We start from the raw sequence: 57,671 nt of genomic DNA, 5'->3' as shown, positions 1-57,671 counted from the left end.
AGGGGGCGACCTTCTCCGCAGCCGATGTCGGCCGTTACCTGCGCATCACCGGCGCGGGGAGCGCAAAGAAACAGGGCGCGTTCCCCATCGTCGCCGTGGGGTCGAGCACGACGGCGATCGTGGTCAACCAGGGCGCCGTGGAGGAAGCCTTCGCGGCCGAGTACACCGTGCTCGCCGGGGCGGGGCCCGTTCCCAACAACCCCGTCGACCCGATCGAGGGCGGCGACGAGGTCGTCGTGGGCATCTCGCCCGGCGGCGAGATGGCCTTCGACTTCGCCGACAGCGCGCCGATCGTGGCCGGCGAGGCGTTCACTCCCGACACGGCGTCGGCGGCTGCCCTCGTCGCGGTGCCGCTCGACGGCAACCCATTGACGCTCGGCTGCGGCGGCCCCGGCGGCAATTGCGGGCCGGCGCAGGCCACGCTCGTGCGCCTCACCAGCACGGATGGCGACGTCGAGGGCGCGTCGCCGTTCGCGATGCCCCCGCCCGCGCGCAGGCAGGTCGAGATTCAATGCGTCGCGCTGGGAGGTGATGGCACGCTGACCATCCCGGCAGAGGCGATGAAGCTGCTCCAGGAGGCCCATCAGGGCTCCCCTATCTCGCGCATCCGGACGGCGCTGATGCGCGAAGGATGGGCCGCCCCCACGAACGCCGCCGCGCTGCCTCCGAACATCACGACCATCCTTGTCGGCCACGGGCTCCTCGGCTTCACCAGCCCCTGACGCCCGCGGTGCCTGCGCCCTGATCGGCGCGTCAGAGCGCGCCCGCCCCCGCGCCCTCGCGCCGCGGTGAATACCGGCGAGCGACCGCCGGTGTGGATCCTGCATGATCACGGGCACATGCAACGCCCGCTGCCCACCGTGATGACGTCCGTGGCCAGGCTGGTCGTCGACCTCGGGCTCCGCGACGGCATACGGCTGGGCGCGATGGAGCGCGCCGCGCGCCTGCCGTCGCTCGCCGCCGATCCCGACCGGCGCATCGAGATCGACCGGCTGCTCGATCTCTGGACCTATCTGGGTCAGACGCTGGACGACCCGTCGCTGCCTATCCGCGTCGCGCAGCGGGCGAGGGTGGAGGACCTGCATGTGCTCGGCTTCGCCATCATGACGGCGCCCTCCATCCGCAATGCGCTCGAGACCGCGGCGCGGTACAGCGCGCTCCTGACCGACTCGGGACGATGGGAGACGGTCGAGAGCGCGAAGCGCGCCGCGGTGCGGTGGCATCGCCTGCGGCCGCTCACGCTGGGGCACCGCCTCTCCAATGAGACCGCGCTGGCGCAGAACCTCGGCTGTCTGCGGCAGATGGCGGGCGACGACCTCACGCCGCTGGAGGTGAGCTTCCGCCACGCGGCGCCGCCGCGCCGGGCGGCGCACGTGGAGTTCTTCCGTTGCTCCGTGCGGTTCGACGCGCCCTGGGACGGGATGGTGTTCCGCCGCGAGGTCCTCGACATGGTGCCTGCGGGCGCGAACCAGAGGTTATGGGAGTACCTGTGTCGCAGCGTGAGCGCCCTCTGCGAGCAGCTCGCGCCGCCGTCGAGCGCGGACGGCGTGCGGCACCAGCTCGCCCGCGCGCTCTCGAGCGCCGAGGGCGGGTTCCCGACGCTGGACGACGTGGCTCGCTCCCTCGGCACGACGGAGCGGACGCTGCGCCGGCGCCTGCAGGGCGAGCGGACGAGCTTCCGGAAGCTGGTCGAGGAGGTGCGCCGCGACCGCGCGGCCGACCTCCTGGCGAGGAGCAGCGTCACCGAGACGGCGCTACGGCTCGGCTTCTCGGACACGACCGCGTTCAGCCACGCGTTCCGGCGCTGGTTCGGCTGCCCTCCGCGCGAGCTCCGGGGCCCGAGGGGGGCTGCGGGCACTCAGGGGACGTGAGCGGGGGCGAGGCTGGGACGCGTCCGCGGCTGCGTCGCGAGCCACGATGCGACATGGGTGAACCGGTGCGCCGCCCGACCGACATTCAGCTCTTGCTAACGCACCCTTCGGCGCTGACAGCCATCGGGCTTGCGGCGCGGAGCCGCCGGTGAGATCCTCAATGCGCAAGGTCACCAGAGACGTTCGAATGCACAGACCTGGTCCGCCGGCTTCGGTTGACCAGTCGACGACTCGTCGGGCCGACAAGCAACCGTGGAGAGCAGTGGTAGATGAGCGAGCCGTCGGCGTACGAGGATGGATATTCAGCGCTGCCTGCTGAGGATCGGCGGCGGCTCGCCGGGCGAATGTTCGCGGAGAAGAACTACGTGCTGGCGGCGGCGCTGTTCGAATCGGTCGGTGAAGAGCTCTCGGCCTTGGAGGAAGGCAAGCTCCGCTACTCGCGCGCGCACATGGAGCAGGGGAACGTGAGACTCGTCAACACGGCGGCCGTCTTGCCGATCCTCTTTCATGGATATCGCGGAGAGACCGTGGCCGGCGTCCTCGGCGTGAAGTTCGGCGACTCCGCGTCTGCCACCGTCGGCCAGCTCGTCCAGGTTGTCTACCATCCCTCGTTCGACCCGGAAGCCGTTCTCTCCCTCGTCCTCGACGACGACCGGACCGTGCTCTCGATCACGGCGGCTAGCGTCAGCCTCTGGCGCTCCGCCTACCTCGCCTGGGACCCCGATTTTGCGAACAGCCTCCCTGCCGAGCGACTGCCAGAGGCTCTCGCAGTTCACCAGGAGCAGGTTGTCGTGCGCGCGGCGGATGCCGTGGAGCTTTGGCGCAAGATCGGGGCCATTTCGGTCGACGGTGCGGAGCGGCAAGCCCGGGCGCTCGATGGGTTGAGGGTCGCAGGGTGCTTCCGCGACGGCCGTAAGCACGACTTCAATGTTCATGTGGCGAGCGGTGGTCCTGGCGTCCAGCTCGCCAGGCTCCTCTTCGAAGCGGCGTGGGAACGCGCTCGCCTTCCCGGGAGTGTAGCAGCGCTGGAGAACCTGTTCGGCTACCTTCGTGGCTCGGGGCTCCCGGTCAAAGTGCAGCCGGGGCCGCCGCGTATTCTCCGGATTTTCGGGCGCCTCGGTTGGAGCCCCGATGCGGCCGACGCCCTTCGCGAGGTGCTCTCTGGTATCCCTGCGGATGAGCCCCTCATCGTCGACTTTTCGAACTTCCGATCGATGGGCACCTATTTTCATCCGTTCTTCGCCCCCCTCGTCCAGCGGAGCGGTCCCACCGCGTGGATTCGATCACCAGGTGCAGATGACCACCTTTGCGCCATGTCTGTCGATCCGGCCTGCATCTTCGACACGACGCCCGAGGCACTCGCGCACATCCGCGCGGTGCAGAGATGAGCTATCCGCATCACGCGTAAGCGTAAAAACGTCGAGCAGAGCGGCGCGGGGCTCCACGAAACCGACGGTTCACTCGTGTTCGCCCGCGGCCTGGATGCGCCCGCTCTTCACCGCGGCCGCCAGCGCCTGGTGGTCGCGCTCCGTCTGATCGGCGTAGGCGATCGCGAACGCGCCGATCGCCTTGTCGAAGGTGTCCGCCTTCCCGAGGTACGCCGCGATCGCGATCCGATCGCCCGAGCGCGCGTGTGCGCGCGCGAGGGTCCAGCCGCAGAGGCCGCCGTACGTCGTGAGCAGGACCCGATCCAGCGCGGCGATGTCCACCGAGAACTTCCAGTCGCGCAGCTGGCGCACGTAGAAGTCGCGCTCGATCCCGTCGGCGCCCTTCACGCGCTGCCAGCCGAGGAAGATGTCGCTCGCGGCCTGCATCAGCCGCTGGCCCGCCACCACGCGCTGGCCGCTGTTGGGGTACGCGCTCTTGCCGAGGAACCGCTCGAGGACCGACGCTTGCGCCTCTTTCGCCTGCAGGAAGAGCGGGTCCTGGTCGTCACGGCCGAACAGCAGGATGATCCAGGCGCGCAAGCCGACGCTCCCGACCCCGACGACCTTGTGGGCCATGTCCGCGAAGTTGTACCCCTCCAGCACGTGCCGCCGATCGGCCTGGAGGGTGCTGCGGTAGCCGCGCAGGATCTCGCGCACCTGCTGCTCGAGCCGCTCGCGGTCCACGCCGTGCACGAAATCCTCCATCGGGACGATCAGGGGAGGATCGCTGATGATTCGCCGCCGGCCGCCCACCTCGCGGGTCAGCTTCTCGTAGGCCTGAAGGCTGTCCTTCGCCCGGGCCTTCGCGAGGTTGCGCTCGGTGACGTTCAGACGATCGCGACCCACCTGCGAGCGGAACCGGTCGAGGATCTGCTGGATGTCGAGGCTCGCGTACCAGACGTCGAGGTTGCGGAGCGCCGCGAAGCTCCGCATCGCCTCGCGGTACGCGCGGACGGTCGTCAGGACGATGTCGGACCGCGCCGCCTTCGAGAAGCCGTTGTCGCGCCCGGCCAGCTCCAAGCTGGCGGCCAGCCGCTTCACGTCCCAGTCCCACGGTCCCGGGAGCGTCTCGTCGAAGTCGTTGATGTCGAATACCATGCGGCGCTCGGGAGATCCGAACACCCCGAAGTTCGAGAGGTGCGCGTCGCCGCAGAGCTGCACCCTCAGGCCCGAGCGCGTCGTCGCGGCCTGATCGGAGGCCATCACGCACGCTGCGCCCCGGTAGAACGTGAACGGGGAGACCAGCATCCGGCCGTAGCGGATCGGCACGAGCTCTGGCACGCGGGTCTTCGCTTGTTCCTCCAGAAGCGCGATCGGATCGGGCCGGTAGGGCAGCGCCTCCCAGTTCGCGTGCGCGGCACGTGGGATCTCCGCGCGCTCCGCCTTCCCGCGAGCCGCGTGCTCCTCGGCGGTGAGGTGCGGCATCGCCCACTCCCCCGCGACCGTCGATGATCCGTCTGATGCTCCGTCTACGGTGGCCATCTCCGTCTTCCGTCCCTCCCTCGGCGCTCATCGCCCCACGGCCGTGTGAGATATGCTGCTCGGATCCTCGCCGGTCCGCCTGACGCGCTCGGGAGGCTCACTCGCCCATCGTGCGCCGCAGCTCGATCATCGCCTCCTGGCTCACCTTCAGAGCCCCCTCCTGCGGGCGGTCGAGATCGGCGGTCAACATCATGACGACCGAGAGGCTCATGACCAGCGTCGCGACCGCGGGCGACCGGCGCGTCTTGACCAGACCGGCGTGATAACCGACGGCCATCAGGTTCAGGATCGCGACCGCGAAGAGCGCCGCCCACAGGACCCCTGGAATACCGCTCCGGACGGCCACCCTGACGCGCTTCGTGTGGAGTTCGATCGTCCGGTTCAGCGACTCGATGAAGAGCGCCACGACGGGCGAGCTGGGATGATCTCGTCCGGCGACCTCCGCCTCTTTCCAGAGCTCCCGGTGCACCTCCTCCGAGCGCCGCACGGCTTGCTCGAAGTTGTCGGGCCTCGCCCCCTCCAGACGCGACGCCACGTAGTCACGCAGCAGCTCGCGGACCTTGGCGCCGCGGTCGCCGGGGAGCAGGCCGGCGCGCAGGTAGGTCGTCTCGATGGCGTTGGCCTCGTCGACGACCATATGTTTCCTCGCCTCGAAGCGGGTCGCCGCAAAACCGAACGTGAATGCCAGGACGAGCGCCAGCAGGCCCATCGTGGTTGTGACCAGGGCGAGCACGTGGGTCCCGCCCTCCCCCTCGGAGCGGCGCAGCCGATACCCTCCCAGCCGGTAGCCGCCCTCGACGGCGAGCACCAGGACCACGATCGTGATCCCCAGGAGCAACCAGAGCGGAATTCGATCGAGCGGTCCAGCCACGGGCATCGACGCACCTCGCTTCAATCACGGCTCTTCGCTGTCGCGAAGACGGAGCATGTCGTCGCGGTGCCGGCCTGGGCGGTCGCCGTCAGTCCGACAGCCCGGCTGGCGCTGGCTTCAGGGTCGCGATTCCTGGGGGAAGGTCAACCAACCCGCCATCGTTCTGTCAAGCGCTTTCAATGCGAACACAGGCCTGCAAGATCCGGAGTTTCTCCGATCGCGGTAAGGGCGGCCTGATCCTGAGCGCGGCTCGCCGGACAGCGAACCTACACCGCCCGCCACCGGGTCTTCCGCATTTTCTCCTCGGGCGCTCGCGCAGGCGGCGGAGCTGCGGATAGCGTGGAAGGATGAAGAACCATCTGCAATTTCCCCTGATGATCGCGCTGTTCCTCGCCGCCTGCGACTCCACGCCGGGTTCGGGCGGCGACGGCGGCTCAGGGCCTGACGTGCCCTCGCCGCTCCCCGACGGCGGCGGAACGAACGACGGCGGCGGCGGCGGCGGGACGAGCCATGGCGGCGGGGGCGGCGGCGACACGTCGCCGTCCGGCACGCTGAGCGAGCGCTACCCGGACGACGTGGGGATCGCCGGTGACCCCGCCGTGCTCTTCCACGACGACTTCGAGCAAGGCTGGGGGCGCTGGGACGGGCCCACCGCCGACACGCGCTATCTGCACATCGAGGCCGACGCGGCGACCGCCCACGCCGGGCAGGGCTACCTCCGCTCGACCGTGACGACCGCCGATCTGGCGGAGGAGACGTACATCTCGTCGTCCACGTGGGTCACCCACGAGCGCGTCGACGAGATCTACTGGCGCTTCCACGTGCGCTTCCCCGAGCTCGCCCCGAACCCGCACCACTGGGTGCGCATGGCGGCGGGCAACGAGAGCTGGGACAGCAGCGGCCTCGCGAACACGGTGCCGCCCGGAGACGGGGGCTTCTGGTTCGACTTCGACACGAACACAGACGACGTCTTCAATTTCTACGTCTACTGGTACAAGATGCGCTCCGGTCGCTGCAACGACGGGACCGCGACGCCTGGCTGCGCGGGTGATCAAGGCACGACGTACCACTACGGAAACGGCTTCCAGCCGCCGGGGCAGGCGCCGTTCCCGCGGGACCGCTGGTTCTGCGTCGAGATGTACGCGCGCGCGAATACCGTAGGCCAGAGCGACGGCGCGCTCGCGTTCTGGATCGACGGCGTGCCGATCGGCGACTACCGCCCCGGGTACCCCGACGGCACCTGGCTCCGCGACCAGTTCCACACGGGAGGGTGCGACTTCAGCGCGTGCACGCCCCCCGAGCCGTTCGGTGGCTTCGACTTCCGATCGAGCGATGACGTGCGCTTCAAGAGCTTCATGCTCGACGCCTATTACGAGCGCGACTCCAACGCTCGCCGGCGGGCGGAGATGGAAGAGCTCGGCATGACCGTCTCCGACACGCACACCATCCTCTACGACGACGTCGTCGTGGCGACCGAGCGCATCGGCTGCCGCCGCTGAAGCGCGCGCCTCGCGCCCTCTCCGTGGTACTCTCCCGCGCATGGGTACCGCGAACGCCCCAGCCCCCCGACGGCGCTCGGCCCTGCGCTGCGCCGCGTGCGCGGCCCTCCTGCTGGCCGGGTGCGGCCCCGCGCCGACGCTGGCCGAGCCGCGCGCGCCGGAGCCGCCGCCCGCCGCCGAGACGATCTACATCGTCCTCCAGGATCCGCCCCCGGCGCCGGCGACAACGGCGGCCGACGGCTGGGTGCCGGACGAATTCCCCGGTGACAACCCGTTCGAGCGGACGCGGACCTGGATCGGCGATTACGACTGCCCGCAGGGCACGACCGAGATGACGTTCCGGATCCTGGAGGTCAAGGGCGACAGGATCAAGGCCGTGTTCGGCTTTCATCATGCCGAGTCCGGCGCCGCCGGCAAATACCTCATGAGCGGCCGCTACGACGCCGAGACGCGGACCGCATCGTTCTCGCCCGGCGCCTGGCTCGAGCGCCCGCCCAACTACGTCACCGTGGGCATGAAGGGCGACCTCGCGTTCGACGGCTCGCTCTTCGCCGGGCGCATCGAGCACCCCGACTGCGGCGCGTTCCGGCTCCGGCCGGCGGGGTAGCGTCGCCCCCGCGCTGCTCGTCGCCAGGCCGCGCCAAGGGACGAGCAGCGCCTCCATCATATGGGCAGTCGCGCGAGCGAGGGGCGCGGCGCGGCCCTCAGGGCGTGCTCGACGGGTCTGCCGGGTCGCTGCCCTCGTCTTCCTCGTCGCCGTCGCGGAATCCGTCGCCGTCGCGATCCAGCCCGATCCGCTCCCCCGAGCCAGGCGGCGCGCACGTGTACGTCAGCTCGCCCCGATTGCGAGAAGCCCGGTGCCGCAGCGCCGCGTCGCGGATCGGCGCGTCGCAGAGCCGGTCACCGATGAACAGGCCCGCGCCGACGTAGAGGAATCCCGCCGTCTCGTGGTCGTCCGATCCCTTGACCACGAGATCGCACTCCCCTGCATCGGCCCGCGCGCGGAGCAGATCGATCCTCGGGCCAACCACGGCCGCGTTGTTCCGGGTGAGCGTCACCTGCTGCCCGACGATCGGCGCCAGGTTGCTGTCGAACGCGAGCAGGAACTGCTCCACCTGGCGCCGCATCACGTCGCCCTCCGGCCCCGGCGGGAACCCGCCCGGGGTGAGCGGCGACTGGTTGAACCCCATGTCGGGGGTCGCCGAGCTCACGAAGCGGAAGAGCGTCGGGACGCCCCCTTCGTTGTTGAAGCCGAAGCCGCGGACCTGGTCGCCCAGGAACGCGTCGCTGCCCGGGAAGAGATCGTTGTTCGCCATCCCGAACATGCCGACCTTCTGGTACAGATTGCGGAAGTGCGGCGACTTGAAGGCCTCGGTCTCCAGGTCGAACGTGTACCGGCCATCCCCGCCGAAGAAGCCCGGCGCATCGACGCCGAACTCCTCGTTCGCGTGGCGGTCGAGCACATGGCACGAGACGCAGGTGCCCTCCTCGCTGAAATCGGAGACGTTGTTGAAGAAGAAGCTGCGCCCGGCCTGCTGCGCCGGCGTGAGCGAGTTGTCCAGCGCCCGGATCGGGTTGGGCGGATAGGTGACCTGCAGGATGAAATCGGCGAACGCCTGCATGTCGGCCTCGGGGATGAACTCGCTCCTCCCCACGAGATCCGTGAACCCCGCCTGGAACTCAAGGAACGCCGCCACCTCGTCGAACGTCCCGCTGTCAGGATGCGCGCTCGGCTCGTCGCGGCCCGCGGTGCGATCGCCGCGCCAGTGCATCGGCCCGTGGTTCGCCATGCCGCGGAGGCTCTGCGTCGTCATCGGCCCCTTCATCGGGTGGTGGGTGTCGGGTATCCCGAAGTCCAGCGGGTGGGACTCGAACGGCCCCGGGATGTCCAGGACCACCTCGTCCGGATTCCCGAGGTCCCACGCCAGGCTGTCGAAGTCGCCGTAAACATGGCAGCTCGCGCACGACGAGTCGCCGTGGCTCGACGCGAACGACGCGTCGTAGAGGAACCGGCGGCCGGCGATCACGCTCGGCGGCTCCGGGTTGTGCATCGGCACGTGCGCGATCTCGGCCCTGGTCGTCGTGCTGAGGATCGAGATCGCGTTGTCGAAGCGCGTGATCGTGTAGAGGCGCCGCCGCGCCTCGTCGAGCAGGAGCCCCGTCGGGCCGCCGCCGGGCACCGGGATCTGCTTGGCGGTGCTCGGCGTGAAGGTGTCGTTCTCCAGTGCGGCGGTGCTGAACACCCCGATCTTGGACGAGCCTATCGTCGCCACGTACAGCGTCTTGCCGTCGCCCGTGACGGCCATCTGCTGCGGGAGCGCGAGGCTCTTCTGGTTCTCGGCGTTCGGCACCGGGGCGCAGCAGGCGTCGTAATCGATGTGTTTGTTGAGGTGCCTCGGCGTGACGCTGCCCGCCGGGCCGAGGACGGTGATCCTGCTCTCGTGCAGGTGGCCTCGTATCGTGTGGCCGGCGAAGATCCCGGGCCCCTCGAAGCGCTTCTCGTTCCCCGCCTCGGTGTTCGACACGTACACCTTCCCGCTGACCGGGTTGACCGCCATGTTGTAGAGGATGGTGCCGACGCCGGTGTAGAACCCCGCGGCGCCGGGCAGCTGCCTCGGCGGGCTCGCGTTCGCGTCGATGACGAACACGTCCTTGTCGGGCAGCGAGAGCCGGACGGAGCTGTCCCAGACGCGGTTCAGCTCATCGACCCAGTGGACACCATTGAACTTGAGGATGAGCCCCGTCTCCGGGTGCGGGATCCCCTCCGCGTTGGTGGCCGGCCCGGGCACGCCCCCCGCCGCCTCTCCGCCGTTCGGGATCAAGCCCTCGTGGAGCGAGGTGGTGCGGTTCCCGGAGTGGAAGGCCGCCGCATACACCTTGCTGCCGTCCGGCGTCACCGCCAGCGCCCGCGGGGTATCGCTGAACAGCGTGACGATCGTGAGCGGCGCGCCGGCGAGCGTCGTGCCGAGGCGGTCGGCGTCGAAGACCCAGACGTCCGCCCGGCCCACGCCGGGGGTGGTGAGCTGGGGGTCGAACGGGATGTTCTGTCCGCGGTGCGCCGTCGTGATGAACGCGCGGCGCTTTCCTGGGCCTGCGAACACGATATCCCGCGGCTCGTCGCCCACGAGCAGCGTCCGCACGACCCGGCCCGAGCGCGCCCCCTGGGACAGCTCGACGACGCTCACGCTGTCCGACAGGTGGTTGACGACCCAGACCTCGGTATCGCTCCGCGCCGCCACCGCCACCGGCTCGAGGCCGACGGGGATGGAGGCGCGGTGCTCGAACCCCTGATCCTTGACCCGATACACCTCGAGGTGGTTGTCGGGTGTGTTCACGGCGAATAGCAGCTTTCCGTCGGGCGAGAGCGCGAGCGGACGCACATGGCCGCTCTCGAAGAGGGTGAAAGACGACGCCGCCTCGGCGGATCGGCCGGCCGCGAGGCCCACGAGCAGCGCCGACGCCGCGACGAGACGGGAGAGGACGTCGCGCACGACAAAGTACGAGGCCATGAGTCACCTCCGATGAGTGGGGTTCTCCTCACATGATTTCGAATGGCAAGCAGACGATAAGGCGCGAAGGTTATTGAAACGTAGTCGTGGCCGGCTCGCATTGCAATATCGCAATGGTTTTGCTTCAGCAATCGATCCCTTCGGCACACCTGCGCCGAGCAACCTACCGAGGGGCCGCGGCGGTGCGAGGCAGTCCTGTCGGGCAGACGGCGTCGGCGCTCCTCGAGACAGCCCCGGGATCGCCGTGATCCGATCGCCGGGCATCGCGGCGCCGCGGCGGTTCATGGTAGGCTGCGCAACATGCAGGGGGGCCTCGCAGTCGGGCCGTCGTTTCGGCGCCGGGATCACGGCGCGCGGCGGGAGCCCGTCGCGCGCCCGTTCGACACGCGCTCTGCACGCCCCGGGAAGGAGCCCCGACCATGAAGACATCGGCTGTGCGACGCGCCCTCGGCTGGCTCACGGTCACCGCGCTGTCCGTCCTCGCCTCGGCGTGCCAGCCGGATCCGTCGCCCGGCGATCGGGGCAAGGAGGCGCGGCCGCCGCTCCGCTTCAGCCACGGCTACTGGCTCGGGTACTTCCCGCTGTCGATCGCCGAGGAGAAGGGCTTCTTCGACCAGCAGGGCGTCGACGTGGAACTCGTCTTCAACCCGGATCTCTACGGCATGATCTCCGATTTCACGGCGGGCAAGGTCGACGGCTTGCCGTGGACCATGGAGGTCGTCGTGCGCATCCTCGCGAGGGAGCCCGATGCGCGGGTCGTCCTCTACTCCGGCCAGACGGCGGGCGCCGACGTCATCATGGCGCGGCCGGAGATCCAGACGATCTCCGATCTCAAGGGGAAGAAGATCGCGGCCAAGACCGGCGCCATGGGCGAGATGCTGGTCAGCGAGATGCTGGAGAGGAACGGGCTCGCCATCGACGACGTGACGCTTGTCAACGTGAGCGAGACGGACGTCGCTCCGTTCCTGGCGAACAATACAATCCAGGCTGGGCACACCTGGGAGCCCTATGTCACGCAGGCGGCGAAGTCCGGCGCCAAGGCGGTCTTCTCGAGCAAGGAGACGCCCGGGCTGTTCGCCGACTTCACGCTCTTCCGCAGCACGGTGCTGCGCGACCGGCCCGACGATGTCCGCGCCTTCATCCGGGCCTGGTTTCAGGCCGTCGAGTTCTGGAAGGCCCACCCGCAGGAGGGCAACGAGATCATCGCGAAGGCGCTCAAGATCCCGGCCTCGGACATCAGCACGGACGGATACGAGCTCTTCTCGCTGGAGGAGGTCCGACGGAGGTTCGCCCCGAACAACGACCCCACGTCGCTGGCCCCCCTCGTCAACAAGCACATCGATTTCCTTGTCCAGGACGGGCAGCTGGGGCGCCGCCCGGACCTCGACAACATCTTCGATTCGTCGTTCCTGCCGCCCGCCACGAACCGGGAGTGATCGCCGCGGCCCGCGGAGCACCTGGACAGCATCGCCACGGAGGTTCGACGAACGCCATGAGTCGCGCAATGCAGCAGCAGGCCCCGCTCATCACCCTCCGCATGAAGCTGATCGTGGCGCTCTTGACGGTCGCGCTCGCGCCGCTCTCGATCCTCACGCTCCTGAACAAGCGGACCAACGAGGCGGTGCTGACCGAGAGCGCCAACCAGGCGCTCGCCGCGGCCGCGTCGCAGGCCGCGACCAGCGTCGACGATTTCGTCGAGAGCAACCTGGACGCGGTCCGCGTCGAGGCCCGCCTGCCCGGCCTGACCAGCTACCTGAGCCTCGACGACGAGGACCGGCGGAGCGGGAGCGAGGCGCATGCGTTCGCGTCGAGGACGCTGCACGGGCTCATCCGGAAGGACACGATCAACATCCTCTCCTATGCGCTGCTCGACCAGCGGGGGCACAACGTCCTCGACACGGTGCAGACGCCCGCGGAGAGGGACGAATCCAGGAGGGACTACTTCGTCCGCGCGATGGAGACGGGCCTGCCCTACGCGTCGTCGGTCGTGTTCGCCGGCGAGGTGCCCCAGCTCGTCTTCAGCAGCCCAGTCCGCGACGCGCTGAACAAGAAGAAGACGATCGGCGTGCTCCGGTGCACCTACAACCTGTCCGCCGTCCAGCGGATCATCCTCTCCCAGACGCAGCTCCTGAAGGCGTCGGACGCGTTCGCGATCCTCCTCGACGAGCACCATGTCCGCCTGGCGCACGGCCGCGCTCCGGAGCTCGTGTTCAAGTCGCTTGTACCGCTCGGCCCGGACCTCGAAGGCCGGCTCAGGGCGGAGCGGCGGCTGCCGGACAAGCCGCCCGCGGAGCTGTCGACCGACGTGCAGGCCTTCGACGAGGGGCTGCGCCGGTTCGAGCTCGAGCAGGACCCGACCTCGGCGGCGAGCCGCTTCCTGCGGGCCCGCATGGCCGCGAGGGACGCCCCCATGAGCGCGGTGGCCCTCGCGCGCGTGAGCGCCTTCGACGGCATGAAGAAGCCGCCGTGGACCGTGGCGTTCGTGCGGCCGGAGGCGGCGTTCCTCGAGCCCATCGAGGAGAAGACGACGCGCGACGCGCTGCTGCTCGCCTCGCTGATCGCCGCGATCGTCACGGCGGTCGCCGTCCTGATGGCGCAGGTCCTGACGAGGCCGATCACCCGCCTCGCCCAGGCGGCGTCGCAGCTGGCGAGCGGGAGGCTCGACACCGCGGTCGAGGTGCGATCCCACGACGAGATGGGCACGCTGGCGGAGGCCTTCAACCAGATGGCGCGCCAGATCCAGGGGTCGTTCGAGGAGCTCGAGCACCGCGTCGAGCAGCGCACGGCCGAGCTGAAGGAGGCGAAGATCGCCGCGGACTCCGCCAACAAGGCGAAGAGCGACTTCCTCGCCAACATGAGCCACGAGCTCAGGACGCCGCTCAACGGCATCCTCGGCTACGCGCAGATCCTCCGGCGCTCGCGGGGGCTGGGCGAGCAGGACCTGCGCGGCATCGACATCATCCATCGCTCCGGCGCCCACCTGCTCACGCTGATCAACGACGTCCTCGATCTGGCGAAGATCGAGGCGCAGGCGATGGAGACCCACGCGAACGATTTCCACCTGCCCTCGTTCCTGCGGTCGACGGCCGAGATCTGCCGCATCCGCGCCGAGGAGAAGGGCATCTCGCTCGTGTATACGCCCGATCCCGAGCTCCCAACCGACGTGGTCGCCGACGAGCGGCGGCTGCGGCAGGTGCTGATCAACCTGCTCGGCAACGCCGTGAAGTTCACCGAGAAGGGCGGCGTCTCCTTCACGATCAAGCGGCTGGGCGACGGGCCGCGCCCGCCGCACGCCTCCGCGCCGGACTCCGCCGCGATCCAGAGCGCGCCGCGCAGGACGCACCGGGTGCGCTTCGAGATCGAGGACACCGGGACGGGCATCAGCCCGGATCAGCTCGACCAGATCTTCCTGCCGTTCAAGCAAGCCAGCGACGGCAAGCGCCGCGTCGACGGGACGGGGCTCGGGCTCGCGATCAGCCAGCGGATCATGAAGCTGCTCGGCAGCTCCATCGAGGTGAGGAGCGAGCCCGGCAAGGGGAGCGTGTTCTGGATGGACGTGATCCTCGCCGAGTCGCCCCGGCGAACCCAGCCCACGGCGCTCCGGCCCGCGTCGGCGATCGTCGATTACGAGGGCAGGCGGCGGCAGGTCCTCGTGGTCGACGACAAGCCCGAGAACCGCGCGGTGCTCGTGAAGATGCTGCAGTCCGTCGGGTTCGAGACGTCCGAGGCCACGGACGGCAAGGAGGGCCTCGCGGCGGCGTCCGAGCGCGAGTTCGACCTGGTGGTCACGGACCTCGCGATGCCGGAGCTCGACGGCTGGGAGATGATCCGGCTGCTCCGGAAGGCGCCGGATCGAGCAGGATTGAAGATCTTCGCGTCGTCCGCGAGCGTCTTCCTTTCCGATCAGGACAAGAGCCTGGCCGCGGGCGCCGACGATTTCCTCCCGAAGCCGCTGCAGCTGGAGGAGCTCTTCGACAAGATCCAGCGGCACCTCGGGGTCTCGTGGATCTACGAGCAGCAGGGCGATCCCGGCACAATGGGCGAGGCGCCCGCCGACGCCCACCGCGACCCGAGCGCACCCGAGCTCGCCGGCGGCGCAGATCCGCAGGTGACCGCCCCCGCCGCCGAGGATCTGCGGAGCCTCTTCGATCTCGCGCACAGAGGGCTCTTCAACCAGCTCCAGAAGCACCTCGACAGGCTCGATCGCGCCGATCCGAAGCTCGCGCCGTTTTGCAGGCACCTGCGCCGCCTGATGCAGGATTTCAAGATGGAAGCCGTTGAAGATTTCATCAAGATGCACCTACGCGATTGACGTTGCTTGGACGGCGCGCGCCTTGGTTGTGGCGATGGGAGCGCGCGCTTCCTGTTCCTGGAGGGTAGAACGATGGATGCCAGTGACGCCGGGACGATACTCATCGTGGACGACAACCCGAGGAACCTCGGTCTCTTGTCCGATACCCTGACGGGCTCAGGCTTCGAGGTCGCGGTGGCGGTGGACGGCGCGCGCGCCCTGCGGCTCGCGAGGGAGGGGATGCCGGATCTCATCCTGCTCGACGTGAAGATGGATGGGATGGATGGATTCGAGACGTGCCGCCAGCTGAAGGGCGACCCGGCCACGGCCGCGATCCCCGTCATCTTCATGACGGCGAGCACGGACCTGTCCGCGGACCGGGTGAAGGGCCTGAACCTCGGGGCCGTCGATTACCTCGCCAAGCCGTTCCTGGACGAGGAGCTGCTCGCGCGCGTCCGGGTGCACACGAAGCTCAGGAGGCTGACGATGCACCTGGCCGCGCAGGTGGACGAGCGGATCGCGGCGGAGGCGGCCCTCCAGCGGCTCACGCAGGAGCTGGAGAGGCGCGTGGGAGAGCGCACGGTCGCGCTGGAGAGCGCGCTCGCGGGGCTCACGCAGGCGCAGGCGCAGATGGCGACGGTCATCCGCGCGGCGCAGGCGGTCTCGGGCGAGATCGTCCTCGACGACGTGCTCGACCGGCTGATGCGGCTCACGCTGGAGCACGCCGGCGCGCGGAAGTGCGTCCTCGTCCTCTCGCGCGAGTCCGGGCTGGTGATCGAGGCGTCGATCACGAGCGATCCGGACACGGTGGTGCTCGGGCTCTCGACGCCGGTGGGCCCGGGGGTCGATCTCGCTGTGTCGCTCGTGGAGGAGGTCGCGAGGGCCCGGCAATCGATCTTCGTCTGGGACACGAGCCGCGACGCTCGCCCGGCGGACGCGCGGTACCTCGCGGAGAAGGGGCCGAGGTCGATCCTCTGTCTGGCCATGATGTGCCAGGGAGAGCTGATCGGCGTCCTCTACATCGAGGGCGACGCGGCGCCGGAGCCGCTGCTCGCGGCGCAGCTGGAGACGCTCGGGCTTTTGGCCTCCCAGGCGGCGGTGGCCGTGAAGAACGCCCTGCTTTATGGGCACCTGGCGGAGATGACGTCCGAGCTCCGCCGCTCGAACGAGCGCCTGGAGACCGAGGTCGCGCGCCAGACGGAGGAGCTCCGCCAGACGAACGAGCGCCTGCAGCTGGAGCTCGTCGAGCGCGCCCGGGCCGAGGGGGAGCGCGCCCGGGCCGAGGAGGAGCGCGCCGCGCTCCAGGCGGAGGTCATCGAGGCGCAGAGCGCCCGGCTCGCGGAGCTCTCGACGCCGCTCATCCCGATCACCGATCACATCATGGTGATGCCGCTCATCGGGACGATCGACTCCACGCGAGCGCAGCAGGCGCTCGAGGTGGCGCTGAACGGCGTCCAGGCGAACCGGGCGAAGGTCGTCATCATCGACGTCACCGGGGTGACGGTGCTCGACTCGGCGGTCGCGAGCACGCTGATGAGCACGGCGACGGCGCTGCGGCTGCTCGGGTCGAAGACGGTGATCACCGGCATCCGCGCGGAGCTGGCGCAGACGCTCATCGATCTGGGCGTCGATCTCGGCGCCGTGGTGACCAAGGGGACGCTCCAGAGCGGCATCGGCTATGCGCTCCAGCAAGCCGGCGACGGCGGGGCGGGCCTGCACGTCAACGGCAAGCACGCCCGCAACGGCCCCGCGCCCGGGCGCAGGAACGGCCATTGAAGGGCGGCGGGGCGGGCCCCGCTCTCAGGGACCGGCAGAGAGCTGCGATTCGCTCGCCGCGCCGGGGAGCGCCGCTCGGTACCCCAGGTAGCGCCCGAACGCGCGCATCGCCTGGTTCCAGTGCTTGGGCTCCTTCACCAGCATCTCCTTCACGCCGACGTCGGCCAGGGCGTCGCCGACCTCGATCCACCGCGGATCGCGCGTCAGCGCGTAGGCGGCGCCGAACACGGGCACGATCAGCAGGTTGAGGTCGGCCGTCCCGCTGTCGTCGTACGCGTCGGTCTCGCAGCCCCACAGGTACCGGAACGCGCGCCCGTCCGAGGTGATGGCGCGCTCGGCGAGCCAATCTGCCGCGCGCGCGACCACGTCGCGGACCCGCGGGTCGCCGGTGAGCGCGTGGTAGTCCATGAGCGCGTCGACGAGCAGCGCGGTCATGAACGGGGAGCCGCCGCGCGGGCCGCGCTCGCACTCCGACGGGTCGGCGCGGGTCAGGTCGTGCTCGAACGCGCCCGACGCGCCCTGCTGCTGCCACGCGACGGTGCGATCCGCGAGCCCGCGCAGCGCCGACAGGAGCTCCGGCCGCGGGTCGAGCGCGTAGTAGCTCGACAGGGTCATCATCACCCAGGCCATGTTGCGCTCGGTCACGCGCAGCACGTCTTCCCTTCCGCCCGTGAGCGCGGCCTGGTTCTGCCGGAGGGCCTCGCCCATGGCGAGGACGGCCTCCCTGGCCGCCGGATCGCCGGTGAGCAGGTAGTCGTCGACCATGCCCTGGCCGAGCATGCGCCGGAGGACTTGCCAGGAGAGGGGCGCCGCCGGGGTCCAGTCCTCCCGCTCGCAGACGTGGACCGCGAGGCGGCGATCGGGCGAGAACCTGAGCTCGTGCTGCCGGTACCAGACGGCCTCGGCGCGCGCGCGGCGGTAGCGGGCGGCGTCGCCGTTGCGGAGGAAGCGCTGGTAGAGCGCGTGCGGGCCGTCGTAGTACGTGCGGTACGGGGCCGAGCAGGTGACGCCGTACGCGTCGTACGCGGGCGTCATGCGGGCGAGCGCGCCCTCGATGCCGGCCTCGAACCCGGGGAAGCGGCGATCGTCCATCACCGGCAGCTGCGGCCCGGACACCAGGCTCGCCGCGTACCACGACGGCGGCAGCACGGCCGCGATGGGCCCGTCCGGGTTCGGCAAGAGCGCCTCGTCGAGCACGGCCGCCCGAGGGACCTGGAAGGGCTGCGGGACCTGGGTGAGCCGGGGGGCCGGGGGCGCCTGGGTGGGTGGGTGGTCGGCGCGCTGCGAGGGGGATGATGGCGAAGGGGCGCCGAAATCCAGCGTGTAGATCGCGCGTTCTCCGGGCGCGAGCGCGGCGCCGAAGACGAGGAGCGCGCTGCGGATCGAGCCGCCCCTGGGCCAGACCGCGAGCGGCTTCGCGCGGAGCGGGACCGCCGCGCCGCGCGCGTCGCGCAGCCGGATGAACCGGACGTCGCGCAGCGCGCCCGGCGCGAACGGCACGGCCGCCGACACGACGGCCTCCGGCGCCGGCGGCGCCGCTCCCGGCGGGCGCTTCGCGGGCGCGGGCGCGGGCGCGGCGTCGGCGACGAGCAGCAGCGGGACCGATTCCGCGGCCAGCGGCGCCTGGAGCGCAGGCGCGCCGTGCGCCTCCAGGACGGCCCGCACGCGCGGCTCCACCCGGCGGGCGGCGGGCGCCCGGCCGCAGCTCGCCAGGAGGAGCAGCGCTGCGAGGAGCAGCGCCGCGAGCGGGCGGCGGGCGGCGGGCCTCGCCTTTGCGCGCTGCGCATCCATGCCGCATCCGATGCTCTGCGCCCGCCGCGCATCGCGGCACAGCCACCGAGCGCGCAGCCGCAACGAGGCGGGCTGCTCGGCACGGCGCGCTCGCCCGGTCGCGCTCGCCGGCGCCGCGGGAGCGAGGGCAAACAGCGCGTCGAGCTCGCCCGGTAGGCCGCAAGCTCGAACGCCTCGGCCCCTCGCCGGCATCGAAGGGGAACCTGCTGCGATGCTGTGGGCTGTCCTGAGCGTGTTCGTCGGAGCGCTGCTGGCGCCGGCCCTCTATCGCGGGCTCGGGCGCCCGGCCGGCTGGCTCTTCGCGGCGCTCCCGCTCCAGGTGCTCGTGTTCGCGACTGCGTTCGTCGCCGAGGCCCATCCCACGTCGCTGCCGTGGATCCCGTCGCTCGGCGTGGAGCTCGCGGTGAGGCTGGATGGGCTCTCGCTCGTGTTCCTCGGGCTCATCTGCGGCATCGGGGCGCTGATCTTCGTGTACGCGAGCGGATACCTGCGCTCGCACCCGCGGCTCGGGCGGTTTTACGCCTACCTGCTCCTGTTCACGGGGTCCATGGCGGGCCTCGTGCTCGCCGACGACGTCATTCTCCTCTTCGTGTGCTGGGAGCTCACGAGCGTGAGCTCGTATCTCCTCATCGGGTGGGACCACGAGCGGCCGGAGGCGCGCAAAGCCGCCTTGACGGCGCTCCTCGTGACGGGCGGCGGCGGGCTCGCCATGCTCGCGGGCCTCGTCCTCCTCGTCGTGGTCACGGGAGAGACGCAGATCTCGCGGTTCTCGGGGGACGTCGTCCGCGGAGGCCCCCTCTACCTGCCGATCCTGCTCCTCGTGCTCGCGGGAGCGTTCACGAAATCAGCGCAGGTGCCCTTTCATTTCTGGCTCCCTCGAGCGATGGAGGCGCCCACGCCGGTCAGCGCCTACCTGCATTCTGCCACGATGGTGAAGGCCGGCGTCTATCTGCTCGCGCGCCTGCATCCCACGCTGGGCGCGACGCGCGAATGGTACCTCGTCGTGACGGGCTTCGGCGCCGCCACGATGGTGGTTGGCGCGGCGCTCTCGGTCACGCAGGAGGATCTCAAGCGGATCCTCGCCTATTCGACCGTGAGCGTGCTCGGCGTCCTCACGATGCTCCTCGGCATCGGGACCCGGGCGGCCGTCTCCGCGGCGGTTGTCTATCTGGTCGCGCATTCGCTGTACAAGGGCGCGCTCTTCATGACCGCGGGGACCCTGGACCACGAGACCGGGACCCGCGACGTCACCCGTCTGCGGGGCCTCGCGCGGCGGATGCCGATCACCGCGACGGCGGCCGTGCTGGCGGCGATCTCGAGCGCGGGGGCGCCGCCCCTCCTCGGTTTCCTGTCGAAAGAGCTCTTCTACGAGGCCGTCCTCTCGCCGCCCTCGCTGACGGCGGTCCTCGCCGGGGCCGCGGTCCTGGCGAGCGCCCTCCTGGTCGTGGTGAGCCTGGTCGTCGCTTATCGCCCCTTCTTCGGCGGCTCCCCGGCGGCGCCCACGCTCCCCCACGAAGCGCCGCCGTCCTTGTGGCTCGGGCCTGCCACGCTCGCGGCGGCGAGCCTCGTCTTCGGGGTGGCGCCGCGGCTCCTCGGCGACCTCCCGAGCGCGGCGGCGACCGCGATCCTCGGCCGGCCCGCGCCGCTCGAATTGCACCTGTGGCACGGCCTGACCCCCGTGCTCGGGCTCAGCGCCGCGACCCTCGTCGCCGGCCTCGAGCTCTTCCGCGTCCTCTCCGGCCGCGAAGGGCGCCTCTTCCACGCCGCCGAGCGCCTCGGAGCCTGGGGCCCCGGGCGCGTGTACGACGCAGCCTTCGCGGGGCTCCTCCGGTTCGCGGAGTGGCTGACCGGGCGGCTCCAGACGGGGCATCTGCGCCGTTATCTGCTCGTCACGGTCCTGACGACGGTCGTGCTCGTCGGGACGCCCCTGCTCCGGAGCCTCCCTTTCACGATCCCGTCGCTCACGGTGGCGCTCCCGGAGCTCGTGCTCGCGGGCGTGATCCTCGCGTCCGCGGCCATGGCGACGCGCACGCAATCGCGCCTCGCCGTCGTCGCCGCGCTCGGCGCGATCGGCCTCTGCGTCATGCTCGTCTACGTGATCTTCAGCGCGCTCGATCTCGCGCTCACGCAGATCATGGTCGAGGTGCTGACGGTCGTCATCTTCGTCCTCGTCCTGCACCACCTGCCGCGCTTCGTGCCCCGATCTTCCGCGCGCGTGTGGATCCCGGACGCGATCGTCTCCGCGATCTTCGGGGTCACGGTGACCCTGTTGATCCTCATGTCGTCGACGCTCTCCCCCGAGCCGATCCTGCGCGAGTTCTTCGTGGCGAAGGGATACCCGGAGGCCCACGGGCGGGACATCGTCAACGTGATCCTCGTGGATTTCCGGGCGATGGACACGCTGGGCGAGTCCACGGTCCTCTGCGTGGCCGGGATCGGGGTCTATGCGCTGCTCGCGACCCGCACGCGGAAGGGGGCCTGAGCCATGCCCTCCGTCATCCTGCGCGCCGCCACGCCGGTCTTGATGGTGCTCCTGATCATCGTCTCGATCTACGCGCTCCTCCGCGGCCACGACGAGCCCGGGGGCGGGTTCCTCGGCGGGCTCATCATTGCATCGGCGTTCTCGCTCCACATCCTCGCGTACGACGTCCCCTCGACGCGGCAGCTGCTCCGCGTCGCGCCCCAGACGCTCATGGGGCTCGGACTCTCGACGATCCTGCTCTCGGGCGTCGTCGGGCTCGTCGCCGGCGGCTCCTTCCTGCAAGGCGTGTGGGCGACCGTCCCCGTGCCGGGGCTCGGCGACGTCGCGGTGGGGACGCCGGTCCTGTTCGACGTCGGCGTGTATGCCGCCGTGATGGGCATGGTGCTCATGATCCTCCTCATGGCCGCGGAGATGAGCTCATGACGGTCCTCCTCGCGATCGTCGTCGGCGGGCTCTATGCGTCGGGGCTGTTCCTCATGCTCCGGCGCAGCATCGTGAAGCTCGCCTTCGGCCTCGTGCTGCTCGGGCACGGTACGAACCTCCTCATCCTCACGGCAGCCGGCGTCGTCCGCGGCCGTCCCCCGCTGATCCCCAAGGGGGAAGGGGCCTTCCACGCGCCGCCGGCCGATCCCGTGGCCCAGGCGCTGATCCTGACGGCGATCGTCATCAGCTTCGCTGTCGTCGCGTTCGCCGTCGTCCTCCTTCATCGCGTTCATCGGACGATGGGCAGCGACGATATCGACTCTCTCGAATCGACCCGCCCATGAAGGTGCTCCTCGTCCTGCCCGTCCTCGTCCCCCTGACCACGGCGGCCCTCTCGCTCCTCTCCTTCCGGCGCGCGGCGAGGCAGCGCGCGCTCGGGCTCATCGGGAGCGTCCTTCAGCTCGCCGTCGGTGTCGCCTTGCTCCGCGCCGTGCACCGGGGAGGCATTCAATCGACCCAGCTCGGAGGCTGGCCCGCGCCGTACGGCATCACCTTCGTGGTCGACCTCTTCTCGGCGCTGATGGTCCTGCTCTCGGGCGTCATCGCCGTCGTCACGTCGCTCTACTCCCTGTCGGACATCGACCGCGAACGACGGGAGCACGGGTTCTACCCGCTCATGCACGCGCTCCTCATGGGGACGAACGGGGTCTTCGTCACCGGCGACCTCTTCAATCTGTACGTCTGGTTCGAGGTGACGCTGATCGCGTCCTTCGTGCTCCTCGTGCTCGGCAACGAGCGGCCGCAGATGCAGGGCGCGATCAAGTACGTCGCGATGAACCTGATCTCGAGCGCCCTCTTCCTCACCGGCCTCGGCGTCCTCTACGGATCCGTGCACGCCCTCAACATGGCCGATCTCTCGCTCAAGCTGCCGAGCCTCGCGCCGCCGATCCGGTTCACCCTCGCGATGATCTTCCTCGTCGCGTTCGGCATCAAGGCGGCTGTCTTCCCCCTCTTCTTCTGGCTGCCGGACTCGTATCACACGCCTCCCGTGACGGTCACCGCGCTGTTCGCGGGGCTCTTGACGAAGGTGGGTGTCTACGCCCTGGTGCGTAGCTTCACCCTCCTTTTCGTGAGCGACGGGGAAACCACCCACGCGCTCCTCCTCGGGATCGCGGCCTTCACCATGGCCGTCGGCGTGCTCGGCGCGGTGTCCCACCGGGAGGTCCGGCGGATCCTTGCGTTCCACAGCGTGAGCCAGGTCGGCTACATGGTCATGGGCCTCGGCCTGTTCACGCTGTCGTCCCTCTCGGGGGCGATCTTCTTCATCCTGCACCACGCCATCATCAAGTCGAACCTCTTCCTCATCAGCGGGATCATGCGATCCGGGGGGAAAGACGCCCGCCTCGACCTCCAGGGCGGGCTCCTCGCGCGGAGCCCCGGGCTCTCCGCCTGCTTCCTCGTCACGGCCCTCTCCCTCGCCGGCATGCCGCCGTTGTCGGGGTTCTGGGCCAAGCTCATCCTGGTGCGATCGGGGCTCGAGGTCGGCTCGCGAGGGGCCGCGGCCGTCGTCGCCACGAGCCTCGCCGTCGGCCTCGTCACCCTCATTTCGATGACGAAGATATGGAACGAGGCCTTCTGGAAGCCTGCGCCCGCCGGGGCCGACCTCGCCCCGCGCGAGAGCGGGGCGCGGCGTAGCGCGCTCCTGTACCTGCCGGTCGTCCTGTTGACCGCGCTGGGCGTCACGCTCGGGATGGCGCCCGAGCCGCTCCTCGCCGTCGTCCGGCGGGCCGCCGCGCAGCTCGCCGATCCGACCGACTACGTGCACGCCGTGCTGGGGGAGGGTCGCCCATGAGAGCCCTCGTTCTCAATCTGTTCCTGGCGATCGTCTGGGTGGGCCTGACCGGCCGCACCACCGCGGGGGGCCTCGTCTTCGGCTTCCTCCTCGGGTACCTCTTGCTCCTCTGGCTCCGGCGCCTGATCGGCCCCACGACCTATTTCGAGAAGCTGCCAGGGGTGCTGTCGTTCATGCTCTTTTATGCGAGAGAGATGGTGCGGGCGAACCTCAGGGTCGCCCGCGACGTCATTTCGTTCAGGCGAAAGAGCCGCCCCGGCATCGTCGCGGTCCCCCTGGATCTGACGACCGATCTCGAGATCACCGTGCTGACGATCCTCCTCGCCCTGACGCCCGGCACCTTTGGCCTCGACGTCTCGGGCGACCGCACGGTCCTCTTCGTCCATGCGATGTTCGTGGACAGCGCCGACGCGCTGCGCGCGACCATCAAGAGCGACCTCGAGCGCCGCGTGAAGAAGCTCTTCCGGTGACCCCGCTCTTGCTCGTCGCGATCGCCGTCGTCACGGTGGCGTTCGTCGTCGCGTTCATCCGCCTCCTGCTCGGGCCGAGCCTCCCCGACCGCGTTGTCGCCATGGACCTCATGGCGACGGTCGGCAGCGGGGGCATCGCCCTCTACGCGATGGTGACCGACCGCGGCGTCCTCCTCGATGCGGTGATGGTGCTGTCGCTCATCTTTTTCCTCGGCACCATCGCGTTCGCGTACTACCTCGAGCGACAGGGGGAGACGTCGTGATCCTCGAGTTCGTCGAGGGCGCGCTCCTCGTCATCGGATGCGTCTTCATGCTGCTCGCGGCCGTGGGCATCCTGCGCATGCCGGACCTGTTCACGCGCCTCCAGGTGACATCGAAGGCCTCGGTGTTGGGGATGACGTGCATCATCTCGGCCTCCGCCCTTCACTTCTACGACCCGGCGGTCACCACCCGGGCCATCGTCATCATCGCGTTCGTGGCGCTGACGATGCCCGTGGCGACGCACTTGCTCGCTCGCGCCGGTTACACGACGAGCACGCCCCTCTCGCCGGAGACCGTGGTGAACGAGCTCGCGGCGCATTACGATCCGACGACCCACACCCTCGCCGGCACAGAGCCGAGGACCCGCACGTTCGAGCTCGTGCCCGGGGCCGCCGTCGTCGGCAAGCGTATCGCCGAGCTCGGCCTGCCTGCCGGCGTGCTCATTCGCGCCGTTCACCGGGAGGGCGGGACGGTCGTGCCCCGGGGCCAGACGATCCTCGAGGCCGGGGACAGGCTCGAAGTGCTCGTGGAGCCGGCAGAGCTCGGCCGCGTGCGCGAGATCTTCGAGGCTTAGAATACCGATCACGTTGCTCAAGCGAGCAATTAACCGCCAAGGCGCCATAAGACGCCATGAGAACAATAAAATACCTTGGTGTCTTTTGGCGCCTTGGCGGTCAAAATTTCGCGCTTTTCAGGCAGCTTCAACCCGTTTGTCGCTCCTGGAGAGGCGTCGCCGATCGACTACCCCGGCGCTCGGCGGGCAGGCGTGTTTGCCAGGCTCGTCATCCTATCCTATCCTATGCGGTTCGTCCGCTTGCGCCGCTTCCATGCGGCGAGCCGGGACGAAGGGGGGTTGTAATGAACAGAATGATGCTGGTCGCTGGGTCGCTCCTCGCGCTCACGGGGTGTGCCGGGAACGTGGACGCTCCCGGCGCAGGCGGAGCCGACGACCCAGACGAGCTCGAGACAGCGCCCGGTCCGCTCCGGGCGGGTGACGTCATCGCGTACGCGGCCGAGACGTCCCACCCGTACGCGGGTGGCTGGAAACAGGCGATCACCTCGCCGGGCGCCACGTTCGTGCGCGTGCACTTCAACGACTTCTCGCTCGCGAAGGGTGATTACGTCACCGTCTCGAGCCCCGACGGCACGCAGTCGTTCCGGTATGAAGACCGCGGCCCGAACGGGGACGGCGACGTCTGGGCGTTCGCCGTCGACGGCGAGACGGCGATCGTCGAGCTGCACAGCACCAGCGGCGGTGGCCACGGGTTCTCGATCGCGGACATCGGCCACGGGACGATCGCGCTCGCTCCGGCTTCTTTGAGATCGGGCGACGCGACGCCGGGCAGCGCATCCCTCGCGAGGAGGCCCGGCGGAGGCACGCCGGACATCGTGTGTGCCACGGAGGGTCGCGAGAACATCGCGTGTCACCCGGAGCTCGACCTCCAGCAGAGGCCTGTGGCGCGGCTGCTCTTCGCCCGCGGCACCGGCATGTACCTGTGCACGGGGTGGCTGGTCGCAACCGGGGACGACCGCAACACCACGCTCATCACCAACAACCATTGCATCAGCACCCAGGACGAGGCAACCACGCTCGAGACCCGCTTTGGTTACCAGAACACGGCCTGCGGAGGCCCGACGGTGGCGGCAGGCGAGAGCGTCATGGGCGGCTCCCTCGTCAAGACGAACAGCCGGACCCGCACCCGTTCCAGAGGCGGCCTCGACTACACGCTGATAAGGCTGCCGGGCAACCCTCAGACGACCTGGGGCGTGCTCACACCGACAACGAAGGCACCCAGCGTCGGCAACCCCATCAACTTCATTCAGCACCCGGGTGGGCGCCCGAAAGAGATCGGCTTCTGGAGGGATGACGCACATACCCTCCGCTGCCAGATCGACGCGATCGATCAGACCTACTCCGGCACGGTCTCTGGATCGCAGATCGGCTACTCGTGCGACAGCGAAGGGGGCTCGAGCGGGTCGCCGATCATCGACGCCGGCACGGGCAGGGCGTTCGGCCTCCACCACCTCGCCGACGTCGCTTGGCTCTCCTGCAGGAACGGGGGAACAGAGATGTCCGCGATCTGCGCGGATGCCGGCGGCCTCATCCGCTGTGCCACCGATTGAGTCGGACGACGTCGTGTCGCGTCCCTGTCGCTCCAGGCCAAGGGCGCCGGCGTCGAGCGCCTTGAGGCCGCCCGCCCCTCGCGCCGCCCTCGAGCGACGGCGGCGATCGTGCGCGCCAGGCGCCGTGTTAAGCGTCGCCGCACCATGCAGGCGCCCGACACCGATCCCCCCGCGCCCTCGGAGCCGCTCGAGGACAGCGCCCCCCCGATCCCCGAATCCCCCACGCTCGCCAGCCGCGGCGCTGCCTCCCCGCGCCCGCCCACGCGCCGCTGGGCCGTCGGGCTGCTCAGCGCCCTGCATGCCCCCGTCTTCGCCTGGGCCGCGCTCTCCCTCCCCTTCCGGCCGTGGACGCTCTTCGCCGTGGTCACCGCCGCGCTCGCCCTGCTCCACGCCGCGACCGCCGTCCTCTCGCTCCTCGCCCACCCGCTCGCGCCGCGCGCCTTCCGGGCGGCGTCCTTCTGCTCGCTCGGCTACCTCGCCTTCCTGAGCTTCGAGCTCCTGTCCTCCGCCGTCTACGTCGCCTCGCTGAACCGCGGCCTCGGCACCGGCATCGCGGCGGCGCTGCTCGCGGTCTGGGCGGTCGTCGCGCTCCTCACGCTGCCGTTCGCGTGCTGGGGCGTCGCCTCGACCGGCGGCCTCCGCCTGCTGCGCCCGAAGCGCCGGCCCTCGCCCGCGCTCGCCGCGCTCGCCGCGCTGATGGTCCTGGCCGCGCTCTCGCTGCTCGTCCGTCACCGGGTCGCCAAGGCCGACGTCGTGCCCGTGCCGGGCGGCGCGCCGTCGCGCACCGGGGCGGCGCTGCGCGAGGCGCTCGCTTCTTTCGACGCGCTCCCTCCGCCGCCGCCGCCGCCGGCCAAGGCGCCCTCGCTCATGACCACGGCGCCGGCCGCGTGCGCCGCGCCCCCGGAGCCCGGCCGCCCCACACTCGTCGTCACCCACCTCGCCCCCGGCCGTGACCCCGAGCGCGCCGCCGTCGCGACCCGCTGCCTCCAGCCCGCCCCCGGCGAGGACGCCGCGGCGGCGCTGCGCGGCGCGCTCGCCGAGGCCCTGCGCGGCCCGCTCAAGATCGACGTGGTCTCGGCCGCGCAGCCGCTCGCCTCCCCCGGGCCGGGCCTCGACGGGCTGTCGCTGCGCCCCGGGCTGGACGGCCTCTGCCTCGCGGAGCGGTGCCTCATGCCGTGGCAGCTCATCGCGCTCGACGCGTTCAACACGAACGCGCCGCTGGCCGGCGTCCCCGACTTCCGCTTCGGCGTGGATCTCGCGGTCCTGCGCCGCGCCCTCGGCGAGCCCGAGCCGCGCGGCGGCCACAGCGCCGGCGGCGCCGCGCTGCAGGACGGCCTCGCGCGGATCGAGACGCTCAGCTATGCCGTCGACGGCGAGGGCGCGCTCCACCTCCTGTCGCGGCTCGGAGAGCCGTCGGTCCCGCTCACCGAGGCGACCGCGCAGCAGGCGGCGGCCGCTGCCCAGCGCTACATCCTCGGGGCGCAGCGGAAGGACGGCATGTTCCGCTACATCGTCGACCCGTTCACCGGGCGCGCCTCGTTCGACGGGTTCTCGATCGCGCGGCAGGCCGGCACGACGCTCGCCCTGTGCGAGCTCGGGGTCGGCGCCGAGGACCCGACAGCAACGCCGGAGCTCGGGAAGGTGGTGCAGCGCTCGCTCGGGCTGCTCGCGAAGCTCGAGCGCAGGGCCGGCGAAGGCAACTCCGTCGGCGCGCTCTTTTACCCCGCGGACAGCCCCGGGACGATCGCGAGCCTCAACCCCACGGCGCTGACCCTCGTCACGTTCCTCACGTGCCGCGACGGCATCCACGACGCGCGCGCCCACGACGCGCTCATCGGGCGGCTCGCCCGCATGGTGCTCGCGACGCAGCGGGACGACGGCGGGTTCGCGCCGCAGCTCGACCTCGCGCGCGTCGCGCCCGTCCTCGGCCCGACGCAGCTCTACGAGGGCGGCCAGTCGGTGCTCGCGCTGACGCTGCTCGAGGCGCTCGCCGCCCGCGAGCCGAGCCCCGAGCTCCCGCCCGCGGCCGCCGTGCGCGCGGCCGTCGATCGCGCCATGGACTACTACGCGAACCGCTACTGGGATCATTTCGCCAGTGATTTCGTGTACATGGAGGAGAACTGGCACTGCCTCGCGGCGCGCGCGGCGCTCGGGCACCACCGCCGCGACGACTACGAGCGGTTCTGCCTCGATTACGTGGCGTTCAAGTCGCGGCTCGTGCTCGACGAGGACAGCGGGGTGACGCCCGATCTCGTGGGCGGGTACGGGTTCGGCAACGTGCTGCCGCCGCACAACACGGCGACGGCGGGGTTCGGCGAGGCGCTGGCCGCGGCGATGGCGGTCAAGGAGGCGCGCGGCGAGGACCTCTCGCGGGACCGGGCGTCGATGCGACGGGTGCTCGAGTTCCTCGTGCGGCAGCAGTGGTCGCCTGCGACCTGCTTCGCGTGCAGCCGCGACGTGATCATCGAGGGGGGCTTCAGCGAGAGCATGGCGTCTCCCCGGATCCGCATCGACTACGTGCAGCACGCCTGGGCCGCGCTCGGCCACGGGGGCCGGGTGCTCGGGCTCGTGCCTGGGCGAAGCGCGCCGGCGGCGGGGCCTCTGTGAGCGCGGGCGGCGAGGGAGCGGCCGTCGTGAGCGCCGGCGCCGGCGGCGGATCGAGCCCGCACGACGGCGCCGTGAGCGCCGGCGCCGGCGGTGGATCGAGCCCGCGCGGGGCCGCTCGCTTCAGCGAGCGCCGGGCGTACGCATACGGCGTGACCGCCGCGCTCCTGCTCCTCATGCTCGCCCCGCTGTTCCGCCGCCCTCCGGTGGACAGCTTTCCGCTGTCGACCTACCCGATGTTCTCGTGGGGCCGCCACGACGCACAGACCGCCGTGGAGCGCGCCGTGGGCGTGGATTCCCGGGGCGGGCGGCGGCCGATCCCGCCGCGCCTCGTGGGCAGCGAGGAGGTGCTGCAGGCCAAGGCCACGCTGGCGCAGAGCATCCGGCAGGGCGCCCGCGCGGCCCGCGCGCTCTGCCGCGGCATCGCGTCGCGCGTCGCGGCGCAGGACGGCTACGCGGATCTCGTCGCGGTCGAGATCCGGACCGACACCTTCGATGCCGTCGCGTTCTTCGAGGGGCAGGAGGCCCCTGTCGACTCCAAGCTCCACGCGACGTGCAAGGTGGGCGCGCGATGAGGCGGCTCTTTGCGCGGTTCGACCGCGCCTTCTTCGCGGAGGCGCCCGCCGAGCGGCTCGCGCTCTTGCGGCTCCTGGTCGGCGGCTTCGCCCTCGTGTACCTCTGCGTCCGCGCGGTGCACTTCCAGCGGGTGGGCCACCTGCCTGCGGAGAGCTTCAGGCCCGTCGGCGTGATCTCGATGCTCTCCGCGCCGCTCCCCCTCTGGGCGGTGCGCGGCCTCCTCGGCGCGGCGATCGCCGCCGGCGCGGCGTTCGTGGCGGGCTACCGGTTCCGCGTCGCAGGGCCGCTCTTCGGCGCGCTCCTGCTCTGGGTGCTGAGCTACCGGAACTCCTGGGGCATGGTGTTCCACACCGAGAACCTCCTCGCGCTCCACGTCATCGCGCTCGGCCTCGGGGCCGCGGCGGACGCGCACTCGCTCGACGCGCGCGCGGCGCGCCGCGCCGGCACCCCCGCGCCGGCGCCGGACGGCCGCTATGGCTGGCCGATCCGGCTGCTCTGCGCGATCACGGTGATGTCGTATTTCATCGCCGGGATCACGAAGCTCCGGAACAGCGGCCTCGAGTGGGCGACGAGCGACATCCTCCGCAACTACATCGCTTACGACAACGTCCGGAAGATCGCGCTCGGCGACACGCACTCCCCGCTCGGCGGCGCGCTCGTCCGCTACCGGTTCCTGTTCCCGCCCCTCGCGCTCGCCAGCCTGGCGATGGAGCTCGGCGCGCCGCTCGCCCTGTTCAGCCGGCGCGTCGCGCTCGTCTTCTGCAGCGCCGCCTGGCTCTTCCACCTCGGCGTGCTGCTCACGATGGCGATCCTGTTCCCGTACCCGCTGCTCGGCGTGGCGTTCGCGGGGTTCTTCGAGCTGGAGAAGCTGCGCGATCTGAGGCGCCCGCGCGCGAGTCCAGCAGCAGGGCACCGCTGAGCCGGTAGGTAGAGTAAGTGGCGCGTGTCCAGCGCTCGCTCTGCTGCGGGGTCATCTCCGCGCGACCTCGGGTCGTATCCCGGTGTCCTCGGCCAGGTGGTCGAGGAGACGCTTCGCCTCAGCGACGAGATGCTCGTTACCCTCGGCTTGCGCGACGTCGACGGCCTCGAGGAGCACTTTTCGCGATTTCTCCGGCTGATCCGCGAGGAACAACACACTGCCGAGGCAATGGAGCGCGTCGCTCAAGCCTGCTCGATCGCCAGCCTCACGAAAACAGGAGACGGCCTGCTCGTACCAGACGGCGGTACTGGGCCAGTCGCGAGAGCCGCTCTTGATATGGCCGATCGCCATCAGCGCGCGCCCCGAGGCAGAACAATCCCCCACTTGCTCGTAGAGGCGCGCGGCATCTTCGTAGTCTCGCAACGCGCCTTCGTCATCGCCGCCCTGACGGTGCACCCTCGCACATTTGAAGATCAGGGCCGCTTCCTGCGAAGGATTTCCCAGTTCACGCGCAAGCTCCAGCGCCGCCTGGTAAGCGTCTCCCGCAAGCGCCACATCATTCATCAATGCGCACGCATCGCCGAGTCCCTCGATTGCCCTCGCCTCCCCGGCTAGGTCGGCGAGGGAGTGATAGATCGGCGCGGCCTCTTCGTAAGCTTCCCTAGCCCGAAGCGGCTCGTTCCGGCGCAGCGAAAGCTCTCCGAGCTCTTCATGGGCAGCGGCCTCGAAACGCCGGCTCTCGTGCTCTCTGGCGAGCGACAGGGCTTCCTCGAGATCCTGGCGAGCATTTTTAACATTCTGTTCGAGCCGCCACAATCGCCCACGAGAGAGGAGCGTTGCAGCGCGCCCGATCGAGTCCCCGGCGTCATCGGCAGCAGCGAGCGCCCGCTCGTAGGCGGTCCGTGCTCGATCGAGCCGATGCAGCTCGACCCAGGCATCTCCGAGCGTCTTCAACGCGACACCTTCCTCGCGCCGCCAGCCGACGCGCTGGAAGAGTCGCACGGACTCTTCCGCGTCCTCGATCGCTTCCTGCACGCGCCCCGTCCAGATTTTCACGTGGGACAAGCGGCTCATACAGAGGGCGAGGCCGCCCCAATCACCGGCAGCCGCCGCCAGCTCGCGCCCACGCTCGAGCAGCACCGCGGCACCATCCCACCGAAGCATCATCACGCGGCCGATTCCTGCCTTGGCGAGAGCCGTTACGGCGATCTCGGGCGCGGCGCCAGAGCGCTCCAGCCAATCGCCCGCCGCCTCATAGAGCGTCGAGATCCGCTCGATGGTGGCGGCATCCTTGTTCTCCCCGCGCCGCTCATCCTCGTCCGTCGCCAGCTCGTACAGGATCCGCCCCGCGACCAGCAGATCCTCGCTCGACCAGGCGCTGTCGTCGCGTAGCTGGCGAGATCGGAGCAGGAGCCGAGCGCCCGACTCGGCGTCACCGTCCTCGACGAGCTCCAGCGCCATGCGGACAGCCATGCTCCGGGGCTCGGGCAGGCTGGGCGAGCGCGCGTCGATGGGGCTCGGCACCTGGGTAGACACGATGTCCCTGCCAGCCTGTGTCGGCACCGCCCGCCCCTCCGCCTCGGGAAACAGCCCGGGGGCCAGCTCCGCGATCGACCCCTCGAGCCGCCGCAGCGCGGCGACTTGCAGCAGCGCCCGCCGGAGGACCTCCTCGTCGCACAACAGGTCGAGGATCGGCAGCACCCCTCCCGTGTCCGCGAACCCCGCCTTGCGCAGCGCCTCGCGTCCCTCAGCGCCGAGCGTCTCGCCCCTGCCGACCGCAACGAGGGCGCGCAGGGCGGTGTCCGCTGGCCCGCCCGCGAATCGCCCGGCGACGACGCGTCCAATCGCCTCCGCCTTCGCCGCGTCGAGCCCCTCGCCCTGCGCCTCGACCTCGACCATGGCCTCGGCCGCATCGACGAGGTCGATCGGGCTGATCAGCTTTGCCGAAAGCTCCCGGATCGCATCCGCGATCTCCTCGTACGCCCCCACCGGCCGCTCGTCGAGCAGCCGATCCAGGATGCGATGCAGCACCCCGATCTTCAGCGGCCCGAGCCACGCCTCCGCTGGAAGGCTGACCTCCTGATCGAAATCGTAGAGCGCGAGCCCCGGCGTCATCTTGCTCCCGTCGAGGACAACCGCTTGCGGGTCCACCACCGGAACCGCGTCGACGCGCCACCAGACGAGCACCGGGTTCGGGAGGTTGATCCGGCCCGAGAGCAGGGCGTGCCGCTCCGCCCAGCGGAGCTGGACCAGCTTCAGATCCGGCTCGAGCGCGCGGAGCGCCTGCGCGAGCAGCAGCGCGAGGCGATCGCGGTGCGCGCGCGGAAGCCCGAGCGGCATCACCCACGGTCGCTGCAGATCGCCGCTCTGGACGGCAAGGCGCGGGAAGTGATCGCCGGCGAACAGGCGCACGCGGTCTCCTCAGGGAAGCTGACCGGCGGCGTGCTCGCAGAGAAAGTGGAGCCCGGGCGAGAGCATGTAACGATCAGGGCTGAGCAGCCAGTCGGGAACCAGGGCGCCATAGCGGAGCGCGCGCTCGCGGAGCTCCTGCGTCACACCATGCGTGTCGAGCTCGACGCCTGTGAGGAACTGGTGCGGGGCGTGCTTGAACGCCGCCGCGACCCGGCGGATTTCCTCGCCGCGCAGCCCAGCGAAGCGATTCTCCGCGATCCGGAGCAAGGCCTCGCGCAGGCGATCCCCGTCGTCGGGCGGGAAGTCGATGCGCTCGTAGTCGAGATCGGCGAGCCACGAGAGGTACCCCCAGGCGTTGGTCGTCCACGAGGCGAGCTTCGCTGCCAGCTTCTCGAAGCCGGCTTCCTTGAGGGCCAGGCGCTTGTCCGGGCCTGCCGTGCCCATCCGTGTCTTCGCGATCCGGAGGAGTTCCTCGGGCTCCAGACCTTTCACGACGACCTCGTTCGAGTACAGCTTGCGCAGATCCGCAGATACGAACTCGGTCCGGAGGTTCGCGACGACCACGCAGTCCCGGAAGCCGAGGATCGCCTTCGCCAGGTCGGTGACCCGACGCACGTCCTCCTCGATCTCGGCGTAGCCGACCTGATCGAGGTTGTCGACGAAGAGGACCACGTGCTCCCCGGCGGCGCGGCAATCGCTGAGGAAGTCCTGCACCTTCTCCCTGAGGAAATCCGCGTCGATCGCGCGCTCGTACGACTCCTCGACGGACCGGACCCGGCTGGCGGCGCCGCTGATGCCAAACTCGACCTGCACGCTCTCGACGAGCTTGGACTTCACCGCAACGCCGAGCTGAAGGTTGCGCGACCACTGCCGAACCTCCTTGACGCTGACCTTCGTGAGCGCGGCGAAGCGCTGGAGCAGCTCCGCGCCCTTCTGCAGCGCCGGATCGTTCGCGTTTTCCGTGGCCTCGCGGCCGAGGTCGGCTGCGATGCGCTTGAGAACGGCGTCAGGACCGTGTCCTGTCTGGGCGCCGTCCACGATGACCCGGAACGCTCCGGGCGACGAGATGACTGTGTCGAGCGCCTTGCGGGTCAGGATCGATTTTCCGACCCCGCGATGCCCACGAACCAGGATCCTCGCCTGCCCCGGCCCCCCAGGCTCCAGGACACTCTTCAGCCTCTCCACCAAGTCGCTGAGGAGCTCCTCCCGGTTCGTGAACAGCGCCAGATCGACGTAGTTGTCCGGTTGGAAACAGGCCGAGCGGGTGGGCTTGGGGCGAGGGGTCATCGAGACGCTCTCCGGACGCCGTCGTGGCTCTCCAGGCTTTCGCACGTCCCCGGCCGGCGTTCAAGGCGCGCCGCGCCCCGTCCGCCCGCCTCCCAGCGCTCGCGCCGCTATGCTCCGTCGACGGGCGCGTCGTCGAACGGCTCGCAGACGAGATAGACCTTCTTCCCGCTCGGATGGATCGCGAGCGTCGCGTAGCGCGGGCAGGCGAAGCACTCCCGCGCGTCCACCGTCGCCGCCCGCCGCGGGCAGCGCACCGTCCGTGGCTCGGTGCCACCCCCCTCGACCTCGATCCACACCAGCTTGTCCGATTCCTCCAGATGACAGGCCATGGCGACCTCCTCCCGCGGCCATCTGCCGATGAAAGGCGGTTTGCAATCATCGAGCCGGAAGACGTCGACCCGCGGCGCCGCCATGGCGAGCCGCCAGGACCGCACCCGGATCGCGCCTGTTGCCGTCGACTCCCATGCTTCTTCACGGCTCCGCACGTCATCTCTCAGCGGCGGAGCGGGCTGCTGCGCCTCGCCCCGGACTCCGGGGCGCACGCCCTGCGCCGAGAGGCGCGCCGAATGCATCTGCGATGAAACGAGGGACGGACCCTGCCGCGCCGGCTGGGCCACGCCTCGGCGCAGCACATGGCGCACCCCTTGCTGCGTCGTCTGTGCTGCGGTGGGCGCCGCAGCGCTCTTCACAGGGGGTCGCGATGGCAGACTGGCTCGTCGTGCTGCTGGCGGCTGCGGGCGGCGTCGTGGCGTCGATCGTCGGGACGAGACGCCTCCTCGCCCGGCGGCATTACCACACCTCGGAGGCCACCCTGGTCTGTCCACGGACCGGGGCTCCCGTGCGGTGTCGGCTTGTCGTCGACGGCCGCTCCGAGGAGCCCGTCGAGGTCGCACACTGCTCGCTTCTCCCCGGCGGGCGGCCCACGTGCGAGCAGGACTGTGTGAAGCTCCTGAACCTGGGCATCCGGCTCGCGCCCGTCGAGCCAGCGCGCCCGCCGCGAACCCACGAGCACCCTGACGCAGGCGAGCCCGGCGCCGGCGAGGAGCCCGGCCCGCCCTCACCCTGACGCGACCGACGGATCGTGGCGCGCAAGGCGTGCGCCGCCCCGCACTCCCTGCATCGCGCAGCGCGCCGGCCGGCCCGTCGCCGCCCGGGAGCCGTGATGGCACATCGCGTGCTGCCAGCACCGGAACCATGGCTTTCCAGATACCGAAGATGACGACCCGCTCCTCGGCCAACCTGCCGATCGCGCTGGTCCTTTTGGGGACTGGCTCCCTGCTGTGGATCCGCGCCGCGCTGCGCGCGCCGGGCGCGCTGGACATGACCCCCAGCGTCGACGGCGGCCTGACCGTGGGGATCGTCGGCGTGCTGCTCGCGCTGCTGCACGGCGTCGCCTACCCGACAGCGCTCCTGGCGGTGGCGGCGCCGCTCGCCCTCGTCCAGCTCCTCGCCGCGGGGCCCTCGGGACCCACTTTCCTGCCCGTGCTCGGGATCGAGCTCACCGTGCTTGGCCTCTTCGGCCTGCCGCTCTCCCGGCTGCCTCGCCGCCGCCCTGCTGTGGCGGCACCGCCGCGCTCTCTGAGCGCGGCGCACCCGTCGCCCTCGTGAGCAGCCAGCCCGTGGGTTGATCGACGCGCCACGGTGTCGCGGCGGCGAGTTTCGACAGGCGTCGCTCCGGCCCCGCCCGCGCGAGCGGGGCCTTCGCTTTCGCCGCGGATCAGAACTCGAACTTGTCGAACGAGTTCAGGTCCTTGCACGCATCGACGAGGCGCGCCGCCACGCCCTTCTCGCCGAGGTGGAGCCAGCCGCGCGGGTCGATGTACTTCTTGTTGGGCTTGTCCTCGCCCTCGGGGTTGCCGAGCTGCGACTTCAGGTAGGCGCCCTTGTCGTCCATGTACTTCTTGATGGGCTGCGTGAAGGCCCACTGCGTGTCCGTGTCGATGTTCATCTTGATGACGCCGTAGGACACCGCCTCGCGGATCTCCTCGCGCGACGAGCCGGAGCCGCCGTGGAACACGAAGTCGACCGGCTTCGCGCCCGTCTTGCGCTCCTTCTGGATCGCGTCCTGGGAGTTCTTCAGGATGGGCGGCCGGAGCTGCACGTTGCCCGGCTTGTAGACGCCGTGCGTGTTGCCGAACGACGCGGCGACCGTGAAATTGCCGATCGGCTTCAGCGCGTCGTACGCGGCGAGCACCTCCGCGGGCTGGGTGTACAGCTTCGAGTTGTCGATGCCGCTGTTGTCGACGCCGTCCTCCTCGCCGCCCGTGACGCCGAGCTCGATCTCGAGCGTCATGTTGAGCGCCGCCATCTGCCGCAGGTACTTCTGGCAGATCTCCAGGTTCTCGTGGAGCGGCTCCTCGGACAGATCGAGCATGTGAGAGGAGAACAGGGGCTCTCCGTTCTTCTCGAAGAACTTCTTGCCGTGCTCCAGCAGGCCGTCGATCCACGGCAGGAGCTTCTTCGCGGCGTGATCGGTGTGCAGGATGACCGGCACGCCGTAGGCCTCGGCCAGGTTCCGCACGTAGTGCGCGCCCGCGACGGCGCCCGCGATGGCGGCCTTCTCACCCTTGTTGTCCAGGAACTTGCCGCCGAAGAAGTGGGCGCCGCCGTTCGAGAACTGGATGATGATGGGGCACTTGGCCTCTCGAGCCGCCTGGAGCGCGGCGGTCGTGCTGTGCGAGCCGATCACGTTCACGGCCGGCAGCGCACACTCGACGCTCTTCATGTACTCGAACAGCTCCTGAAGAGCGGAGCCAGTGATCACGCCGGGCTTGAGCTTCATCTTGGACATGGCACCTTGAATCCTTGTTCCTTGCTCGGGTCTCGCCCGAGCATGCAACGCGGCGAAGGAAAGCGGAAGGGTGGATCGGATCCGCAGGGCGGGCGCGGTCCCGGTACCATCGCCAAAGCCCAGGGAGCAAGCGGATTCTCCGCTGGCTTCTCGGTGGAATGATCACCCCACGGCGAGCCCGCGCTCGCCGAGCAGCCGCCCGGAGATCCACATGCAGGCCTCATCCATCTCGCCCGAAGAGCTCCTCGCATCCCTCGCGGAGGCCGCGCAGGGCCTGCTGTTCCCCAGCGAGTCCGATCACGAGCTGCGCCCGTTCCGGGCGCGCGGCGACGCGTCCTCGCCGGCCGCGCTGCTCGCGGCCGAGGGCCTCGGCGCGGCGACGCCGGTCGAGGTCACGACGGCGGGCGACCTCTTCGCGCCGGTGATCGACGTGCCGGGGGACGCCGGCGACGCGGCGCTGGCCGAGGCGGGGCGATACCGGCGGCTCATGGACCTGCTCGAGCGCCACCTCACCGACGTCCGGGTCTACCGCGTCGGGCGCGTCGCGATCGACGTCTACGTCGTCGGCCGCCATCCGTCGGGCGCGTGGCTCGGCCTCGTGACGAAGGTCGTCGAGACCTGAGCGCGCGCCGCTCAGCGGGCGCCGGCGGGCCCGTCGTCGACGCGCGCCTCCAGCGTCCGCTGCACGGCCTCGGGGAGGGCGGTCATGAGGTCGTAGCCCGCGCGCCCCTCGATCTCGTCCACCGTCGTCCGGTACTGCCCCCAGCCCTGATCGAGGATGCCCGCCTCGTTCGGCATCACCACCGCGATGACCCGCGTCGCCGGGCCGATGTCGTCGGGCCCCTGCCCCGGATCGAGGACCACGGCGACCTTGAAGAACGCGTCGGGCACGGCGACGTCCTTGCCGATGGTGGCGGCCGGGCGCTCGCGCTCGTCGAAGAGGCCGCCGGCGATCAAGAACAGCACCCGCCGCTCCTTCTGCGCGAGCTCCTGGCACGCCTCCTCGAGCCTCAGCCACGGACCGGCGTTGAGCTCGTGCCGCTGCGGCAGGATGTTCGTGAGGAGGAACGTCGCCTTGTTGTCGTCGGGGGTCCGCGTCCGCTCCTCGGAGCGGACCATGTGGCCTCGATCGAAGCCGGAGCCTGTGTAGTCGTCGTGCTGCACGCGGTACCAGCCGTCCGGCAGCGCGGTGTCGGCCAGGAACTTGCCCCGATGGCGGGGGGCGTCCCCGAACGAGGCGGCGTCGAGCCTCCAGCTGACCCAGTTCGCCACGTTCCTGGAGCGGTTGTAGGAGAGGGCGTACTGGGGCTTGATCATCAGGTGATCGTCGGACGCGTCGGCCCGCGCGGCGCGCGCTCCCGTGCGGGCCGGGACGCCGAGCTCGAGGTGGGGGCTCGGCGCGGGCGGGCGCGAGGACGGCGCGTCCTTCGGCGGGGAGCCCTTCGGCGGAGCGGCCTTCGGCGGCGAGGCGCTGCCGGATCGGCCGGGCGTCGGCGACGGCCTGGAGGTGCGGCCGCCGCCGAGGTCGAGGCCGAGCCCGTCGAGCCCGCGCTCGAGGCCACACTTGACCCCCACCGCGCTGAGCCCGGTCACGAGGAGCGCGACGAGCACGCGCAACCCCGAGGACTTCTGTTGTCGCTTCCTGTTCGAGCCCACGTCAGCGCTGCCAGCTATCTACGGCAGGGACGGCGCGGGCGTCCAGCGCGACCTCGGCGAGGCGCGCGCCGCTCGGCCCGCCAGGCGCGCCGGTAGGTTTTGCTTGACGAGCGCTCACTCCTGCGCGGATGCGAGCCGGAGACGCTCGGACGCATCATCATACCGTACCGAGCATCGGCGCCGAAGCGACCTTCTGAGCGGCATTGACGTCACAGCCCCGCGGGCAGCGCTCACCAGGAGCACCGCGGCTGCGCGCCCGCGCCGCGCCGAGGGCCGAGGATCGCCGGGAATCGTCCGCGGGGGATCCATCACCCGTGGACCCGTGAGCACGATGCAGCGGAGCCACAAAAATCGCACACCATTTCATCAAACGATGTCCAGGCCGCGATGGCGTCTTCTGGCCATGACGTCCGGCAGGAGCCGTAAAGCCTGGGGAGATTTGTTCGCCAGCACAGAAGCCGTCATGATGAGGCCTTCCCTGGCACATGCGCCGGCACCGGCAGCCGGCGTCACCCACCCACCCGTGCAAATCATTGCGGTATCGCGCAAAGACCCGTGCAGCGTCCATTCCTCACGACGGACCGCGAGGGTCCGGCGAGCCCGCGGGCGTCGCGCCGGAGACCAACAACGCTCCGAAATGCTGCCGAGCGGCGGCGCGGGCGGAGATCGTGCGCTATCCTGTTGACAGAGATGCTTTCTGGTCCAATGTTTGCGAACACGGCGTGGCGGCGCTGGAGCTGAGAGACCACGGGATATCGCACCGCGATAGACGTTGCCTCACCTCCAATCACCTGCCGCAACCATGAGGGTCAATTCATGAACTTGTACTATCGCGCACTCAGCACGGCACTCTTCTCGGCGGCGCTCGCGGTCGCCGGGCTCTCTTCGGGCAATGCCGAGGCGTCGTCGTCGAGGCAGCCCATCAAGGTGGAGCGCCTCGTGTTCCCGGTGACCCTCTCCGACGGCAACACCTACGACGTCGTCGGCTACCTCTACTATCAGGGTCATGCCAAGTACCGCCCCCTCCAGGTGCTCGTCCACGGCCTGACCTACACGCACGAGTACTGGGATCTCCCGTCGTTCGGCGGACACGATTACTCCTATGCCCAGCACATGGCGAAGGAGGGATACGCCGTCCTGGCGCTCGACATGCTCGGGGCCGGAGAGAGCAGCCGGCCCGACGGCGACTTCGTCGACCTGGCCGAGACCGCCGACAGCGTCCATCAGATCATCACCGAAATGCGCACGCCGGGCGGCGTCTACAAAACGCCTTTCACGCGCGTCGCGCTCGTCGGTCACTCGAACGGCGCCATCATCAACACGTTCGTTCAGAGCACCTACAATGACGCGGACGTCCTCGTGAACACCGGCCTGGCCTTCACGCCGCACCCGATCCCGGTCCCGTCGGAGGCGATCTCCGCGCTGCTGCAGACGCCCTATATCGCGATCCCACCGGAGATGCGCACCGCCATCTTCTACGACACCACGAACGCGAACCCGGCGCTCATCGATTTCGACAACACCACCATCGCCGACACGTTCACGCGCGGGCAGTTCCTGAGCCTCCTCGCCGTCTCCGAGGACCCGACGCTCGCCGGCATCGACGAGGTGACGAGCCCGGTGCTGATCCAGTTCGGGGAGACGGACGCGCTGCAGCCGGCGTCGTACGTGGACTCCGACGCGGCGCTCTATGCCAGCGCCGAGTTCGTCACGACCGCGATCGTCCCTGACACCGGCCATATCCTGAACGGCCATCGCAAGGCGCGGGTCGGCTGGGAGCAGATCGACTGCTGGGTTCACCATAACATGGGCTGGTAGGGCTCGATCGGAGCCTCCGGCCGCGCCGCCTGCCCGGAGCGCCACGGCCGGCAGCCGCCGCCCGCCGTCGCCCGGGCAGCGGATCGCCGGCTTGGCGGCCGCTGCCCGGGATCTATGCTGCCCCCATGCGCGAACAGCTCGCCAAGACGCTCGGGGAGGTCTTCTGGACCGATCTCCGCGCCCACACAGTGCGCGATGCGGTCATCGTCGTCGCCGCCGATCTCGATCTCCTGGACGTCGGCGAGGCCATGGCCGCGAACGACACGGCCGCGGTGGAGGCCTGGATCGCGGCCGGCAAGCTGACCAAGCCGACGGCCGCCGATCTCGTGCGCTGGCCGCAGCAGCACGATCTGCGCTTCCTGTCGCTCGTTGTCGCGCCGTTCGTGCTGGTCCGCCAGCCGGCCTCGCCGCTGCCGTCGTGAGGCGCGCCGCCAGCGCGGCGTGATATCGTCGCCCGCATGCGCCGGTTCGAGTTCGTGCAGGGGACGAGCGCCAAGTTCTGGATGGCCGACGTGGACGACACGACGTTCATCGTCGTCTACGGGCGGCTGGGGACCGCCGGGCAACGCAAGGAGAAGGCGTTCCCCACGGCGGAGGCCGCGCAGCGCGAGTGCGACAAGAAGGTCGCGGAGAAGCTCAGGGAGGGCTACCAGGAAGTGGCCGCCGCCGGGGGCGGCGCGCCCGCCGGCGGCGCCCCCGCTGCCACCGCCGGAGCGGCCGCGCCCCCGCCGCCGCCGAAGCTCGATCTGCCGCCGCGCGTCCAGCCCGGCGAGGCTACCGAGGCGCGGCGCAAGGCCGCCATCCACGCGCTCGCCGCGGTCTCGGCCGCGCGCGGCCGGCGGAGCTGGGTGCTCGGGCGCGCCGTCCGACGCGCCCGCCGCGCGCTCGAGTCGCTCGGCGGGCTCGATCCCGCGACCGACAGGGCGCTGTCCGCCGCGCTGGACGCGCTCCTGGCCCGCGTCGTCGCGCCGAGCGCGCGCGATCGCCTGCCGCTCGTGCGCGCGATCGAGCTGCTCTCGGAGCTCGACGCAGCGGCGTTCGCGCGCGCGGTGCGCGACACCTGGAAGGCCCCGCCAGCGACCTCTCCGGCCGCCGGAGCGCTCGCCCTCCTGAAGCGGCAGCTCGAGGAGCTCGACGATCCCGAGCTCGGCCTCCGGCTCGGCGCCCTGCTCGTCGATCGGCCGCACCACGGCGCGATGAGCGCCGAGGCGGGGTGGGCGCGGCGCTGGAAGGCGCTCTCGCCGCACCTCGAGGCGCACCTCGCCCACCGCGGGCGCTCGCTGAAGGAGCTCCTCGCCGGCATCGACGCGGGCGGCGACCCGCACGTCGAGGAGCGGGTCGCGCGGATGCGCGCGGCGTGAGTCGCCCGGACGCGCGCGGCGTGAGCTCCGCGGCCTGAGCTGCGCGCCTGGCGCGCCTCGAGGCGATGCGCCGGGCGGCTCCGGGCCCCCGCGGGGCACCCCGGCATCCGCGAACACGCCCCACCCACAGGCGCACACCACGCGGAGGCGATGACGCTTCCGTCAACGTCAGATCGACTCTGGCTTGACCTGCACCACGGGGCTCGCGATTCTCCCAGGCCATCCCGCAAGGGGAGGGCGCCTTGACGAGCTCACCGAACCCGATCGACATCGCGAACGTCAAGCAGCTCGCCACGAGCGGCTCGCCCACCCTGGCCGAGGTCGTCGAGGCGTACCTCGGCCAGCCGGATCCCAAACCGGACGTGCCGCCGCGCGAGGGGGCGCTCACCTTCACGGCGTTCCTGCAGGCGCTCTCGCGCGCGCAGGGCATGCGCTCCCCCGAGCAGCGGCGAGAGCAGTCGACCGACGCATGGAAGCGCTTCCTCGCCCAGGTCGACGCCGCGCCGCCGCCGCGGCTCGAGCTCGCGGACCTGCTCGTGCGCATCTACGAGGAGGGCACGGACGCAGGGCGCGGCGCGCTGCGCGACATCGCCACGAGCGCGCCGCTGGTCTTCGGCGCGTGGGGCGGGCTCAAGCGCATCTACAAGCTGGCCGAGGCGCGGCTCGACGCGGAGCTCTTCGGCGCGCTCGCCTTCCGCTTCGACGTCGAGCTCTCCCGCGCCCGGCGGCGCGAGGTCTCCAAGGGGACGTTGATCTACATGCGCCGCCGCGCGTGGCGCTTCCTGCGCGAGCTCGGCCGGAGCACGCCGGAGCTCTACCCGCAGTTCGCGGTCGAGGTCCTCCGCCACTACGCGCCGGGCACGAGCTTCGGCGACCTCTGGGTCGCGAACCACGTCTGGGCGCACGGCACGGGCAAGTACGACGGGCGCTCGTTCCACGGCAACGTCCCGCCGAACGACATGGTGAAGCACCGCGCCTTCGACGAGGCGTGGAAGCGATCGCCCGATCCGCTGATGCTCCTGCTCTCGACCTGCCAGGCCGATCCGCCGGCCAAGTTCGCGATCCAGGGGCTCAAGAAGGACTTCGCCGACACCCTGCGGAGCGTCACGCCCGCGTGGCTGGCCCGCCTCGCGTACCGGCCGCTGGCGAGCGCGCACGAGTTCCTGATCGAGACGCTGCTCGGCTCGCCGGAGCTCCACCAGAGCAAGCTGCGGGGCCTCGGGCTGCACGACGCGGCGCTCGCGCTGCTCGGCTCGCCGAGCGCGAAGGCGCGCACGTTCGCGATCGAGTACGCCCGCGCGCACGCGACGGACCTCGACCCGGAGCGCCTCGCCACGCTGCTCGGCTCCGAGCACAAGGACACGCGCGCCTTCGCGGCGTCGGCGCTGCAGGGCAAGAGCCCGCGCGCGCTCGGCCACGCGTTCCTGGGGCGGCTGCTCACGCACAGCGAGACCGAGGCGTGGGCCGGCAAGGCGCTGAGCGAGAGCTTCGACCGCGCCGAGCTGCCCGAGGGCTTCCTCATCGACATGCTCTACGGCGAGTCCGAGCAGAAGAAGTGGGCCGCCGCGTACTTCAAGGCCAAGTACCGGCCCGGCGAGCCCGGGGCGGGCTTCTGGGTGCGCGTGCTCGACGACCCGCGCCACGAGGACGACCACCAGGCGACGAGGTCCGCGCTCGACGCGCTCGGCAAGTACCCGATCGCGGCGATCGGGACGCCGTGGCTGCTCGGCGCGCTCACGCGCAAGCGCATCGGGTCCACGGTCGCGACCTGGCTCCAGAAGGCCGACGCGCTGCCCGATCTGACCGCCGAGGGCGTCGAGCGCCTGAAGGGGCTCGTCTTCAGCGCCGAGACGCGCGCGGTCGCGCTGGAGGTGCTCGGCAACCCGAAGATCGTGTCGCCGCGGCAGCTCACGCTGCCCTGGCTGCTCGCGCTCGCGCGGCGCGCCGATCCGACGCTGAACGGCTTCGCGCGCCGCTACCTCCTGTCGCACATGAAGCCGCAGGACTTCGACGCGGGGCAGGACGCGAGCGGCCGCGGCGACCGCGAGGCGGGCACCGCGAGGCTGTTCGCGCTCGCGCTCGGCGAGAAGGAGCCCGAGCCGATGCGCGCGTTCGCGCAGACGTACCTGCGCTGCCACCACCCCGTCCTCGGGCCCGAGCAGAGCGAGGCCAAGGAGCTCGAGCTGAAGCCGGCGCTCAAGCGAGGCGCGTTCACCGCCGAGCGGATCTGGCCCGCGCTCTCCGACAAGCGGGACGACGTCCGGCGCTTCGCGGCGCTCATCACGCGCGCCGAGCTCCGGGCGTGGGGCTACCAGACCCGCGTCTACGAGCTCGCGCACAGCGACGCGAAGGAGGTGCGCAACATCGCCTTCGACGCGCTCCGCAAGGTCGGCGATCCGTCGGCCGATCCGGCGATCGCGCTCACGCCGGAGGAGCTCGATCCGGCGCAGGTCTTCGCGCTCACGGAGAGCCTGAAGAAGAGCGCGCGCGAGCTCGGCCTCTCGCTCATCCTGAAGCACTACGCGCGGCTCGGCGGCCCCGAGCGCCTCGGCTGGCTGATGCAGAGCGCCGACCGCGAGGTGCGCCTCTTCGCCGTGCGGATGCTCTGGGAGAAGCACCGGCCGCGCGATCTGCCGCCGGGCTGGCGGCCGCGCGGGGCGCGGGGAGACGACGCCCGCCCCGCGGCGGAGCTGCCCGAGGACGCGGGGCGGTTCGCGGACGTCGAGGCGCTCCGGCGCTTCCTGCGGTACGTGCTGTCCGGGATCCCCGCAGGGAGGTCGCCGGAGCCGGGCGACGACGCGGGCTCGCGCAGGCGCCTCTCGGCGAGCGAGGCCAAGCGGCACGTGATCGAGGTCGTGCGCGATCTCGCGGTCGAGGACGCGGCGTTCGCGGCGCTCGTCGCCCCCGTCATCGCGGAGTTCACCGGGTCGATCGCGAAGGGCGAGTGGCAGGCCTGCCTGGCGGCGCTCCTGCGGCTCAAGCACGCGCACCCGGGGCTCGAGATCGAAGGCCTCGAAGCGGCCGGCGATAGCCGGGCGCTCCCGAGCGTCGGACAAGCGGCCGGCGATGGCCGGGCGCTCCCCAGCGTCGGACAGGAGAGCGCATGAGCCACGCGATCGGCCATTACGAGAAGGTCCGCGCGCTCGCGATCGGCCCACGGCTCCTCGCGGTCGGCGGCGTGCGCGCGCCGGCGCCGAGCGATGCGGGCGGGACGCGCGAGACGCGCGAGACGCGCGAGACGCAGACCACGCGATCCCCCGCCGGCGCGAGCCAGGTGACGCTGTTCGATCACGTGGCGAACAAGCCGGTTCGCTCGATCGACGTGCCCGCGCACGTGCTGGGCCTCGCGTTCGCGGGCGACCTGCTCGCGGCGGCGTGCTCCGACGGTGCGCTGCGCCTCCTCACGGGCGGCGGGGCCGACGGGCGGGCGATCGACGCGCACCCGGGCGGCGCCACGGCGATCGCCGCGGCGCCCGGCGGCGCGCGCCTCGCGACCGTGGGGGTCGACGGCGCGCTGCGGGTGTTCCGTGTCGGCGAGGGCGCCGGATCCCCTGCCCCGCAGCCCGGCGCCGCGGTCGAGATCTCGTCGTTCGCGCTCTCGGCGGCGCCGCTCCGCGCCGTCGCCTTCGATCCTGCCGGGGAGCTCTGCGCCGCGGCAGGCGACGACGGCGTCGTCCGCGTGGTCACGCTGTCGACGGGCGCCGTCCGCAACATGCCCGGCCACGACGGACCGGTCACGGCGCTCGCGTTCACGCCGCGCGACGGGCGGCTGGCCTCGGGCGGCGACGACGGCACCGTGCGCCTCTGGTACCTCGTCGGCGACGTCGAGTGCGAGGTGCGCGGCGCGGACGGGAGCGGCCACGCGGGCGGCGTCCGCGCGCTCCTGTGCCTGCCCACCCCGCCTCCGCAGGAAGACGGCAAGGAGAGCGGCGACCGCCTGCTGTCCGCAGGCGCGGACGGCGCGATCCGCATCCACCGGCTCGAGGACAAGCGCAAGCCGCGCACGCTGGAGACGAGCGCGCTGCCGCTCCACGCGCTCGCGCTCGCGCCGGCCGCCGCCGCGCGCAAAGGCGCGCGCGGGCAGGCCGCCCGCGGCGGGGCGGACGCGAAGGACGGGCTCGGCGCCGTCTTCGCCGCAGGGGACCGGCGCACGGTATGGCGCTTCCCGATCGACGCCGCCGGCGCGCCCGCGGACGGCACCGCAGAGCTCGCGCACGGCTTCGATGTCCTCGCCCAGGCGCTCTCGGGCGCGCGACCGGCCCGCGAGAGCGCCGTCAAGACGCTCGCCTCGCTCGACGAGCCCGAGGCGCTCGAGGCCGCGCTCCCCGTGCTCCGATCGGACCGCGACGCGGAGGTGCGCGCGCTCGCCGCCCGCGAGCTCGGGGAGAGAGGGCGCCGCGGCGCGCGCGCGAAGCTGCGCGAGGCGCTCGACGACGAGAGCCCGAACGTCCGCATGGCCGCGCTCGAGGCGCTCCGCGCGATCGAGCGCGACACGCCGCTCGCCCCGCTCCGGGCAGCGCTCGGCGCCCGCGCCGCGGACGTCCAGCGCCGGGCGCTCCTCGAGCTCGGGAGGCTCTACGGCAGCTCGCCGCTCATCCCGGGGCTCATCGCCGAGAAGCTCGCTGGCCGCGACGCGTCGGTGCGGCTCACGGCGCTCGACCAGCTCCAGAAGATCCACCCGGACGGCCCGCAGCCGCTCCGCGCCGCCTTCGAGCGCGGCCCGGCCGACCTCCGGGTCGAGGCGCTCATCCGGGCCGCGCTCGCCGGCTGGCTCTCGGCGCCGGAGTTCGCGCCGATCGCGGCGCGCGCGCTCGACGACGAGGACGCCGAGGTGCGCCGCATCGCGTTCGCGGCGAAGGTGATCGAGCGTCGGGCGCTCGCCCACGCGCTCGAGGCGCGCGACGAGGATCTCGGCCGCGCGGCGATCGACATCGCGCGGCGCGCGGCCGAGGTCCTGCGGCGCGCCGGCGCGGGCGGCGCGGAGAAGCCCGCGGCGAACGCGAAGGATGGGGCGAAGGCCGCGGACGAGGCGGCCATCAAGGCGGCGCGCGCCCGGATCCCCGGCGTGGGGAGCCCGGGGGCCGAGCCCGCCGAGGCCGACCTCGAGCCGCTGCTCACCGCGATGGCCTGCCGCACGCCGGACACGGCGGTGCGTGGCGCGCGCGGCCTCGCGCAGCTCGGCGACACGCGCGCCCTCGGCGCGCTGCTGCAGCTCACGCGCGAGCAGGACCCGTCGCTGCGAAGGCAGGCGGCGACCGCGCTCGCCGAGCTCCGGGACACCCGCGCCGAGAAGCGGCTCATCTGGATGCTCGACGACGCGGACGGCGCGGTGCGCGCCGCGGCGCTCGATGCCTACGCGCGGCTGGAGTCGTCGGCCCCGCTCGTCGTGGCCGAGGCGTCGCTGCGCTCGTCGCAGGAGGACATCCGCGTCCGCGGGCTCGACCGGCTCGTGGCGCTCGCCGGCGAGGGCAAGGGGCCGAGGCCGCCCGAGGCCGAGGCGCTGCTCGCCGACGCGATCGAGGACGAGTCGCCCAAGGTCCGCCGCGAGGCGTTCCGGACGCTCTGGTCGTGGCACACCTCGGATCCGCAGACGGCGCTCGACCGCGCGCAGCTCGCGCGCTTCCCCGACCTGCGCCTGCGCGCCGTCGAGGAGCTCAAGGCGCACGGCGAGCAGCCGTGGGCCGCGGAGCGGCTGCACGCGGCCATCGGCGACCGCGACGCGAGCGTGGCCCAGGCCGCGTACGACGCCGTCGTCAAGCTGCGCGGCAAGGAGGCCGCGGAGCCGCACCTCGCCGCCATGGCGTCGATCCACCCCTCGGTCCGTGAGAGCGGCGCGCGCGGGGCCGCGCACATGCCGGCGGGCGACGACGCGCGCAACGCCCTGCTCCGGCTGCTCGCCACGCGCGTGCCGGTGGGCGAGGCCGCGCGCAGCGCCCTGAGCAAGCTGCTCGAGGACGAGCACACGGGGCCGCGCATCGCCGCGATCGAGGCGCTCGACAAGCTGCTGCCAGGCGAGGCGGGGCCGCTCCACATCGGCCTCCAGTCGAGCCACCTCGACCTCCGGGTGCGCGCGGCCGAGCTCTGCGCCGTCCGGCGCGACGAGCAGCTGATCAACCCGATGCGGGCGCTCCTCGCCGATCAATCCCTCTTCAAGCAGCTGCCGATCCAGGTCCTCGGCCCGCTGCGCGCCCGCGCCGCGACCGCGCTGGCGACGCTCGGCTCGCCGCGCCTCGTCAAGTACTTCGCCACCGAGCTCCTCAAGGACGAGTACCCCGACGTGCGCGAGCAGGCCGCGCGCGGGCTCGCGATGGCCGCCCGCCGCGGCGAGGAGGGCTACCTGCTCGACGCCATGGGCCACGCCGACGTCGCGGTGCGGTCGTGGGCCGCCGACGGGCTCGCGCGGCTCGGCGACGTGCGGGCGCTGCCGGTGCTCACGGGCACGCTGCGCCACGAGCACCCGCCCATCCGCGTCGCGACGATCATGTCGTTCGCGGCGCTCGGACCCGAGGGCTACGGCGGCATGCTGCAGGGCCTCGAGGACAGCTCGCGCGAGGTGCAGGAGATCGTCTTCGCGATCGTGCTCGCGCGCGACCTCAGGGCGTTCCGCCGCGGCGACCCGCCGGACCTCCTGACGAGCGCGCTCTCGTCGCAGCGCTCCGACGTGCGCTTCGCCGCGGCGCGCGCGCTGGAGCTCCGCACCGATCCGGAGGCGTACCTCGCCCACCTCATCGAGGCGCTGATGCCCGCGCGCCCCGACACGGCGGAGCAGGGCCGCGCGGCCGACGGAGAGAAGCCCGCCGGCATGAAGGACTGGCCGCCCGAGGTCGCGCGCGGGCGCATCCTCGTCGGCCTCGCCGAGGCGCTCGCCAGCGACGACCCGCAGCAGCGCTACGCAGCCGCGCAGGTGCTCCGCATCCGGCGCAAGCCGGTCGACTACTTCCGCGAGGCGAAGCGCGTGGCCGCGCTGCGCCCCGCGGGCGCCCACGTCGTGGCGGACACGACCCCGCGCGCCGCGGAGGAGAGCGACACGAAGCCCGCGAAGGGGTGGCTCCGCCGCCTCTTCGCGCAGCCCGAGCCGACCGGGCAGAGCGGCCAGAAGCAGGGCGACAAGCCGGCCGGCGACGCGGTCCCGGAGGGCGAGCAGCGGCGGCTGCGCTGGCTCGCGTTCGGCGCGTACATGGGCCTCCTCCGGCAGGTCTCGGCGGGCGACGACGAGGCGCACCGCACGCGCCGCGACGCCATCGACCGCATCGTCGACGTCTGCGCCAAGGGGCACGTCAGCAGCACGGCGGCGGTCCCGCCGCTCGTCCGGGCGCTCGACGACCCGCACCACCTCGTGCGCAAGGCGGCGTTCGCCGGGCTCAAGGCGCTCTTCCCTGCGGGGGCGGGCGAGCCGCTCGCGCTCGGGCTCGCGTCGGCGTCGGCCGACGTGGCGCGGACCGCGCTCGACGAGATCGCCGCGCGGGGCGGCGACGCCCGCCCCGAGATCGTGCGCGCGCTGAGCTCCGCGCTGCCCGACGTGCGCCGCTACGCCTTCGAGCTCCTGGAGCGGCTCTCTCCGAAGGGCAGCCTCGATCCGCTCCTCGCGGCGCTCGGCAGCGAGCACGCCGACCTGCGCCTCGGCGTGCTCGAGCGCCTCGCGTCGTCGAGCGATCCTCGCATCGTGCCCGCCCTGTGCCGCGCGATGGAGAGCGATCACGACGACCTGCGCCTGCGCGCCGCGGAGCTCCTCGCCCGCAGCCGCGACGATCGCGCGGTCGACGTGCTCTCGGCGTTCCTGCGCGAGAGCGCGACCGCGCCTTCGGCGCGCGCGCGCAAGGCGCTCGTCGCGCTCGCGAGCGACGCGGCGGTGCAGGCGCTCGCGGCGCGCATGGATGAGGCCGCCACGCCGGCGGATCGCGCCGCGCTGGCGGGCGCGCTCGGGAGCACGCGGAACCCCGCGGCCACCGGCCCGCTCGCGGCGCGCTTCGACGACGAGGCGGCCGAGGTCCGGAGCGCCGCGCTCAAGGCGTGCCTCGAGATCGTCGACAAGGGGCGCGAGCGCGAGAAGCGCGAGACGGCGCTCGCGCTCGCGTTCCTCGCCGCCGCCACGCGCGCGAAGGACCCGGCGCTCCGCCTCGCCGCGGCGCGCGAGCTCGATCTCGGCGACGACGCCGCGCAGAACGACCTCCTTGTCGCGCTCTTCGCGGATCGCGATCTCCCCACGCGCGTCGCGGCCGTGACGTCGTACGCGAAGCGCGTCAAGGACAAGGGCGCGCCCTCGGGGCCGCTCGAGGCCGTGCTGCGCGCCGGCGCGCGCGAGCTCGTGCTGCCCGCCGCGGAGGGGGTGGCCGAGCGGGGCCTCGCGTCAGCGCTCCGGCCGCTCCTCCTCGTCGTGCGCGCGGGCGAGCCCGGGGAGCGCGAGCGCGCGCTGCTCGCGCTCGGCACGCTCGGCGACGCCCGCGCGCTGGAGGAGCTCGAGGTGGTGGCCGCCGGCGGCACAAAAGAAGCGCCCATCGAGCCGAGCATGCAGGCCGCCGCCACGGAGGCGCTCGGCCGCATCGCCCCGAAGCTGGGGAGCGCCGAGCTCCGCAAGCGCGCCTCGGAGCGCGTCGAGCAGGCGCTCAACGCGGACTCCGTCGATCTCCGCGAGTCGGCGGCGAAGGGCGTGCGCTGGCTCGGCGGCGAGCGCGCCCGGGTGCTGCTCGAGGAGCTGGTGCGCGCCGGCGACACGCCCGACAGGCTCCGCGTCGTCGCGGTGAACGAGCTCGGCCTGCTCGGCGACGGCGCGGCCGAGCCCGCGCTCGCCCGCGCGCTCGACGCGCGGAACAGCGAGGTCCGCAAGAACGCGCGCAAGGCGCTGGAGAAGCTCTTCCCTGGCGAGCGGACGCGCGTCGAGCTCCTCGCGGTCGGGAGCCAGCACGACGACATCGCCGGCCCGGCGGCGAGCTACCTCGCCGCGGAGGCCGACCCGGCCGAGCTCTTGCCCCGGCTCGCGGCGCTCAAGGACGGGAACCTGCGGCAGCGCCTCGCCATGGGCCTGCTCCGCCGCGGCGCGCTGCCGGTGGCCGCCCTCCTGCGCATGCTCGAGGACGAGCGCGCCCCGGCGCGGCAGGAGGCCGCGCGGCTCATCGCCGCCGGCACCGTGGCCGGCGATCGCGGGGCCCTCGCGGGCGCGCTCGCCGCTGCGGCGCAGCGCACCGCGGAGCGCTGGTCGTCCGCGCACGGCGACGAGCGCAGCGCCGAGGCCGCGGCGTGGCGCGAGCTCCTCTGGGCCGCGGGGCGCGCCGGCGCGACTGCTATGGCGCCCGCGCTGCGCGCGCTCCTCTCGAACGACGGCGCTCCCGGCGAGGTCCGCCGCGAGGCCGCGCGCGCCCTCGGCGCGCTCGAGTCGGCCGCGAGGTCCGCAGGGGCCGCGCCGCCCGCGGGCGCCGTGGAGGCGCTCACGGCGGCCCTCAAGGACATGGACGCCGGCGTCCGGGCCTCGGCGTCCGCTGCGCTCGCCGCGCTCGCGCCGGACGGCTCGGCCGCGATCGCTGCGGCGGTGAAGCCGTTCGACCCTGTCGCCTTCGGACCGACCGCGCGCGTCGCCTCGCCCGAGGCGCTCGCGGCGCTCGCCGCGACCGAGCCGGGCCGGCGCCTCGCGCTGCCGGCGATGCTCGCGCGCCGCGACGTCGCCGCGCTCGCCCCGCTGATCTCGCTCGCGCAGGGCAGCGGCGGCGACGCCTCCGCGCGCCTCGACGCGATCGCGGCGCTCGGCCGCGCCGGCGGCGAGCGCGCGCTCGAGGCGCTGGCCGCGCTCGCGTTCGGCAAGGAGAAGGCCAAGGAGAAGGCCGACGTCGCCGTCCGCAAGGCCGCGTACCGAGCGTACCGCCGCGCGAAGCGCAAGGCAGCGGATCCTCGCGCGGCGCGGCTCGCGTCCGCGCGCTCCTCCAGAGAGCCCGAGACCCCCGAAGGAGTCAACGCATGACGGCCGCACTCGCCCGCCCGATCCTCCTCCGGTACGCCGCGCCGAGCGAGCTCGCCGCCTCCCCGCTCCACTCGAGCGTGCGCCTCTCGCTCGACGGCGCCCGCGGCCCGGTCGGCGTGCGCGGCACCGTCCGCGACGCGGCGCTCTTCCGCGACGCGATGGCCGCGCTGGCGACCATCCTGGAGAGCGATCTCCGGTACAAGGGCCGGGATCGGACCGCGTACCTCGCCTACCTGATGAAGCAGGGCAAGAAGGCGACGGCGGCCATCTGGGAGGCCCAGAAGGCGTTCCTGGAGGGCGCCTTCCCCGACGACGCGGCGGGCCAGGGCGACGGCTCCGCCGCGAAGCCGAGGGCCTCCGGCGCGCTCGATCCCGTGCTCACGGTGCACCCGGACGAGGTCTCGATCGAGGTCTTCTCGCGCGACGAGAGCGCCTACGCCCGGCTCGCCTTCTCCAGCGACCTCTTCGAGGGCCGCGAGGCGGCCCACGGCACCGCCTTCGTCGATCTCTCGCCGCGCATCGTCGAGCAGATCGATCGCCTCCGCGCCTACGCGAAGGTGGAGCTCGACGCGGGCGCGGCGCGCGGAGACGCCACAGCAGGGCCGATTGAGCGCTCGCTGGAGGTCCCGACGACCTGGCTCCGCGGCTTCCTGCAGGTGCAGTCGGCGGCGACGCTCCCCGCCGTCTCCTGCGAGCTCGCGCCGATCGATCTCTACAACGCGCTGTTCGTGCTCCGCACCCGCAAGGCGAAGAAGCCGCCCCGCGGCCTGCGCTTCGAGCTCGTCCCCGGCAAGCCGCCGCGCCTCATCCTGGAGCCCTGGGAGATCTTGATCGAGGGCCACGGCCCTCCGTACGAGGGTCCGCCGCGCGTGGTCCGGACCTTCGGCCGGCAGCGGCTGCTCGCGCTGTCGCGGCTCCTGCCGCACGTGCAGCGCGTGCGCGCCGAGCTCCGGGGCCCCGGGCTGCCTGTCTTCTGGGTGCTCGATCTGGGCCGCGCGACGCTGACGATCGCGCTCACGGGCTGGACCGACAGCAGCTGGGCCAGCGCCGCCTCGTTCGACGCCCTGATGCCTCGCGAGGGGAAAGGCGGCGACAAGGCGCGCGCGGCGCTCGACGCGCTCGCGGGCAGGCAGCTCGCGCTCCTCCGCGAGCGGGGGCCGCTCCCGCTCGCCTCGCTCGCGGCCGGCGGAGGCGCCGAGGACGCCCGCGCGGCGCTCCAGCTCGAGTGCCTGCGCGGCCGGGTGCTCTACGACGTCGCGCGCCGCGTCTACCGCCCGCGCGAGCTGTTCGCCGATCCGGTGGACGAGCGCGACATCCGCTACAGCTCGCCCCGCGAGGCCGCGGCCCACCGCCTGCTCGGCGCGCCCGGCGCGGTGAGGCCGACCAAGGTGCACGAGATCGCCGGCGAGGGCACCGAGATCCACGGGGAGGTCGCGGACCGGGAGGCGCACCGCGACTTCGCGCCGCGGTTCACGATGGATCTCGAGGGCCGCGTCTCCGACGCGTGGTGCAGCTGCCCCACGTTCCGCCGGAGCGGCCTCCGCGAAGGTCCGTGCGAGCACATGATCGCGCTCCGCGTCGCCTACGCCCGCGAGCGCGCCGAGCGGGACGCCTTGCGCCAGACGGCCGAGGGGCGGTCGCTCATCCGCGCGGAGACGCGCACGTACGTGCGCCGCGAGGCCTCGGGCGCGGAGGTCGTCTACCGTGTCTCCCTGGACGAGCGCGTAGTACACCTGTCGTGGGGGGCGCGCGCCGAAGCGCCTCGACACCAGCGCATTTGGTTTGACACGGACGGCGAAGCGCGCGACGCGTATTTCAAGAGACTGGATGCGTTGACGTCCTCTGGGTTCGTGGACGCCGATGCGTCGTCAGCATGAGAATGGGAAGGAGGGCAAGAAAAAGAGACTGTTCGTGTTGCCAGGAGAGGTTCTGAACGCACCAGCCTCCACGCCTCGAGCGTAGGAGCGGCGTCGCGCCGCTCTGGAGGAACCGCCAGTCACTCTCCGCAAGGTAGCCTGTTCTTGGTTCTCTTCGGCTAGACGAGCCCTACGGCGTCGGGAGAGCTGAGACAACCTCGCAAACGCCGTTTCTCCCGACGCCGTAGGGCTCGTCTAGCCGGAGAACCGGTGAGGCTACCGTGCACCAAGCGATGAAGGTGATGCGCTTGGAGCCTCTCTTGGCGACATGAGACAGCGATCGACGGTCCGGCGTCCTCGGGACCGAATCGCTCCCATCGTGACTCACCACCACGCTCCCGTAGAGACATGACCGCGAAGATCGACGCGACCGTTCAAGCCCGAGCCCCCGTCGTTCTCCCCATCACGACGCCGCCTGCCCCCGGCGGCGCGGCGGCGCGCTTTCAAGCCGCCGGCGGCGTGGAAGCGCGCCGGCTCGCCCACGAGGAGCGCGTCGCCCGCTGGAAGGCGATCGACGAGGCGGGCGGGATCGACGCGTGGGTGAGCGCGGAGCTCGCGGCGAAGGGCGCCGTCGCGACCGGCGATCCCAAGGCGATGTCCGACCGGGAGCGCGCGCAGTGGAAGGAGCGCAAGAAGGTCGAGGCCAGGGAGCGCCGCTCGCTGCGCCGCCTGGCCTGGGAGGCCTACGTCGCCACGCACGTCAACCACCTCGGCGCGGGCGTGCACTGGAGCGACCGCGTCGGGCCGGACAGGCTCGACGTGCCTGGGCTGAGCGAGCGCGCGCGGGCGCACGGCCTCCCCGACCTGCCGGGCGCGGCCGAGCTCGCGACCGCGCTGGGGCTGTCGATCCCGCGGCTCCGCTGGCTCGCGTATCACCGCGAGGTCGACACGGGCACCCATTACCGGCGGTGGCACATCCCGAAGCGCGACGGCAGCGCGCGCACCATCTCGTCGCCCAAGCGGGATCTCAAGCGCGCGCAGCGCTGGGCGCTCCGCAACCTGTTCGAGAAGCTGCCGGTCCACGCCGCGGCGCACGGCTTCCTGGCGAGCCGATCCATCGTCACGAACGCCGCCGCGCACGCCGGCGCCGACACGATCGTCAAGGTGGATATCAAGGACTTCTTCCCGACGATCACGTGGCGGCGCGTGCGCGGCCTGCTCCGCAAGGCGGGCGTGGCCGAGGGTCCCGCGACGCTCGTGGCGCTCCTCTCGACCGAGGCGCCGCGGGACGTCGTGCAGTTCCGAGGGCAGACGCTCTATGTGGCCACGGGCCCGCGCGTGCTCCCGCAGGGCGCGCCCACCTCCCCGGCGATCACGAACGCGATCTGCCTGCGGCTCGATCGGCGCGCGTCCGGCCTCGCGCGCAAGCTGGGGCTTCGTTACACGCGGTATGCCGACGATCTCACGTTCTCCTTCCGCGCGCCCGAGGCGCCCGCCCTCGCCGGCGTCGCGCGGCCGCGCGCGCCGGTGGGCGCGCTGCTCCGCGGGCTCCGGGAGATCCTGAGCTCGGAGGGCTTCCGGCTGCATCCGAGCAAGACCGTCGTGATGCGCAAGGGCAGCCGGCAGAAGGTGACAGGCCTCGTCGTCAACCAGGCGGGCGACGCGGCGCCGGCGGCGCGCGTCCCGCGCGAGCGGGTGCGCGCGCTGCGCGCGGCGATCCGCAACCGGGAGCTCGGGAAGCCAGGCAAGGGCGAGACGCTCGCGCAGCTCAAGGGGCTCGCGGCGTTCGTGTACATGACGGATCCTGTCAAAGGGCGCGCGTTCCTCGGGCGCATCGAGGCGCTGGAGCGCAGCCAGCCGGCGCCTGCCGGCGAGGCGGGCCCCCACGACGCCCGCCCCGCGCTCACGTAGCGCGAGGGCTCTGGTCGCTCGAGGTGTAGCCGTCCGATCGGTGATCCACGTCTCCGTGCGGCCGGCAGCAAGGCCCGCCCATGTCCGACATGCCTGTCCGCCTGCTCGGCGAGGCCCCCGCCCATGTCCGACATGCCTGCCCGCCTGCTCGGCGAGGCCCCCGCCCATGTCCGACATGCCTGCCCGCCTGCTCGGCGAGGCCCCCGCCCATGTCCGACATGCCTGCCCGCCTGCTCGGCGAGGCCCCCGCCCATGTCTGACATGCCTGCCCGCCTGCTCGGTGAGGCCCCTGCCCGGTAGCCGTACCACGGGTTGTCCGAGCCTCCGTGCCCTCGCAACTCCAGCGCGACGGCGTGGTGGTGACGCGAGAATGCCTCGACTTGCTGCGCCACCACGATCGCCGTCCGTGACCATCCCGGGATCATGACCAGGGGCCTGCCTCTGCCAGCTTCGAGGTACCGCAGGGTCACGCCGTCGTGGTGGTAAAGCACCCGGCATCGACGTTGCGGCCGGCCGCCTCGGCGTCGCGCACTATCGGGTGAGCGACGGCTGAGGCGCCGATCACATCGATCCTCAGAGAAACAAACCGCCAAGCGCGCCAAGGACGCCAAGAAGATGACAAGATCTCGGCGTTCTTGGCAGTCAAAATTCTGCCCTATCCAGGAGTTTTCAATCCGTCCGTCGGGCAAAAAGCGCGAGCCCTGTCTCGACGCTGGACGGAGGAAGGAGCGGGATGCCGCCGGCGTATATGCGCCATGGCCCATCCCGACAAGGGAGTGGCGAATCGGCCCATCACGGCCGTTGCGCGACGAGACAACAGCGCTCCCACGCTGCACGAGGGCACTCGCCGACAGCGTCGAGCGGGCGGCCCCTGGCTTGCGTGAACCACGCGTGAGGCCATGCCGCTGTAATGCTGCTCTCTCCGCAAGGCGCCTGGACATTGCAAGTGTGGAATGGATAGGATGGTCGGCTATGCGAAAGCCATCTGCTCGTCTCCTTGCGCTTCCGGCCGTCCTGCTCTTCGGCGCCCTGCTCTCGGGCTGCCCCAACCCGAACTCCTACGGAACCCCGCGGACCGTGGCGCCCGGCAAGATCGCGCATTCGGTGTCGCTCGAAAGCTTCGGCTACATCGGCGAGACCGCCGAGCTCGTGGAGAATCCGGACACCGGACAGGCGGAGCCGAGGACGAGGACGATCAGCGGGTTCCTGCCGACGCTGCCCTCGTATCAGCTCCGAGCCGGTTTAACGGACATCCTCGACCTCGGGGCCCACGTCCATAACCTCAGCTCGTTCGGCGTCGATCTCAAGGTGAACCCGGTTCGCGGCGTCTTCGATCTCGCCGTCGATCCGGGGGTGCAGTACTTCTACCTCTCGTCCAACGACGCATCGGTACACATCGTCTACCTTCACGCGCCGGTGATGCTCGGCGTGAACCCCACGGACTGGTTCTCGATCGTGGTGACCCCCGGCGTCACCTACGGCCTCGCCTCGGGTGATATCACGGACGACAACGAGGCCGCCTCGACCGCGGATGGCCTCCTCCTCCGAGGCAGCCTCGGGTTCCAGTTCCGGACCTCCGAGAGCTTCGCTATCCACCCGGAGCTCACGATGATGAAGAGCCTCGAGGGGCCCGGGGTCGTCTACAACTTCGGCATCGGGTTCAACTTCGGCGCGCTGCCGAGCTACAAGGACCTTCAAGAGCCGATGTGACGCGTCCGCCGAGCTAGCGGGCTGGGCCGGTCGTCGAGAAGAGGCGGATCGCGTCCTTCGGGGTGCGCATCGTGACCATGCTCGAAAGATCGATGCCGAGCGAGGTCATCGTGTGCGCGACCGCCGGCTGGATCCCCGTGACCGCGCGTGCTCCCCGCGAGCGGACGACGCTCTACGAGGTAACGTCGATGTCCGATGTGTCTCTTCGTGTCGCCGCGAGGTCACCCTCGATTCGAGTGCTGCCCAGCAGAGGACGCGGACGGGATCCGCCCGACCGCGAGCCCGTGATGCCTCATGCAGAAGAGCAGCCCCTCACGCAGGTTCCCCAGCGTGATGAACGACGATAGATCGACGCCGATGGACACGACGGTGCGCGCCACCTCGGGCCGGATCCCCACCAAGATGCCCTTCGATCCGACGAGCTGCACCGCGCGGATGAGCCTGATGAGATGGTCGGCCGTGCTCGCGTCGACCTTATCGACGCCGGTCAGATCGATGATGACATAGCGGCAGGACGTGCGGACGACGGCGTTGAGGAGGACATCCATCATCTGCTCGGCGCGCTGCGTGTCGATCGAGCCGAATACAGGCATCGACAGCACGCCCTCCCATACCTCGATGATAGGCGTCGACAGTTGCTGAATGGCGGCCTGCTGGTCCTGGATGATGGCCAGCTTCTCCGCCAGCGTCGC

Annotated in this window: 40 protein-coding genes (2 of these 40 cut by a window edge); 30 read left to right on the top strand and 10 right to left on the bottom strand. The window is 71.5% G+C overall.

Going from position 1 to position 57,671, the window contains the following annotated elements:
* The 3 genes from WMF14_RS11295 to WMF14_RS11285 form a co-directional block, all read left to right on the top strand.
* A protein-coding gene (locus WMF14_RS11295) for a hypothetical protein (RefSeq protein ID WP_437800766.1) crosses the window boundary here: on the top strand, window positions 1–722 show its 3' portion. Its footprint begins 556 nt before the window's first position; 722 of the gene's 1,278 nt are visible here — the last part of the coding sequence; the start codon falls outside the window, past its left edge; it ends in the stop codon at window positions 720–722.
* Window positions 723–839: 117 nt separating this feature from the next.
* The gene (locus WMF14_RS11290) at window positions 840–1,871 is read left to right on the top strand and encodes an AraC family transcriptional regulator (RefSeq protein WP_437800765.1); all 1,032 of its coding nucleotides are present in this window, start codon (window positions 840–842) and stop codon (window positions 1,869–1,871) included.
* Window positions 1,872–2,140: 269 nt separating this feature from the next.
* Window positions 2,141–3,259 (top strand): hypothetical protein, encoded by a 1,119-nt coding sequence (locus tag WMF14_RS11285; protein WP_437800763.1) that lies wholly within the window; start codon window positions 2,141–2,143, stop codon window positions 3,257–3,259.
* 69 nt (window positions 3,260–3,328) lie between these two features.
* On the opposite strand, the gene WMF14_RS11280 is transcribed toward WMF14_RS11285, so the two are convergent.
* Together WMF14_RS11280 and WMF14_RS11275 are read right to left on the bottom strand one after the other, a co-directional pair.
* Window positions 3,329–4,723, bottom strand: a complete 1,395-nt coding sequence (locus WMF14_RS11280) for a DUF2252 domain-containing protein (protein ID WP_437800761.1) — start codon at window positions 4,721–4,723, stop codon at window positions 3,329–3,331.
* A 154-nt stretch (window positions 4,724–4,877) separates the two neighbouring features.
* Entirely contained in the window at window positions 4,878–5,657 is a 780-nt protein-coding gene (locus WMF14_RS11275; RefSeq protein WP_437800759.1) for a hypothetical protein, read from the bottom strand.
* Between the two features lie 341 nt (window positions 5,658–5,998).
* Between WMF14_RS11275 and WMF14_RS11270 the strand changes: the two genes are divergently transcribed.
* Complete coding sequence (locus tag WMF14_RS11270) at window positions 5,999–7,150, top strand: hypothetical protein (protein WP_437800757.1); 1,152 nt, start codon at window positions 5,999–6,001, stop codon at window positions 7,148–7,150.
* Window positions 7,151–7,190: 40 nt separating this feature from the next.
* Window positions 7,191–7,757 carry a hypothetical protein gene (locus WMF14_RS11265; protein ID WP_272101627.1) on the top strand — a complete coding sequence of 189 codons (567 nt, stop codon included), beginning with the start codon at window positions 7,191–7,193 and terminating at the stop codon, window positions 7,755–7,757.
* A gap of 97 nt (window positions 7,758–7,854) precedes the next feature.
* On the opposite strand, the gene WMF14_RS11260 is transcribed toward WMF14_RS11265, so the two are convergent.
* Window positions 7,855–10,659: a hypothetical protein gene (locus tag WMF14_RS11260; protein ID WP_437800755.1), complete on the bottom strand. Its 2,805-nt coding sequence runs from the start codon at window positions 10,657–10,659 to the stop codon at window positions 7,855–7,857.
* A 419-nt stretch (window positions 10,660–11,078) separates the two neighbouring features.
* On the opposite strand from WMF14_RS11260, the gene WMF14_RS11255 reads away from it, so the two are divergent.
* The 3 genes from WMF14_RS11255 to WMF14_RS11245 all read left to right on the top strand — a co-directional run bounded on the left by WMF14_RS11255 (window position 11,079) and on the right by WMF14_RS11245 (window position 16,726).
* The gene (locus WMF14_RS11255) at window positions 11,079–12,095 is read left to right on the top strand and encodes an ABC transporter substrate-binding protein (RefSeq protein ID WP_437800753.1); all 1,017 of its coding nucleotides are present in this window, start codon (window positions 11,079–11,081) and stop codon (window positions 12,093–12,095) included.
* Window positions 12,096–12,151: 56 nt separating this feature from the next.
* Window positions 12,152–14,971 (top strand): ATP-binding protein, encoded by a 2,820-nt coding sequence (locus WMF14_RS11250; protein WP_437800751.1) that lies wholly within the window; start codon window positions 12,152–12,154, stop codon window positions 14,969–14,971.
* A gap of 72 nt (window positions 14,972–15,043) precedes the next feature.
* Window positions 15,044–16,726 (top strand): response regulator, encoded by a 1,683-nt coding sequence (locus WMF14_RS11245; RefSeq protein ID WP_437800749.1) that lies wholly within the window; start codon window positions 15,044–15,046, stop codon window positions 16,724–16,726.
* A gap of 24 nt (window positions 16,727–16,750) precedes the next feature.
* Here WMF14_RS11245 and WMF14_RS11240 read toward each other — a convergent pair whose 3' ends face one another.
* Window positions 16,751–18,517, bottom strand: coding sequence for a hypothetical protein (locus tag WMF14_RS11240; RefSeq protein ID WP_437800747.1), 1,767 nt, complete (start codon window positions 18,515–18,517; stop codon window positions 16,751–16,753).
* A 211-nt stretch (window positions 18,518–18,728) separates the two neighbouring features.
* On the opposite strand from WMF14_RS11240, the gene WMF14_RS11235 reads away from it, so the two are divergent.
* The 11 genes from WMF14_RS11235 to WMF14_RS11185 all read left to right on the top strand — a co-directional run bounded on the left by WMF14_RS11235 (window position 18,729) and on the right by WMF14_RS11185 (window position 30,228).
* Window positions 18,729–20,999, top strand: a complete 2,271-nt coding sequence (locus WMF14_RS11235) for a putative monovalent cation/H+ antiporter subunit A (RefSeq protein ID WP_437800745.1) — start codon at window positions 18,729–18,731, stop codon at window positions 20,997–20,999.
* A 3-nt stretch (window positions 21,000–21,002) separates the two neighbouring features.
* On the top strand, window positions 21,003–21,422 hold the full coding sequence (locus WMF14_RS11230; protein WP_272101620.1) for a Na+/H+ antiporter subunit B: 420 nt from the start codon (window positions 21,003–21,005) through the stop codon (window positions 21,420–21,422).
* Window positions 21,419–21,766, top strand: coding sequence for a Na+/H+ antiporter subunit C (locus WMF14_RS11225; RefSeq protein ID WP_272101619.1), 348 nt, complete (start codon window positions 21,419–21,421; stop codon window positions 21,764–21,766). The genes WMF14_RS11230 and WMF14_RS11225 overlap by 4 nt, the downstream gene beginning before the upstream one ends.
* Window positions 21,763–23,274, top strand: coding sequence for a proton-conducting transporter transmembrane domain-containing protein (locus tag WMF14_RS11220; protein ID WP_437800743.1), 1,512 nt, complete (start codon window positions 21,763–21,765; stop codon window positions 23,272–23,274). Before WMF14_RS11225 ends, WMF14_RS11220 begins: the two co-directional genes overlap by 4 nt.
* Complete coding sequence (locus tag WMF14_RS11215) at window positions 23,271–23,744, top strand: Na+/H+ antiporter subunit E (protein ID WP_437800741.1); 474 nt, start codon at window positions 23,271–23,273, stop codon at window positions 23,742–23,744. The genes WMF14_RS11220 and WMF14_RS11215 overlap by 4 nt, the downstream gene beginning before the upstream one ends.
* Window positions 23,741–24,007, top strand: coding sequence for a monovalent cation/H+ antiporter complex subunit F (locus WMF14_RS11210; protein ID WP_437800739.1), 267 nt, complete (start codon window positions 23,741–23,743; stop codon window positions 24,005–24,007). The genes WMF14_RS11215 and WMF14_RS11210 overlap by 4 nt, the downstream gene beginning before the upstream one ends.
* Window positions 24,004–24,579, top strand: coding sequence for a monovalent cation/H(+) antiporter subunit G (gene mnhG, locus WMF14_RS11205; protein WP_272101615.1), 576 nt, complete (start codon window positions 24,004–24,006; stop codon window positions 24,577–24,579). The genes WMF14_RS11210 and mnhG overlap by 4 nt, the downstream gene beginning before the upstream one ends.
* Before the next feature lie 284 nt (window positions 24,580–24,863).
* A complete protein-coding gene (locus tag WMF14_RS11200) occupies window positions 24,864–26,129 on the top strand; it encodes a trypsin-like serine peptidase (RefSeq protein WP_437800737.1) in 1,266 nt (421 codons plus the stop codon).
* A 144-nt stretch (window positions 26,130–26,273) separates the two neighbouring features.
* The gene (locus tag WMF14_RS11195) at window positions 26,274–28,736 is read left to right on the top strand and encodes a hypothetical protein (RefSeq protein ID WP_437800735.1); all 2,463 of its coding nucleotides are present in this window, start codon (window positions 26,274–26,276) and stop codon (window positions 28,734–28,736) included.
* Window positions 28,737–28,762: 26 nt separating this feature from the next.
* A complete protein-coding gene (locus WMF14_RS11190; RefSeq protein WP_437800733.1) occupies window positions 28,763–29,308 on the top strand; it encodes a hypothetical protein in 546 nt (181 codons plus the stop codon).
* Window positions 29,305–30,228, top strand: coding sequence for an HTTM domain-containing protein (locus tag WMF14_RS11185; protein ID WP_437800731.1), 924 nt, complete (start codon window positions 29,305–29,307; stop codon window positions 30,226–30,228). The genes WMF14_RS11190 and WMF14_RS11185 overlap by 4 nt, the downstream gene beginning before the upstream one ends.
* A 51-nt stretch (window positions 30,229–30,279) precedes the next feature.
* Here WMF14_RS11185 and WMF14_RS11180 read toward each other — a convergent pair whose 3' ends face one another.
* From WMF14_RS11180 to WMF14_RS11170, 3 genes are all read right to left on the bottom strand, one after another.
* On the bottom strand, window positions 30,280–32,640 hold the full coding sequence (locus WMF14_RS11180; protein WP_437800730.1) for a tetratricopeptide repeat protein: 2,361 nt from the start codon (window positions 32,638–32,640) through the stop codon (window positions 30,280–30,282).
* A 9-nt stretch (window positions 32,641–32,649) separates the two neighbouring features.
* On the bottom strand, window positions 32,650–33,927 hold the full coding sequence (locus WMF14_RS11175) for an AAA family ATPase (RefSeq protein ID WP_437800728.1): 1,278 nt from the start codon (window positions 33,925–33,927) through the stop codon (window positions 32,650–32,652).
* A gap of 107 nt (window positions 33,928–34,034) precedes the next feature.
* On the bottom strand, window positions 34,035–34,256 hold the full coding sequence (locus WMF14_RS11170) for a hypothetical protein (protein WP_437800726.1): 222 nt from the start codon (window positions 34,254–34,256) through the stop codon (window positions 34,035–34,037).
* A gap of 371 nt (window positions 34,257–34,627) precedes the next feature.
* On the opposite strand from WMF14_RS11170, the gene WMF14_RS11165 reads away from it, so the two are divergent.
* Both WMF14_RS11165 and WMF14_RS11160 read left to right on the top strand, forming a co-directional pair.
* Complete coding sequence (locus tag WMF14_RS11165; RefSeq protein ID WP_437800724.1) at window positions 34,628–34,993, top strand: hypothetical protein; 366 nt, start codon at window positions 34,628–34,630, stop codon at window positions 34,991–34,993.
* 149 nt (window positions 34,994–35,142) lie between these two features.
* Complete coding sequence (locus WMF14_RS11160; protein ID WP_437800722.1) at window positions 35,143–35,535, top strand: hypothetical protein; 393 nt, start codon at window positions 35,143–35,145, stop codon at window positions 35,533–35,535.
* Between the two features lie 109 nt (window positions 35,536–35,644).
* On the opposite strand, the gene fbaA is transcribed toward WMF14_RS11160, so the two are convergent.
* Window positions 35,645–36,718, bottom strand: a complete 1,074-nt coding sequence (gene fbaA, locus WMF14_RS11155; protein ID WP_272101607.1) for a class II fructose-bisphosphate aldolase — start codon at window positions 36,716–36,718, stop codon at window positions 35,645–35,647.
* Between the two features lie 211 nt (window positions 36,719–36,929).
* Here fbaA and WMF14_RS11150 point away from each other — a divergent pair, with 211 nt between their 5' ends.
* Window positions 36,930–37,340, top strand: coding sequence for a nuclease A inhibitor family protein (locus WMF14_RS11150; protein WP_437800720.1), 411 nt, complete (start codon window positions 36,930–36,932; stop codon window positions 37,338–37,340).
* An 11-nt stretch (window positions 37,341–37,351) separates the two neighbouring features.
* Here WMF14_RS11150 and WMF14_RS11145 read toward each other — a convergent pair whose 3' ends face one another.
* On the bottom strand, window positions 37,352–38,329 hold the full coding sequence (locus WMF14_RS11145) for a DNA/RNA non-specific endonuclease (RefSeq protein WP_437804182.1): 978 nt from the start codon (window positions 38,327–38,329) through the stop codon (window positions 37,352–37,354).
* An 861-nt stretch (window positions 38,330–39,190) separates the two neighbouring features.
* On the opposite strand from WMF14_RS11145, the gene WMF14_RS11140 reads away from it, so the two are divergent.
* From WMF14_RS11140 to WMF14_RS11105, 8 genes are all read left to right on the top strand, one after another.
* A complete protein-coding gene (locus WMF14_RS11140; RefSeq protein WP_437800718.1) occupies window positions 39,191–40,192 on the top strand; it encodes an alpha/beta hydrolase in 1,002 nt (333 codons plus the stop codon).
* A gap of 125 nt (window positions 40,193–40,317) precedes the next feature.
* Window positions 40,318–40,614, top strand: coding sequence for a DUF2288 domain-containing protein (locus tag WMF14_RS11135; RefSeq protein ID WP_272101604.1), 297 nt, complete (start codon window positions 40,318–40,320; stop codon window positions 40,612–40,614).
* A 36-nt stretch (window positions 40,615–40,650) separates the two neighbouring features.
* Complete coding sequence (locus WMF14_RS11130; RefSeq protein ID WP_437800716.1) at window positions 40,651–41,553, top strand: WGR domain-containing protein; 903 nt, start codon at window positions 40,651–40,653, stop codon at window positions 41,551–41,553.
* 242 nt (window positions 41,554–41,795) lie between these two features.
* A complete protein-coding gene (locus WMF14_RS11125) occupies window positions 41,796–44,660 on the top strand; it encodes a hypothetical protein (RefSeq protein WP_437800714.1) in 2,865 nt (954 codons plus the stop codon).
* Window positions 44,657–51,502 carry a HEAT repeat domain-containing protein gene (locus WMF14_RS11120; RefSeq protein WP_437800712.1) on the top strand — a complete coding sequence of 2,282 codons (6,846 nt, stop codon included), beginning with the start codon at window positions 44,657–44,659 and terminating at the stop codon, window positions 51,500–51,502. Before WMF14_RS11125 ends, WMF14_RS11120 begins: the two co-directional genes overlap by 4 nt.
* Complete coding sequence (locus tag WMF14_RS11115) at window positions 51,499–53,379, top strand: SWIM zinc finger family protein (RefSeq protein WP_437800710.1); 1,881 nt, start codon at window positions 51,499–51,501, stop codon at window positions 53,377–53,379. Before WMF14_RS11120 ends, WMF14_RS11115 begins: the two co-directional genes overlap by 4 nt.
* A 387-nt stretch (window positions 53,380–53,766) precedes the next feature.
* Window positions 53,767–55,269 carry a reverse transcriptase family protein gene (locus WMF14_RS11110; protein ID WP_437800708.1) on the top strand — a complete coding sequence of 501 codons (1,503 nt, stop codon included), beginning with the start codon at window positions 53,767–53,769 and terminating at the stop codon, window positions 55,267–55,269.
* Window positions 55,270–56,241: 972 nt separating this feature from the next.
* The gene (locus tag WMF14_RS11105; protein ID WP_272101597.1) at window positions 56,242–56,979 is read left to right on the top strand and encodes a hypothetical protein; all 738 of its coding nucleotides are present in this window, start codon (window positions 56,242–56,244) and stop codon (window positions 56,977–56,979) included.
* 221 nt (window positions 56,980–57,200) lie between these two features.
* Here WMF14_RS11105 and WMF14_RS11100 read toward each other — a convergent pair whose 3' ends face one another.
* Window positions 57,201–57,671, bottom strand: the 3' end of a protein-coding gene (locus WMF14_RS11100; protein ID WP_437800706.1) for an AAA family ATPase. It continues 4,521 nt past the right edge of the window; the window shows 471 of its 4,992 coding nt (coding positions 4,522–4,992); the start codon falls outside the window, past its right edge — the gene reads right to left on this strand; its stop codon occupies window positions 57,201–57,203.

Origin of the sequence: Sorangium sp. So ce693 (assembly GCF_051521375.1) — a bacterium.
Lineage (GTDB): Bacteria > Myxococcota_A > Polyangia > Polyangiales > Polyangiaceae > Sorangium > Sorangium atrum.
Note: the sequence above shows the minus strand (reverse complement) of the source record. Positions and strands in the feature narration are given on the sequence as shown.

Bases quoted from the DNA above. Each gene is read 5' to 3' on its own strand.
- WMF14_RS11290 (WP_437800765.1), top strand. From the start codon at position 840: ATGCAACGCCCGCTGCCCACCGTGATGACGTCCGTGGCCAGGCTGGTC.
- WMF14_RS11260 (WP_437800755.1), bottom strand. From the start codon at position 10,659: ATGGCCTCGTACTTTGTCGTGCGCGACGTCCTCTCCCGTCTCGTCGCG.
- WMF14_RS11160 (WP_437800722.1), top strand. From the start codon at position 35,143: ATGACGACCCGCTCCTCGGCCAACCTGCCGATCGCGCTGGTCCTTTTG.
- WMF14_RS11230 (WP_272101620.1), top strand. From the start codon at position 21,003: ATGCCCTCCGTCATCCTGCGCGCCGCCACGCCGGTCTTGATGGTGCTC.
- WMF14_RS11175 (WP_437800728.1), bottom strand. From the start codon at position 33,927: ATGACCCCTCGCCCCAAGCCCACCCGCTCGGCCTGTTTCCAACCGGAC.
- WMF14_RS11170 (WP_437800726.1), bottom strand. From the start codon at position 34,256: ATGGCCTGTCATCTGGAGGAATCGGACAAGCTGGTGTGGATCGAGGTC.
- WMF14_RS11270 (WP_437800757.1), top strand. From the start codon at position 5,999: ATGAAGAACCATCTGCAATTTCCCCTGATGATCGCGCTGTTCCTCGCC.
- WMF14_RS11285 (WP_437800763.1), top strand. From the start codon at position 2,141: ATGAGCGAGCCGTCGGCGTACGAGGATGGATATTCAGCGCTGCCTGCT.
- fbaA (WP_272101607.1), bottom strand. From the start codon at position 36,718: ATGTCCAAGATGAAGCTCAAGCCCGGCGTGATCACTGGCTCCGCTCTT.
- WMF14_RS11195 (WP_437800735.1), top strand. From the start codon at position 26,274: ATGCAGGCGCCCGACACCGATCCCCCCGCGCCCTCGGAGCCGCTCGAG.
- WMF14_RS11220 (WP_437800743.1), top strand. From the start codon at position 21,763: ATGAAGGTGCTCCTCGTCCTGCCCGTCCTCGTCCCCCTGACCACGGCG.
- WMF14_RS11130 (WP_437800716.1), top strand. From the start codon at position 40,651: ATGCGCCGGTTCGAGTTCGTGCAGGGGACGAGCGCCAAGTTCTGGATG.
- WMF14_RS11235 (WP_437800745.1), top strand. From the start codon at position 18,729: ATGCTGTGGGCTGTCCTGAGCGTGTTCGTCGGAGCGCTGCTGGCGCCG.
- WMF14_RS11110 (WP_437800708.1), top strand. From the start codon at position 53,767: ATGACCGCGAAGATCGACGCGACCGTTCAAGCCCGAGCCCCCGTCGTT.
- WMF14_RS11135 (WP_272101604.1), top strand. From the start codon at position 40,318: ATGCGCGAACAGCTCGCCAAGACGCTCGGGGAGGTCTTCTGGACCGAT.
- WMF14_RS11140 (WP_437800718.1), top strand. From the start codon at position 39,191: ATGAACTTGTACTATCGCGCACTCAGCACGGCACTCTTCTCGGCGGCG.
- WMF14_RS11115 (WP_437800710.1), top strand. From the start codon at position 51,499: ATGACGGCCGCACTCGCCCGCCCGATCCTCCTCCGGTACGCCGCGCCG.
- WMF14_RS11265 (WP_272101627.1), top strand. From the start codon at position 7,191: ATGGGTACCGCGAACGCCCCAGCCCCCCGACGGCGCTCGGCCCTGCGC.
- WMF14_RS11225 (WP_272101619.1), top strand. From the start codon at position 21,419: ATGACGGTCCTCCTCGCGATCGTCGTCGGCGGGCTCTATGCGTCGGGG.
- WMF14_RS11165 (WP_437800724.1), top strand. From the start codon at position 34,628: ATGGCAGACTGGCTCGTCGTGCTGCTGGCGGCTGCGGGCGGCGTCGTG.
- WMF14_RS11120 (WP_437800712.1), top strand. From the start codon at position 44,657: ATGAGCCACGCGATCGGCCATTACGAGAAGGTCCGCGCGCTCGCGATC.
- WMF14_RS11215 (WP_437800741.1), top strand. From the start codon at position 23,271: ATGAGAGCCCTCGTTCTCAATCTGTTCCTGGCGATCGTCTGGGTGGGC.
- WMF14_RS11245 (WP_437800749.1), top strand. From the start codon at position 15,044: ATGGATGCCAGTGACGCCGGGACGATACTCATCGTGGACGACAACCCG.
- WMF14_RS11240 (WP_437800747.1), bottom strand. From the start codon at position 18,517: ATGGATGCGCAGCGCGCAAAGGCGAGGCCCGCCGCCCGCCGCCCGCTC.
- WMF14_RS11280 (WP_437800761.1), bottom strand. From the start codon at position 4,723: ATGCCGCACCTCACCGCCGAGGAGCACGCGGCTCGCGGGAAGGCGGAG.
- WMF14_RS11250 (WP_437800751.1), top strand. From the start codon at position 12,152: ATGAGTCGCGCAATGCAGCAGCAGGCCCCGCTCATCACCCTCCGCATG.
- WMF14_RS11200 (WP_437800737.1), top strand. From the start codon at position 24,864: ATGAACAGAATGATGCTGGTCGCTGGGTCGCTCCTCGCGCTCACGGGG.
- WMF14_RS11105 (WP_272101597.1), top strand. From the start codon at position 56,242: ATGCGAAAGCCATCTGCTCGTCTCCTTGCGCTTCCGGCCGTCCTGCTC.
- WMF14_RS11255 (WP_437800753.1), top strand. From the start codon at position 11,079: ATGAAGACATCGGCTGTGCGACGCGCCCTCGGCTGGCTCACGGTCACC.
- WMF14_RS11185 (WP_437800731.1), top strand. From the start codon at position 29,305: ATGAGGCGGCTCTTTGCGCGGTTCGACCGCGCCTTCTTCGCGGAGGCG.
- WMF14_RS11275 (WP_437800759.1), bottom strand. From the start codon at position 5,657: ATGCCCGTGGCTGGACCGCTCGATCGAATTCCGCTCTGGTTGCTCCTG.
- WMF14_RS11150 (WP_437800720.1), top strand. From the start codon at position 36,930: ATGCAGGCCTCATCCATCTCGCCCGAAGAGCTCCTCGCATCCCTCGCG.